General features: G+C 50.9%; 36 protein-coding genes and 6 pseudogenes. 21 read left to right on the top strand and 21 right to left on the bottom strand.

What is annotated here, in order from left to right; translation table 11 throughout:
• A partial coding sequence (locus tag ACGCCZ_RS05410) for an SPASM domain-containing protein (RefSeq protein ID WP_411655502.1) occupies positions 1-511 on the top strand: 511 nt, incomplete at its 5' end.
• A 158-nt stretch (positions 512-669) separates the two neighbouring features.
• Positions 670-966 (top strand): hypothetical protein, encoded by a 297-nt coding sequence (locus tag ACGCCZ_RS05405; protein ID WP_411655501.1) that lies wholly within the window; start codon positions 670-672, stop codon positions 964-966.
• A 235-nt stretch (positions 967-1,201) separates the two neighbouring features.
• Here ACGCCZ_RS05405 and ACGCCZ_RS05400 read toward each other — a convergent pair.
• The 4 genes and pseudogenes from ACGCCZ_RS05400 to ACGCCZ_RS05385 form a co-directional block, all read right to left on the bottom strand.
• A pseudogene (locus ACGCCZ_RS05400) lies at positions 1,202-1,307 on the bottom strand (YlxR family protein); the annotation flags it as partial.
• 1,196 nt (positions 1,308-2,503) lie between these two features.
• A complete protein-coding gene (locus ACGCCZ_RS05395) occupies positions 2,504-2,830 on the bottom strand; it encodes a hypothetical protein (RefSeq protein WP_411655500.1) in 327 nt (108 codons plus the stop codon).
• Between the two features lie 271 nt (positions 2,831-3,101).
• On the bottom strand, positions 3,102-4,202 hold the full coding sequence (locus tag ACGCCZ_RS05390; protein ID WP_054324530.1) for an aldo/keto reductase: 1,101 nt from the start codon (positions 4,200-4,202) through the stop codon (positions 3,102-3,104).
• Positions 4,203-4,306: 104 nt separating this feature from the next.
• On the bottom strand, positions 4,307-5,437 hold the full coding sequence (locus ACGCCZ_RS05385) for an aldo/keto reductase (protein WP_054324535.1): 1,131 nt from the start codon (positions 5,435-5,437) through the stop codon (positions 4,307-4,309).
• Positions 5,438-5,694: 257 nt separating this feature from the next.
• Here ACGCCZ_RS05385 and ACGCCZ_RS05380 point away from each other — a divergent pair, with 257 nt between their 5' ends.
• From ACGCCZ_RS05380 to ACGCCZ_RS05365, 4 genes and pseudogenes are all read left to right on the top strand, one after another.
• On the top strand, positions 5,695-7,047 hold the full coding sequence (locus tag ACGCCZ_RS05380) for a replication-associated recombination protein A (protein ID WP_085534184.1): 1,353 nt from the start codon (positions 5,695-5,697) through the stop codon (positions 7,045-7,047).
• 742 nt (positions 7,048-7,789) lie between these two features.
• A complete protein-coding gene (locus ACGCCZ_RS05375) occupies positions 7,790-8,725 on the top strand; it encodes a helix-turn-helix domain-containing protein (RefSeq protein WP_054324528.1) in 936 nt (311 codons plus the stop codon).
• Between the two features lie 185 nt (positions 8,726-8,910).
• Positions 8,911-9,180, top strand: coding sequence for a DUF6110 family protein (locus ACGCCZ_RS05370; RefSeq protein ID WP_054324527.1), 270 nt, complete (start codon positions 8,911-8,913; stop codon positions 9,178-9,180).
• Between the two features lie 82 nt (positions 9,181-9,262).
• Positions 9,263-11,337 (top strand): annotated as a pseudogene (locus ACGCCZ_RS05365) (heavy metal translocating P-type ATPase).
• 227 nt (positions 11,338-11,564) lie between these two features.
• Here ACGCCZ_RS05365 and ACGCCZ_RS05360 read toward each other — a convergent pair.
• Both ACGCCZ_RS05360 and ACGCCZ_RS05355 read right to left on the bottom strand, forming a co-directional pair.
• The gene (locus ACGCCZ_RS05360) at positions 11,565-11,804 is read right to left on the bottom strand and encodes a FeoC-like transcriptional regulator (protein WP_054324526.1); all 240 of its coding nucleotides are present in this window, start codon (positions 11,802-11,804) and stop codon (positions 11,565-11,567) included.
• Between the two features lie 451 nt (positions 11,805-12,255).
• Positions 12,256-12,651, bottom strand: a complete 396-nt coding sequence (locus tag ACGCCZ_RS05355) for a cation transporter (RefSeq protein WP_411655499.1) — start codon at positions 12,649-12,651, stop codon at positions 12,256-12,258.
• A gap of 160 nt (positions 12,652-12,811) precedes the next feature.
• On the opposite strand from ACGCCZ_RS05355, the gene ACGCCZ_RS05350 reads away from it, so the two are divergent.
• The 3 genes and pseudogenes from ACGCCZ_RS05350 (at position 12,812) to ACGCCZ_RS05340 (ending at position 17,176) form a co-directional block, all read left to right on the top strand.
• Positions 12,812-13,426, top strand: coding sequence for a TetR/AcrR family transcriptional regulator (locus ACGCCZ_RS05350; protein ID WP_054324524.1), 615 nt, complete (start codon positions 12,812-12,814; stop codon positions 13,424-13,426).
• A gap of 197 nt (positions 13,427-13,623) precedes the next feature.
• Positions 13,624-15,413: pseudogene (locus ACGCCZ_RS05345) on the top strand (ABC transporter ATP-binding protein).
• Entirely contained in the window at positions 15,410-17,176 is a 1,767-nt protein-coding gene (locus tag ACGCCZ_RS05340) for an ABC transporter ATP-binding protein (RefSeq protein ID WP_054324522.1), read from the top strand. Before ACGCCZ_RS05345 ends, ACGCCZ_RS05340 begins: the two are co-directional and overlap by 4 nt.
• A 449-nt stretch (positions 17,177-17,625) precedes the next feature.
• Here ACGCCZ_RS05340 and ACGCCZ_RS05335 read toward each other — a convergent pair whose 3' ends face one another.
• From ACGCCZ_RS05335 to ACGCCZ_RS05290, 10 genes and pseudogenes are all read right to left on the bottom strand, one after another.
• Positions 17,626-18,312 carry a glycoside hydrolase family 2 TIM barrel-domain containing protein gene (locus ACGCCZ_RS05335; RefSeq protein WP_054324521.1) on the bottom strand — a complete coding sequence of 229 codons (687 nt, stop codon included), beginning with the start codon at positions 18,310-18,312 and terminating at the stop codon, positions 17,626-17,628.
• 636 nt (positions 18,313-18,948) lie between these two features.
• Positions 18,949-20,631 (bottom strand): NPCBM/NEW2 domain-containing protein, encoded by a 1,683-nt coding sequence (locus tag ACGCCZ_RS05330; RefSeq protein ID WP_411655503.1) that lies wholly within the window; start codon positions 20,629-20,631, stop codon positions 18,949-18,951.
• Between the two features lie 31 nt (positions 20,632-20,662).
• Positions 20,663-23,445: pseudogene (locus ACGCCZ_RS05325) on the bottom strand (glycoside hydrolase family 2 protein); the annotation flags it as partial.
• Positions 23,446-23,506: 61 nt separating this feature from the next.
• A complete protein-coding gene (locus ACGCCZ_RS05320; RefSeq protein WP_411655498.1) occupies positions 23,507-23,788 on the bottom strand; it encodes a hypothetical protein in 282 nt (93 codons plus the stop codon).
• Positions 23,789-23,899: 111 nt separating this feature from the next.
• Positions 23,900-24,739 (bottom strand): hypothetical protein, encoded by an 840-nt coding sequence (locus ACGCCZ_RS05315; protein WP_411655497.1) that lies wholly within the window; start codon positions 24,737-24,739, stop codon positions 23,900-23,902.
• Positions 24,703-26,760: a discoidin domain-containing protein gene (locus ACGCCZ_RS05310; RefSeq protein WP_411655496.1), complete on the bottom strand. Its 2,058-nt coding sequence runs from the start codon at positions 26,758-26,760 to the stop codon at positions 24,703-24,705. The genes ACGCCZ_RS05315 and ACGCCZ_RS05310 overlap by 37 nt, the downstream gene beginning before the upstream one ends.
• 28 nt (positions 26,761-26,788) lie before the next feature.
• Positions 26,789-27,133, bottom strand: a complete 345-nt coding sequence (locus ACGCCZ_RS05305; protein WP_411655495.1) for a hypothetical protein — start codon at positions 27,131-27,133, stop codon at positions 26,789-26,791.
• Complete coding sequence (locus ACGCCZ_RS05300) at positions 27,085-27,291, bottom strand: hypothetical protein (protein WP_411655494.1); 207 nt, start codon at positions 27,289-27,291, stop codon at positions 27,085-27,087. Before ACGCCZ_RS05300 ends, ACGCCZ_RS05305 begins: the two co-directional genes overlap by 49 nt.
• A gap of 27 nt (positions 27,292-27,318) precedes the next feature.
• Positions 27,319-29,550, bottom strand: coding sequence for a glycoside hydrolase family 2 protein (locus ACGCCZ_RS05295; protein ID WP_411655493.1), 2,232 nt, complete (start codon positions 29,548-29,550; stop codon positions 27,319-27,321).
• Positions 29,526-29,900: a hypothetical protein gene (locus tag ACGCCZ_RS05290; RefSeq protein WP_411655492.1), complete on the bottom strand. Its 375-nt coding sequence runs from the start codon at positions 29,898-29,900 to the stop codon at positions 29,526-29,528. The genes ACGCCZ_RS05295 and ACGCCZ_RS05290 overlap by 25 nt, the downstream gene beginning before the upstream one ends.
• 484 nt (positions 29,901-30,384) lie before the next feature.
• On the opposite strand from ACGCCZ_RS05290, the gene ACGCCZ_RS05285 reads away from it, so the two are divergent.
• The 8 genes from ACGCCZ_RS05285 (at position 30,385) to ACGCCZ_RS05250 (ending at position 36,314) form a co-directional block, all read left to right on the top strand.
• A complete protein-coding gene (locus tag ACGCCZ_RS05285) occupies positions 30,385-30,903 on the top strand; it encodes a MerR family transcriptional regulator (RefSeq protein ID WP_411655491.1) in 519 nt (172 codons plus the stop codon).
• 238 nt (positions 30,904-31,141) lie between these two features.
• Positions 31,142-31,702, top strand: coding sequence for a DUF3793 family protein (locus ACGCCZ_RS05280; RefSeq protein WP_054324514.1), 561 nt, complete (start codon positions 31,142-31,144; stop codon positions 31,700-31,702).
• Between the two features lie 80 nt (positions 31,703-31,782).
• Positions 31,783-32,190, top strand: a complete 408-nt coding sequence (locus ACGCCZ_RS05275; protein ID WP_411655490.1) for a flavodoxin — start codon at positions 31,783-31,785, stop codon at positions 32,188-32,190.
• Between the two features lie 458 nt (positions 32,191-32,648).
• Positions 32,649-32,939: a FeoA family protein gene (locus ACGCCZ_RS05270; RefSeq protein ID WP_242967330.1), complete on the top strand. Its 291-nt coding sequence runs from the start codon at positions 32,649-32,651 to the stop codon at positions 32,937-32,939.
• A gap of 21 nt (positions 32,940-32,960) precedes the next feature.
• Positions 32,961-33,185 (top strand): FeoA family protein, encoded by a 225-nt coding sequence (locus ACGCCZ_RS05265; protein ID WP_054324512.1) that lies wholly within the window; start codon positions 32,961-32,963, stop codon positions 33,183-33,185.
• 302 nt (positions 33,186-33,487) lie between these two features.
• Positions 33,488-35,677, top strand: coding sequence for a ferrous iron transport protein B (gene feoB, locus ACGCCZ_RS05260; protein WP_411655489.1), 2,190 nt, complete (start codon positions 33,488-33,490; stop codon positions 35,675-35,677).
• 27 nt (positions 35,678-35,704) lie between these two features.
• Entirely contained in the window at positions 35,705-35,881 is a 177-nt protein-coding gene (locus tag ACGCCZ_RS05255; RefSeq protein WP_143255322.1) for a FeoB-associated Cys-rich membrane protein, read from the top strand.
• Positions 35,882-35,924: 43 nt separating this feature from the next.
• A complete protein-coding gene (locus tag ACGCCZ_RS05250; protein WP_054324510.1) occupies positions 35,925-36,314 on the top strand; it encodes a metal-dependent transcriptional regulator in 390 nt (129 codons plus the stop codon).
• A gap of 209 nt (positions 36,315-36,523) precedes the next feature.
• Here the strand turns inward: ACGCCZ_RS05250 and ACGCCZ_RS05245 are convergent.
• Positions 36,524-37,891: pseudogene (locus ACGCCZ_RS05245) on the bottom strand (MATE family efflux transporter).
• A gap of 326 nt (positions 37,892-38,217) precedes the next feature.
• Between ACGCCZ_RS05245 and ACGCCZ_RS05240 the strand changes: the two are divergent.
• From ACGCCZ_RS05240 to ACGCCZ_RS05225, 4 genes and pseudogenes are all read left to right on the top strand, one after another.
• Positions 38,218-38,940 carry a DUF434 domain-containing protein gene (locus tag ACGCCZ_RS05240; RefSeq protein ID WP_054324508.1) on the top strand — a complete coding sequence of 241 codons (723 nt, stop codon included), beginning with the start codon at positions 38,218-38,220 and terminating at the stop codon, positions 38,938-38,940.
• A gap of 15 nt (positions 38,941-38,955) precedes the next feature.
• A pseudogene (locus tag ACGCCZ_RS05235) lies at positions 38,956-39,183 on the top strand (TfoX/Sxy family DNA transformation protein); the annotation flags it as partial.
• Between the two features lie 52 nt (positions 39,184-39,235).
• Positions 39,236-40,018 (top strand): SDR family oxidoreductase, encoded by a 783-nt coding sequence (locus ACGCCZ_RS05230; RefSeq protein ID WP_054324507.1) that lies wholly within the window; start codon positions 39,236-39,238, stop codon positions 40,016-40,018.
• Positions 40,015-40,920, top strand: a complete 906-nt coding sequence (locus ACGCCZ_RS05225; protein WP_411655488.1) for an MmcQ/YjbR family DNA-binding protein — start codon at positions 40,015-40,017, stop codon at positions 40,918-40,920. Before ACGCCZ_RS05230 ends, ACGCCZ_RS05225 begins: the two co-directional genes overlap by 4 nt.
• An 822-nt stretch (positions 40,921-41,742) precedes the next feature.
• Here ACGCCZ_RS05225 and ACGCCZ_RS05220 read toward each other — a convergent pair.
• The 4 genes from ACGCCZ_RS05220 to ACGCCZ_RS05205 all read right to left on the bottom strand — a co-directional run bounded on the left by ACGCCZ_RS05220 (position 41,743) and on the right by ACGCCZ_RS05205 (position 44,841).
• Complete coding sequence (locus ACGCCZ_RS05220) at positions 41,743-41,919, bottom strand: hypothetical protein (protein WP_411655487.1); 177 nt, start codon at positions 41,917-41,919, stop codon at positions 41,743-41,745.
• A 747-nt stretch (positions 41,920-42,666) separates the two neighbouring features.
• The gene (locus ACGCCZ_RS05215; protein WP_411655486.1) at positions 42,667-43,683 is read right to left on the bottom strand and encodes a hypothetical protein; all 1,017 of its coding nucleotides are present in this window, start codon (positions 43,681-43,683) and stop codon (positions 42,667-42,669) included.
• Positions 43,684-44,122: 439 nt separating this feature from the next.
• A complete protein-coding gene (locus ACGCCZ_RS05210; RefSeq protein ID WP_411655485.1) occupies positions 44,123-44,281 on the bottom strand; it encodes a hypothetical protein in 159 nt (52 codons plus the stop codon).
• Positions 44,282-44,304: 23 nt separating this feature from the next.
• Positions 44,305-44,841: an O-acetyl-ADP-ribose deacetylase gene (locus tag ACGCCZ_RS05205; RefSeq protein ID WP_054324533.1), complete on the bottom strand. Its 537-nt coding sequence runs from the start codon at positions 44,839-44,841 to the stop codon at positions 44,305-44,307.
• Positions 44,842-45,077: the final 236 nt, after the last annotated feature.

Below are 45,077 nucleotides of genomic sequence, written 5' to 3'. Positions count from 1 at the left end.
GCATCCCTGGTCGCTTACTTCGGAACGGTATGCACAGTATCTAAAGGATGCCTTTGATCTTTGGTACCAGCAGATCAAGAAAGGAGCGCGGCAATTCCACCAATACTTTGATAATCTATTGTTGATTTTGGATGGACAACCTCCACAAGTCTGTGCAATGGGAGGTCAATGTAGCCTGCAGTATGTGGTCGAAGCGGATGGAAGTGTCTATCCCTGTGATTTTTACATGCTGGATCACTATAAGCTGGGTAATTTCCTGACCGACACCCTGGAACAAATCGACCGGCAGCGGGAACAGCTCCGCTTTGTCGAACAGAGCCAATACCAGCCGGAGGAATGCCGGCAATGCCGTTGGTTTTCGCTCTGTCGGGGCGGGTGCCGTCGGGACCGGGATTTTTTTTCGGATGGTCTAGGCAAAAACTATCTTTGCGATGCCTACAAGTCCTTTTTTGAATATGCGTATCCGCGTTTGCTAGAGGTCTATTCCCGGCTGCTGTATTTTTCAAGATAAGCGGGCGCCAGCGCGATATATGGACGCCACGGGCAAGAATGTTACAGCAGATTGCAGAGCACATTCAAAGCCAGCGGAAACAGATCATGGGCTGGACCGGACGATGCGCGAAGGATGTGCAGGCCCGTTCATGAACAGCAAGGAACAAATTGTTGTAAGTGGCAGATGTGCCGGCGCCTTCAGGTCCGGATAAAACCAGAGAACTTTGCCCACATATGCCAACCCGCCAGCTCTATGCATTTTTCAAAGAAAAGCAGGCACTAAAAACCACCATAGAATCAGAACCCCAGTTCGGTCTTGTACTGAACTGGGGGTTTATCATTCAGGGCAGCCACAGGCCGCTGGTGATTGAACTAGTAAACATACTCGTCCAGCCGTTTGGGAACATTTCTGTATTCTCTAAGTCGAGGGCAAGGCGTAACTCTCCTTGCTTCAACCATTTAACGCTTCCATAATTGCATGATCGGTTGGAGTTCCTGCTCGAGACATGGAGCGTGGTATGGCATAATGGCCGTAAGCCTTAACGAAGGCCGGTGAGGCGTAAACAAAGCCCCGGCCGGTGTATAAGTCTCTCTGGGGCATCTGCTTCTCCTTTTTCCAGCAAGTTGTTTAGGCTTCTTGAGGCAGTCGAAATAGGAATATCACACAGTACCGCCTTGGCTCGGTGTTGCCTGGCATGTAAGAACCTTAGGGAAATCTCGCCTTCCGGCGAACGGACCACCTGGACCAGTTCTTTTTTCGGCTTGCTTTCTCCGCATCCTGCACACATACGCAGGGGGATTCGCTTTTGATGCATTTGCACATACCGCCCTTCCCGACTGTGATTTCTTAAACATACGCTGATGAATCTATATGAAAACAACCGCGGCTTGGGGAGGGATTCCCCAGCGCTATTGTTAAATGGATCGATCCACAATGTCCATTCCTCATTTTTATTCCGTTTTTAAAGATAGTCATGTCGGATACTACGAATCCAACAGGGTGGTTGACATTCCAGGTTCCTGCTATTACGTGGGGATCGAACATGTTCTTACCATCCTTTTTATATGGGTGTTTTTCCGCCTGTGAACGGATACGGTCCTGTTTGCAGCATGTATGGGCAAAATTATGAGAAAGCATCCAATTGCATCAAATACGCCTTGTGCCAACATGTGATGTCCGTGAGAAGGGTACTTCTTGTGTTGTTCTTCCATTAACCTTGGTAGCAGAAGCCTATGATGCTCATATGTATTCAGTTTATCCTTCGGGTTCTCCACTTGTCATAACCAGCTGGATGGACAGGCATCCATTGCAAAGAGATGAAACCAGGGATTTGGTTCTTAATATTTCTACGCTTTCGAACCCTTGCCCTATCCGATAACGTGTTTGCTTACACCAGCCCCTTTCGCTTGCAATCCTTTTTTACCGTTCCTTTTCAACTCTCAATTTGACGTCTATGAGCCCTAGCCGCTCTATTATAAGATCTTCACTGGGATGTAAAGCAGAGAAAGGATTTCCTGGACGTCCCTTATGCTCAAATGAGGATTTACCTTCTATGAACTTTTCACTCAGCAGCAAACCACGTTGCAATCTGCGTTATCCCTCTTCTCCAATGGTTTCACCGAAACATGTTCATCCATATGCCTATGGACAATTTCCGCTCTCTCTTCTGGCGTCCATACGCTTTTATCCTATCCCTTTTTCACTGTATCCCGCTCTCTTATGAATCGTTTATTCCGAAATGAAGGAGACATCCTGGGAGTCCAGTCCCCCTTTATCTACAGATTCATGCGACGGACGGTTTCCCGTCTATAAAAAGAACTCTATCCCCGACAAATTGCCGGGGATAGAGTTCTTTGTTATCAAACGTTCCTTGTGAAGAGGGTCACTCGAGCATTGTGCTTTCAAACGCTCCTTTTCCTCGAGAACGTTCGGGTGGGGATTTTCCAAAGCTGGTACTCTCCTTCCTTCGGGGCGACGGACACCTTTTGTGGTTCTTCTTTTGTTTCCCTTTTAGGCCGTACGTTGGCCGTTCATCCTCTGGGCGGACACCTGCGGTTGTTTAAACCGTACCAAACCAGTCCGGTTTAACGCCACCACGACGGCCGGGATAAGAATCCGCTGAATTACAATCCCGGGAATTGCATTCAAAAATGCACCCATTAGGAACATCCGCCAAGTAAAACCTTCGCTGGTAATCCCCAAGAACGCCATCTGAGCAATACCCCAGACAATCCTGCCAGCCAACATGGCGGCAACCAAACAGCGATAAAGTGCAATTACACCCTGCCAGCGGGAAAGTCCGTACACCAGCCCATAGGTCATTCGTTCAAATGCCATCGCAACTCCCGTAGGGAATAAAACCGGCGCGCCAAAGAGCGCATAACGCATCAACTGTCATTCCATATTGCCATCCGCAGATCAGGCCGCATACGAAAACCGGGATATACATCGGAAGGAGCATGTTCCCAACCTGTGGAATTTACCCGATCAAAAACGGCAGCACCAATCCGATAGCAAGGAACAACGCTGCCAAAGTCACATTTTTTGTCGTCAGCCTGATCAATGTATTCCTTCCCTTGGAAAGGCTGTTTTGAATCTTACTTTCCAGCTATTCCCTCCCGCCAAAATAGGAACGAATGTCCTGCATTCTCCGTACCTGGCCCACATGGAAGGGGCAACGGGAGTCACAGTGGCCACACGCAATACAATCGGATGCTGTCTTTTCCAGATGAATATAGTGGTCTCTTGCCAATGTATCCCCCGCCTGCGCTAAGTCATAATATTTGTTGATGAGTCCGACATCCAACCCTGCTGGACACGGCTGACAATGGTTGCAATACACGCAAATTCCTGCCGCGTCATGCGGGGTAAACGTTCCCAAAATGGAGTAATCTCTTTCCTCTGGCACCGCATTCAGAAATCCCAAAATGCGGTGCAGGTCGTTTTCATTACGCACGCCCGGCAGTACGGTCAATACGCCCGGTTTATCTAGCGCATACTGTATGCACTGGTATTCTGTCAACGCACGCTGAAAGGGAGACGTCTTTTCGTTCAGAAGTTGGCCCCCGCTGAACGCTTTCATCACGGAAATCCCCACCCCTTCCGCTTCACAGCGGCGGTACAGGGCCATCCGTTCATCCACACTGCCGATGGCAAACTCCCCGTGCCGGTAATCATAGGCAGGATTGATACTGAACATCATCATATCAATCAGACCAGTATCCAATACCATATTGGCAATCTTCGGCGTATGTGTAGAAAGCCCGAGGTGATGTACGACCCCCTCCTCTTTCAACTTCTGTAGAAACGTCCAGGTTCCTGCTGCACACACCTTCTCCCAATCTGCTGCTTCATCGATGCAGTGAATAAAACCAAAGTCAATGTAATCGGTTTGTAGCGCCTTTAACTGCCAGTCCACCGACCGCTTAATCGTGTCCAGGTTCAGTGTCCAGCCGTACTTTCCGCTTCGATAATCCGCCCCAAAGTGAATTTGAAAGTAGACGTTTTCCCGGCAGCCAGCAACCGCTCTTCCATAGGCTGGGAAAGGTACTGCATCCGATGCCGCCATATCGAAATAATTGACACCGTTTTCAATCGCCAAACGTACAATCCTTTCAATTTCCGCTTCTCCAGCTGGTCCCAACGAACTGTTTCCCAGCCCAATGATGCTGATTTTCTCTCCACCATGTGGCAACTTGCGATATTCCATACGATTTCCTCCTCATCACAGCTCTCATTCGGTCCTCTTCGCTCTTATCTGTATACCGATTCCTCTTGGGGCGCCGCTTTGTATATACCCCCATCAAATTCCCCTTATCCCAATTCCTTCGCAAAACTGGCCATTGCCGCCGATATTTCAATCTGTTGGGGACAGACGGCCTCACAGCTCCGGCATGCGATACAGGCGCTGGGCCATTTATTCTGTGCAATTGCAGATAGTGCCATGGGTGCAATAAAGCCACCCTCTGTGAAGTGGTGTTCGTTATACAGAGCAAGCAGGGATGGAATGTCCAAGCCCTGCGGACAATGGCTGACACAATAGTGGCAGGCTGTACAGGGGAGTATGTTCTTCCTCACCATAGTATCTGCAATGCACAGCAATGCCTTCATCTCCTGGGGATTCAACGGTTTTTCTTCCTCAAACGTGCGGATATTTTCCTGCATCTGTTCCAGGTTGGACATGCCGGAGAGCACCATCGTCACACTGGGAATCGATTGTAGGAACCGAAACGCCCAGGCCGGGACAGGTTCCTCCGGGCGAAGATTGTGGAGTTTTTCGGTATCTTCTTTGGACAATGTAACCAATCGGCCGCCGCGCAAGGGCTCCATCACCCACACAGGGATGCCAAATTCCCGCAAAAGTTCCACTTTTGCTTGGGCATCCTGAAATTTCCAATCAAGGTAATTCAACTGAATCTGCCCAAATTCCATATCCGCCCCATATGCATGCAAAAAACGCTTCATCACGCCATAGCTGCCGTGTGCGGAAAACCCTAAGTGGCGGATTCGCCCAGCCTGTTTTTGTTTCATCAGATACGCAAAGATCCCATATTTCGGATTTAAATATGCGTCAATATTCATTTCACAAACATTGTGGAATAGATAGAAGTCAAAATAGTCCACACCACATTTTTCTAGCTGCTTTTCAAAGATTTCTTCCACTTTATCCATATTGGCTAGGTCATAACCCGGAAATTTGCTTGCTAAGAAGTAGCTCTCCCGCGGATACTTCCGTAAGAGGCGCCCCATTATCAACTCCGATTGGCCGTTGTGATAACCCCACGCTGTGTCATAATAGTTGATCCCGCTCTCCATAGCGTATGCCACCATCTGTTCCGCTGCCGTCTCATCGATTCGGGAATCGTCGCCATCGATCACGGGCAGGCGCATTGCGCCCATGCCGAGGGCAGAGAGTTTCCATCCCTGAAAGCTCTTATATAGCATCATCCACCCACTCCTTTTCCATCCAGCCGGCAGAAACCTTCTGTTTCCACCCTCTAATGTTGCCCCGATTATACCCCTTGGAGTGCACTCTAAGTCAAGTATTTTAGGCCATTTTTTAAAGATTAACTTCTGTTTTCCCCACATGTACACCATATTACAAGGTTTTGTCTCATTTCGCTCTTTAAACGAAACTTTGTTCTTGTTCTTTTTTACCCGAAGTGGTAGAATAGAAAAAACCAATTCGATGGAGGCACCCTATGGAACAGCAGACCTTATTTGAAAAGCAAGGTATGGACCGCCCCTTGGCCAGCCGTATGCGGCCGCATACTCTGGAGGAATTTGTCGGACAAGAACACCTACTGGGACCGGGTAAAATTTTACGGCAGCTGATCGACCAGGACCGCATTTCCTCCATGATTTTCTGGGGGCCTCCTGGGGTGGGAAAGACCACTCTGGCACGCATCATTGCCGGGCGGACACATGCCAATTTTATTGACTTCAGCGCAGTGACCAGCGGTATCAAGGAAATTCGGGAAGTGATGCAACGGGCTGAGGAAAACCGGCGTTTTGGGGAACGGACGATTCTGTTTGTGGATGAAATCCATCGCTTCAATAAAGCACAACAAGATGCCTTCCTCCCATTCGTGGAGCGTGGCAGCATTGTACTGATCGGCGCCACCACGGAAAACCCTTCCTTTGAGGTCAATTCGGCGTTGCTTTCCCGCTGCAAGGTATTCGTTCTACAAGCGCTAACCACGCAAAACTTGGAGGTCCTCCTTCGCCATGCACTGGAGGACACCCGCGGGTTTGGAGGGGAATCCATATCCATCTCAGAAGAGTTGCTGTCGGCAATCGCCCATTTTGCGAATGGCGACGCGCGCACGGCTTTAAACACCCTGGAAATGGCGGTCTTAAATGGGGAACGCACATCCGAAGGTGTAACCGTAGAGGCGGACATTTTGAGGCAATGCCTCTCAAGGAAGTCCTTGCTTTATGACAAAAATGGGGAGGAACACTATAACCTGATCTCTGCACTGCATAAATCCATGCGAAACAGCGACCCGGACGCTGCCATCTACTGGTTAGCTCGTATGCTGGAAGGCGGGGAGGACCCGCTTTATATCGCGCGGCGGCTGATCCGCTTTGCCAGCGAAGATGTGGGAATGGCCGACAGCCGTGCCATTGAAGTCGCTACAGCCGTTTATCAGGCGTGCCATTTTATTGGGATGCCGGAATGTTCCGTCCATTTGACCCATGCGGTAACGTACCTCTCCCTCGCGCCAAAGTCGAATTCGTTGTATATGGCTTATGAATCCGCCAAACGGGATGCACTGGAAAGATTGGATGAACCTGTCCCTCTCCAAATTCGCAACGCCCCTACCCGTCTGATGAAGGACCTTCACTATGGGCAAGGGTACCAATACGCCCACGATACAGAGGAAAAACTCACTTCCATGCAATGCCTTCCAGATTCTTTGGAAGGACGGACTTACTATATCCCAACCACACAGGGTTCTGAAGCGCGTGTACAGGAACGCCTACGACAAATCAAACAGTGGCGGGAACAAAAACGTCGGGAGGAAGAAGCGGGCGGCGATGGAACCAAGTGAATAGGATGGATTTTTCTTGCCAGCGCCGCGACCGGTTGTTCTGAGAAAAGCAACTGTCCTCCAAAAAGGATTGTTTACAGGGCTCCAAAAGTAAGCGAACGCTCTGATACAAAGCGCTCTGGACACCCCAACCCTGGCCGGTTGGTTAAATACATGCGCTTTTTAGCCGGATACTCGGATTGTCCTTCCATTGACTTCCCATCGCGTTTTTATCGTTTCTTCCTTGGATTTGCTGAAATGACAAGGCAACCATTTGAAAATCATCGATGAGGCAAAGAAAGTTACATGAATGTTGTTATCCAAATACAGGCCGTATCTGGCCACAAACAGTTCGATTTTCAGGGGTTCAATCCAGGAGATCTCCACGCGCTACGGAGCTTTTGGTTTCGGAAATCTTTTCAGGTCTTACGTTTTGCCTTGCCGGGCGGGACTGCCTCTGGTTTGTCAGCCTTTGGGCCGTATGTTTTGTTTTCAAGGTTTTTGTACACTTCATAGGGTTACAGGAAGAAAGATTTTCCTCCTATTATTGACAAATAAATCCTGTCTTTGGTATGATAAGAGAAGATTGCGCCATAGCAAAAGCTGCTCTGATGGAGCGGCTTTTTTCGAACCATAAGTTAGCTAAGGCTAACTTATGGTAATTTTTCTTTCATCGAAGGGGATACCCACCCTTTCGTGCATAAACAGGTTCCATTCCTTCTTCACTTTTTCTGCCCAGAAATAACAAGGGAGGTGCATCCACATGCTTGCTGAATATTCCGACGCATGGGCTAGTTCGCAAATGTGCTCAGAAGAAATATACCGTTGTTCCCCCACGATCGGAGTGATTGTCCGGGAGTATTGTCTGGCCCAATATGAAGCCTCATACCCCGCGGGGATGCAGCCTGCACACCTTGAAGGGATCTTTTGTCAATCCGGCCAGCTTCAGGTGACAACCGCACAGGGAACCGTGACGACTGTGGAGGCCGGAGAACTTCTACTGGTCACTGATGCCGCTGCGGTCCGTAACTTTTCTTTTGACCGCGGCTGTTTTCGTTGCATCGCTGCTTTTTTTGACCATTCTGCCGCAGGGGAGTCCTTTGCGCGTGCCTGCGCACTGCTATCAGGAAGCCCCCTGCATTTGGAACAGGTGCAGGCATTGCTCAACGCTCACGATGGATGTACCGTAATCCGGAACACCACTTGGGGCGCCTCCTGCCTGGCATCCCTCTGCCAGCTTTCCAAGGAGCAGCGGGGCGCTTACTTTCTTCTGAAACTTTGGGAATTGTTCTATCTATTGTGTAGCTGGCAGGCTGCGGGAACCGTTCCCCACGAAACCGGATACTGCGACCATTATCAGGCAGACGTTGTCCGTAGCGTTCATGACTATATGCTGGCTCATTTTGACCAACATCTGACGGTACAGGAACTCGCCCGGCGGTTTCAACTGTCCCCGACCTTTCTGAAAAACTGTTTTCGCCGTCTTTATGGAACCCCTATCCACGCCTACCTCAAGCATTATCGTTTACAAACAGCAGCCCGTCTGCTGTGCACAACCTCTGAAAGCGTGTTGGCCGTGGCGTCCTCTGTGGGTTATACTGGTACCAGCCAATTTGGGACTGCTTTTAAAGAGTACTACCACATGACTCCGGCACAGTACCGAAGGTTATATCATCAAAAAAATGTCCAAAACCGGTGAGTTTTGTCTATTTCCGGCGGCAATTTCAGATAGACTGTGTTATATTTGAATTTCAAATGAATGCCGTGCGCTAGGAGGTGTCCAATTTGAAGCAGCACAAATTCTGGGCTTGGGGCGCTGTCATCTGTATGGTGATGGTTATCATCACGGGCTATCGGCACAAATAATACTGGAGGAATTGCCTTATGAACATTTATCAAAAGATCGCATTATTCGTGGGCGGCGCACTGTTTGGCTCCGCCGGTATCAAACTGCTGAGCAGCAAGGATGCCAAAAAAGCCTATACCCACGCCACGGCAGCAGCACTGCGCGTCAAGGAATCCGTAATGGGTACCGTTACTTCGGTTCAGGAGAATGCGGCGGACATTCTGGCCGCAGCCAAGGATATCAACGAGCGGCGCGCTGCACAGGAAGAGATTGTGGAAGATACGTCCACGGAAGCAACTGAGGCTTGATGCGGGCAAATCTGCTGTCCGTTCTATAACAAATAAAAGAGGGTCGCGGTTGCGGCCCTCTTTTCCTTGTCGGAGGTCAACTATGAAATTTCAAATTATGCATGAAAGCAGTGGGCGCATGCGTATCCGCTGCTGCCAAAATCGGATGACATTGGAACAGGCGGATCTCCTGGAAGCATACCTTCAGCATATCACTGGAGTGCGGCAGGCGGTGGTCCATGAACGGACCTGCTGTGCTGTTATTTATTATCAAGACATCCGTGCGGATCTGCTGCAACAGATCAGCCGCTTCTCCTATGACGCCGAGAGCGTCGCCGATCTCGCTCCTCTGCACAGCGGCCGGGCGCTCAACCGCGCTTACGAGGAAAAATTGGTGGGGCGGGTTGTCTTTAAGGCCATCCGTTCCCTCTTTTTCCCGCACCTTTGCGAATCGCCTACACGCTGTGCCGGTCGATTCCCTATCTCCTTCGCGGTATCAAATGTCTTTTCCAGGGAAAGATGCGCGTGGAACTGTTGGATGGGCTATCTATTGGAATCTCCATGATCCGCCGCGATTTTTCGACTGCCAGTTCGGTAATGTTTTTGCTGGGACTTGGCGAGCTCTTGGAAGAGTGGACCCACAAAAAGTCTGTGGATGATCTGGCCCGTTGCATGTCTTTGAACATTGACCGCGTGTGGCTTAAGACATCTTCCGGGGAAATTCTGGTACCCTTAAATCAAGTTAAGGCCGGCGACCGCATTTCCGTGCGTATGGGTGGTCTGATCCCCTTAGACAGTACCATCGAGGAAGGCGAAGTAATGGTCAATCAGGCATCCCTCACCGGAGAATCCATTCCTGTCCCGAAACGTCCCGGCACAGCCGTCTACGCCGGCACTGTGGTGGAAGAGGGCGAGTGTGTGCTCCGTGTGACCCAACAATCCGGAGAAAGCCGTTACGATAAAATTGTTGCCATGATTGAGCAGTCTGAAAAACTGAAATCTGCTGCGGAAAGCAAGGCATCCAATTTGGCCGATAAGCTGGTGCCCTATACCCTGTTTGGGAGTGTCCTGGCCTATTTATGGACCCGGAACGTCACCCGCGCGTTGTCTGTTCTGATGGTCGATTTCTCCTGCGCGTTGAAGCTGGCCATGCCCTTGGCTGTGCTTTCCGCCATGCGTGAAGCCAGCAGTTATCATGTAACTGTGAAGGGCGGAAAGTACTTGGAGGCCGTCGCCAAAGCGGATACAATTGTCTTTGATAAAACCGGTACTCTGACCTACGCCTGCCCGGTCGTCTCAGAGGTGATTCCCTTTGGCGGCCACAGCGAGGAGGATATGCTCCGGCTGGCGGCCTGCCTGGAAGAGCATTTCCCCCATTCTATGGCCAACGCTGTGGTACAGGCTGCCCGAGATCGCGGCCTTTCCCACGAGGAAATGCATTCCCAGGTGGAATATTTGGTGGCCCACGGAATCGCCAGTACGGTCGGAAATGAACGTGTGGTGATCGGCAGCGCACATTTTGTCTTTGAAGACGAGGCGTGTGCCATTCCGAATGGCGACCAACCGCGCTTTGACGAGCTTCCAGAGCAGTACTCCCATCTGTACCTTGCCATTGGCGGACAGCTGGCCGCTGTCATTTGTATTTCCGATCCCCTTCGTGCAGAGGCTGAAGCGGTCATCAATGCTCTGCGCCGCCTGGGGATTCAAAAAACCGTTATGCTCACCGGAGACAGTGAGCGAACCGCAGCAGCCATTGCCGCCCAAGTCGGTGTGGACGAATACCATTCCGAGGTCCTTCCTGAGGACAAAGCTCGATTTGTAGAAGCAGAGCGTGCACAGGGGCACACGGTGATCATGCTGGGCGACGGCATCAACGATTCCCCTGCGCTATCCGCTGCAGATGTAGGCATTGCCATCAGCGACGGTGCAGCAATTGCACGGGAAATCGCCGATATTACAATCGCAGCCGACGACTTGTTCGAACTGGTCAACCTGCGTATGATTGCTAGCAGCCTGATGCGCCGGATTCAATCGAACTACCGCTTTGTCATTGGATTCAACGGCGGTTTGATCGGTCTCGGTGTTGCAGGCGTCCTTCCTCCTGCGACCTCAGCCATGCTGCACAATCTGTCTACATTGGGTGTCAGCCTGCGCAGCATGACCAATCTGCTGGAATAAAAAAACACCGGCAACCGCTTCCAAAACATCTCATAAGTCAAGCAACGCGCTTTTTCAGGAAATGTTGCCTGCACAATGCACACAGAATACCATTGAGTATGGTTCTTTCGAAGATACCTGGCTGTCGCCCGAAAATGGCAGACGGACAAACGGCGTCCCTCCCTTTCAAAAGGTAGATGGACGCCGTTTGTCCGTCTTTCTTCATTTCTTACTCGACTTGGTTCCCGTTACAGTTCCTCCTGGGGAAGCTTTACCAGTTCGAACGAGGGGGTATGATGCCCATGCGAACCACAATGCCCACAACCTTTGCACTGGGGTCCACAGCCGCATGTCTTTCGAAGATAACCATCGTACTCCAAGGATTCCACCTGCTTTTGGACCTCTTCTTGCGGTTTTTGCAAGGAATCTGCCAGATCCTTTACGGACCAGGCGCGGCCCTCCTCCAACAGTTCCATGAGTTTATCCATCTTATTCACCCCCTCGTGCATTGAAAAAATTCCTATCCAAAATAAGGCCATCTCTAAAAGAACGTATAAAACCATCTACATTTTGCGCTTCACCGTCCTTAAATCGCCTCTGTGTATTCAAACGTCGCATCCCATCTATTCCATCTAGGCACGATTCCCGTCTAAGCCGAGGAACTGTATCACCCCTATAAGGGCTTGATACCATCCAGCCCCTTAGAAGCACTGTATCACTCATTTTTGCATCGCTTGTCCTGTCACCCGTAAACAGGTCCCATCTTTTTGGCCAAGCCCAGTTCCTTTTTAGGTGCCTGTATAACCAGCTGTTCTACTCAATACTGGAAGCGTTACCCTTTACTCTCCCCACAAAGCAGGAGATTCGTATTTTGCTACAGTATGCAAGATAAAAGATGCACAAAAGTTAGCTTTAGCTAACTTTTGTGCATAAAAATTTCTATTGCTCTTCACGCGCTTCTGACTGTCCCGGTTGTACCGAAAGGACCAGATACCCTGCCTTTTGGACCACCTCGCGTAAGGTATCCTCTGAAAGTACCTGCTTTGTCCGTACAATGGCCTTTCGAGAACCAAGATCCACCTGGGCCCAAACACCATCCAAGTTGTTGAGCGCATTTTCTACCCGCCTCACACAGTTTGAACATGTCATCCCATCAATCGTCAGAACCGTTTCATACGGATAATGGCTTTTATCCCGATCCGCCACCTTCACCTTCTTGACGGGCGGTTCATGTTCGCCACAACAGCCACCCCCTTGACGAAGTTTCCGGACATAGCTATAGACACCATAAATACATGCCAATGCCAGTAAGACCGGAATAATAATGTTGACCATTTCTAAAGCCCCCTCAGTTAGTCTCTGCTAATTAAAGTAGCACAAAAAACCTATTCTGTCAATGTGGCTTCGCCGCCTTTATCCCTTGACAAAACAGAAATCAAAGCTACAATGAATAGTGAAACGGGATCTATACCGGTTGCCCCGCAGGGAGGGTTTTGTGCCAAGGGATAAAAGCGCCAGCTTTGCCAGAATTGTCCCCGCAGCAAAAGCTGAATTCCTGAAAAAAGGGTTTGCAAAAGCTTCCATGCGATCCATCGCGGAAGCTGCTGGAATGACATCGGCTGGATTATATCGCCATTTTGCAGATAAAGAGGCCGTGTTCGCCTCCTTGGTAGAACCATTGCTCTCTAAATTGGACCAAGTTTACCAAACCATCAAGGAACGGGACTATGAGCTGTTGGTTGTGAAACAGCTGGACGAAATATGGGCTAGTAATGCAGAAGTGATCTATTTCCTCGATTTGATTTATGACCATTTCGATGCCTTTAAATTGTTGCTCTGCTGTTCTTCCGGGACCAAATACGAAAACTTTATCCATGATTTCGTCGTTTTGGAGCAAAAAGAGACCTTACAGTTCATGGAAGCAGCGCGCAAATGCGGCGTACCCGTCCGTACGATCGATGAACGGGAGCTTCACCTCCTTCTCAGTGCATATTCCACGGCTCTGTTTGAAGTGGTCGTGCACGATTTTACGAAGGAAGAGGCAGCACACTACCTGACTACGCTTCGTCAGTTTTTCTATCCGGGTTGGAGAACGGTCTTGGGGCTCTGAAGAGCCTCTCTTTTTCGCCCTTTGTTAGCTGTAGCTAACTATCAACATTCTTTTTTGTGAAATGGTTTGTATGCCGCTATTTTTTTGCTTTTTAGTTAGTTATCGCTAACTTAAAATTCTTTGAGGGTCTGTTTCTTTCCCAATCTGCGGTTCTATGTCCAACCGGAATTTATTTCATTAAGGAGGCGTTATTCCCCATGAACAAAAAAAAGCAGAGCAGCTTGTCCCGCCTGCTGGGTTATGCAGGCGGGCACAAGAAGCTGACCATCTTGGGCTGTACCCTGTCCGGGGTGTCGGCGGCCCTTTCACTGATGCCCTATGTATGTATCTGGCTTGCTGTACAGGGGGCCTTCCGTGCTTTTCCTTCACTTTCACAGGCCACTGGACTCGAGCGGTTTGGCTGGATGGCAGTCGCATTTGCCGGTGCCAGCATACTCGTCTATTTTGGGGCCTTGATGTGTACCCATCTCGCCGCGTTCCATACCGCTCGAAATATGCGGCGGACCGCCATCGATCACGCGGTCGACCTCCCTCTCGGCTTTTTTTCCAGCAATCAGACCGGCCGTCTGCGCAAGATCATCGACGACAATGCCGGGATGACTGAAACCCTATTGGCTCACGAACTTCCCGACCTAGTGGGAGCGATCGTCACCCCTGTTGTTGCCCTCGTATTGCTTTTTGTGTTCGACTGGCGGATGGGATTGGTTTGTTTGATTCCTATGATCGTTTCCATCTGGCTGATGACGTTGATGATGGGTGGAAAAAATGCGAAATTTTTCGAACGCTATCAGATTCAGTTAGAAAATATGAGCAGCGAAGCAGTGGAGTATATCCGCGGAATCCCTGTCGTCAAGGTCTTTCAGCAAACCGTTCATTCCTTTAAAAACTTCTATCAAGCGATCATGTCCTATAAGGAACTGGCCTCCGGTTATGCGATGAGTTGCCGGACCCCCTTGGTTTGGTTTACCACGGTTTTAAACGGCACCTTCCTTTTGCTTATCCCTATGGGGATGCTCATGACCGCTGCAGCCGGTGGAGATGGCTGGGATGTTCTGTTAAACATGATTTTTTATATCCTCTTTGCTCCGGCCTGTGGTGGCATGATGAACCGCATTATGTACGCTTCGCAGGCTCTGATGGAAGCCGACGAGGCGATTCGTAAGCTCAATCTGATTCTGGAACAGAAGCCTTTAGCCGAACCGGCACATCCTCAGTCTCCAAGCGGGCATAGCGTTGTGTTCAAGAACGTGACCTTTACCTATCCTGGCGCGGACCGGCCTGCGCTTCAACACGCGAGCTTTACGGTTCCTGAGGGGGCGACAGTCGCCTTAGTGGGCCCTTCTGGCGGGGGTAAAACCACCGCGGCTACACTGATCCCCGGTTTTGGGACGCACAAGAAGGTTCTGTTCAGGTGGGCGGCGTGGATGTCCGGCAGATTTCCACCCGCGATTTGATGGCTCAAGTAGCCTTTGTTTTTCAGGATACGCGCTTGTTTAAGGCCAGCCTCCTGGAAAATATCCGGGCGGCCCGGCCTTCAGCCAGCCGGGAGGAGGCTTTGCAGGCTGCTCATGCAGCCCAATGCGACGATATTCTCGAGAAGTTGCCCGACGGTATCGATACCGTCGTCGGTGCAAAAGGGGTCTATCTGTCCGGGGGCGAACAGCAGCGCATTGCTTTGGCGCGTGCCATTTTAAAGGATGCACCAATCGTCTTGTTGGACGAAGCGACTGCTTTTGCTGATCCTGAAAATGAGTATCAGATTCAGAAGGCCTTTGAATCTTTGACCCGCGGAAAAACGGTGTTGATGGTTGCTCACCGCCTTTCCACTATTCAAAATGCCGATCGGATTCTTGTGCTCTCCGAAGGCCAAATCTTACAGAGCGGTACCCATCAGCAACTTCTGGAGCAAAAGGGATTATATGCACGAATGTGGCAGAATTATCAGACCTCTGCCCAATGGAAGGTTGGAAAGGAGGCTGTGCAATGATTCGGAAATTGCAACACATCTTCGCTCTATCGGAACAAGGGACAAAGGACCTGGTCAGCGGTGTATTTTGGTGTACGGTCTGCAATTTATCCCTTATGGCGCCGGTTGGTCTCCTGTTCTTTGTCTTACAGGCCATGATTGCTGCTTTGACAGAAGGGACCGATCCCTCTTCGGGTGTGTGGGGATACACCCTTGGCGCCCTGATCATTCTTGTGTTCATCTTTTTGTTCCATTGGAAGGAATACGCCAAAACATATACGGGCACCTATGAAGAGAGTGCCAACCGCCGGGTTCGCCTTGCAGAAAAGCTCCGCGCACTCCCCCTCTCCTTTTTTGGAAACCGGGACCTGGCTGACTTGACCAATACCATCATGTCCGACTGCTCCAGCCTGGAACAATCCTTTTCCCATTACATTCCCCAGCTGATTGCTACCTGTTTTTCCACGGCGCTCATCGCCATCGGTCTTTTGTCTATGGACTGGCGCTTGGGATTGGCGGTGTTGTGGGTACTTCCTGTTGCACTCATTCTTGCTGTGGGTTCCAAGTTCCTACAAGACAAATTTGGAACACGCAGCATTCTTGCCAAACGTGCGGCCTCTGATGGAATTCAAGAATGTCTGGAAACCATCCGTGACATCAAGGCATGCAATCAAAAGGAACACTACCTAGAGAGTGTACACGCCAAGATTGATGGCGTTGAATCTGCTGCAATTCATGCTGAGTTGACTACAGGCGTGTTTATCACATCCGCCCAAGCGATTCTTCGTCTAGGGTTGGCAACGACCGTCCTCGTGGGCGCACATCTGCTAATTACAGGCGGTGTGGATCTTCTGACCTATCTTGTCTTTTTGATCGCCGCGGCACGGTTCTATGATCCCATGGCATTGGCGTTGCAAAACCTGGCCGCTACCTTTAGTGCAAAACTGCAGATCGAACGTATGCGTCAAATCGAGGAACAACCCGTACAAACCGGTTCCAATACTTGTACTCCCAACGGGTATGACATCCAATTTGACCATGTTTCTTTCTCTTACCATTCGGATGAAGGTGTTCTGTCCGACGTATCTTTTACGGCTAAGCAAGGGGAGGTCACTGCGCTTGTCGGGCCCTCTGGCGGTGGTAAGTCGACAGCCGCCAAATTGGCAGCACGCTTCTGGGATGTCAATTCTGGAACCATTACTCTGGGAGGCATTGATGTGACCTGTGTGGAGCCAGAAGCTCTGCTAAACTATTACGCAATTGTCTTTCAAGATGTGGTCCTTTTCCGCGATACCATCATGGAAAACATCCGTTTAGGACGGCGCGAGGCGACCGATCAAGAAGTATTGGAAGCAGCCCGCGCTGCACAATGCGACGAATTCATCCGTAAGCTTCCGCAGGGATACCAAACCGTCATCGGAGAAAATGGTTCTACTTTGTCCGGAGGCGAACGGCAGCGCATCTCCATCGCGCGGGCACTTCTAAAGGATGCTCCTGTAATTTTGCTGGATGAAGCGACAGCTTCTCTGGATGTTGAAAATGAGAGTGCTGTTCAAGCGGCCCTTTCCCGCCTAGTACAAAATAAGACGGTGTTGATTATCGCTCATCGTATGCGTACGGTAGCCCATGCGGACCACATTGTTGTCTTGAAAGATGGGAAAGTCGCTGAACAGGGCACCCCTGCCCAATTGATGGAACAAAAAGGATTATACCATCACATGGTGCAACTACAAAAGGAGAGCGCTTCCTGGCAACTGAATGAGCGGCCATCGTCTCGATTATGACATTTTGTTTCCAGCTGGCATCATCTCATGTTTGTGAACGGTATTCCCGGCTCAAACATCGGATTTCTCCAACCTTAAATAAAGACTTTAGAATTTATTGATTTTTATATCAAAAGCTCTTGAGTTTGTTACAAGTGTAACAAAGCCCAAGGGCTTTTTGAATTCTTTCACACTTTCTTAAATGGTATATCCTGTAAACCTTTTGAAAAATCATTATAAATTTCAGTACTCTCCTATTTACAACGTTAAGGCCAGGGTTATAAGTGTGCGGCGGCTTTGAGAGAAAGCCCCGGTAGGATGGAAAAGACGATGGACAGCTTCCTTATAAAGCTTCGTCCTCACGGGATACATTTCCCTTTGAAGGGAGCAAACAATCAATACGGAAGAACGCCCTATGTTGCCTAGTATCTTTTGTAAAAACCCGCTTGACAATTTGTTTGGTGAGTCCTTTAGGAAAGACTGGTCGAGTACATACAACCCATTGTGTGGTAATCCTGCCAACATCTGATAAAGACGCCTGCATCCGCCCGCCAGCAGCCTTCTTTTGTAGTGAAACGGATATTCAGGAAGCACTCCTCGCCGGGCTGTAGGTCAGCCGGCGCAGTATAGCCTTCCAGGGTGATGTCCACCGTCTCTTGCGGAGGAACATCCACGGACTGCGTATGGCTTGCAATGGACTCTCCATCGCGGATCAATTCCCAGGTCATGTCGTATTCGTTTGCATTGGTATCGATGTATTCATTGTCGATGGTAATAACGCCCGCTTCCAGATCCTTTGCCGTCATCTGGAAGGACTGGTAAACCTTCTTGACTTCATACATGGCCGGATGAATGGTGCGATCCGGCGCAATAATGCCATTGACGTAGAAATTATTTTTGCCGGTATAGACGTCCCAGTCGCCGTCATAAGCCCAATAGGTCTCGCCGGGCTCCGCGCCGGGAATCTGGGTGTTGATCGACTGGTCCGCCCAGTCCCAAATCCAACCGCCCTGGAGGTTCGGATACTTGCGGATGATGTCCCAATAGTCCTTCAAAGCGCCTGTGCTGTTGCCCATCGAATGGTCATATTCGCACATGACATACGGGGATTTGCCGCTCTTACCTTTCTTTTCCACGTCCGTGTAAGCGGGGTACATATTCGATTTCAATGAAAGTGTAACGTCAAGGAGTGGGACGGCTCTTACGAGACTGTTATCGATCTGCCAGGACGGAAGGAAAGAGAGGTCTATGTATCCCCGCAGAATGGTTATTCGACGATCTGTGTGGCCAAGGAATTGGATAAGAATGAAGTCAGACGTTATAGGCTATCAGGAACATTATAGCGGCGTATACCGCGGCGGTTATTCTATGGGCGATATATCTGACGGAGGCAGTACCCAAAGTCCCGGAATGCCCGGAATCACAGTGCAATTCAACAAACAGTCCTTTACGCATACATAAAGCCAGTCACAACCACCGGCAAACATCTAAAGAGGCTGGGAACTTTATTCCCGCTTGCATCCCTACTCCACAGCCCGTAAACAGGCATTGGCGGTTCTAACGGCAACCTTCTATCATCAAAAGGTTGTTGCCAGCGGCTTGCTTCGCTCGATGCTTGAAGCGAAGGCTTTTTTACGGGAACCTTCCACCGGTTCTTCTGGAAGATCTAACCAACAGAAGGGGATACCTCCGCAGAATAGTCTGCGAGGGTATCCCCTTCTTATATATGTACTATATGTACATTTCTTCCGGTCTGCCCCTACAGGAAAAGTCCTTTGGGTATGACCACTTTTTTACTGCATCGCTTTCTTGATGAGGAACAAATCATGGGCATCCAGCGCCCCATCCCCATTCATGTCTGCACTGAGCAACTCAATTTGTTCGAAGGAACGATTTCCTACAATGGCTTCACGCATAAGCTGCACATCGGACTCATTTACAATGCCATCCGGGTTGATATCGCCCAGAAGTGCCACGCTCATGCGGTCCTCTTCGGTGCCGTTCACACGCAGGATCACGATGTAGCCGGAGACCAGCGTCGAATCCTCGTCGATGGAGCCGCCGGTCGCCTCCATAAATTCCAATGTACCGCCTTCTACGGGCTTGAGCATTGCTGCGATGTCCTCGGTCGTCGCTCCTGCCGGGACATTGTAGAGGATCTTGGTATCGCCGTCGGTTGTAATCTTTGCATCCGAATCCTCTGCAACTTCAAACTGCGGTTTTGATGGTTCTGTGCTTTCGACCAGCAATTTTGCGTCCGCCCAAACGGTATTGCAGCGGCCATTGTTGCCCGTGGTCAGTTCGGCAAGCAGGGTCAGCTTTGTCACGCCTGTCACATCGACGTCGACATACTGCGCATTGGTGTTCTTTCCCTTTATCTCATCGGAAGCAAAGATCTCCTTTCCATCGGCCAGGACGCGGAAAACAACGCCCTTTACGTCCTGCGCACGGTCTTTGTCTTCGATTCCTACCCAAGCCTGGAAACGTGTCGCATTGAGTCCGGTCAAATCATAGACCACCTCGGAGGCGGCATGAGCCGCCAAACCTTTGTCAAACGCAGTCTTGACACCGTCGGGATATACCGTGATCTTACCACCCTGCAGGTTGGCATCCTTGGTAAAGTTCCCATAGCCGACCTTTGCGGATTCTTCCTCGACATCGGAGAGATAGAGCTCCGAGCCTTCGGCGCGCACCTTGACCTTCGCATCAGCCCAGACAGTCTGGCAGTTGCCGTTCGAGCTGGTAGTCAAATCGGCAAGCAGGGTCAGCGTGCTTGCGCCGCTGATGTCCACATCGACATATTCCGCGTTGCTTCCGCTTCCCTTCATCTCCTTGGAGACGAACTTCTCTTCGCCGTCGACCAACACGCGGAATTTCACACCGCGCACCTTGTTGTTGCGGTTGACTCCGTCGATGCCGACCCACGCCTGGAAGCGCTCTGCATCGAGACCGGACAAATCGTAAACGACCTTGGAGGCGGCGTGGGCGGTGATGCCCTTGTCGTAGGAGACCTTGGAGCCATCCTGATAGACGCTGATCTTGTCACCATCCAGGTTGGCGTCCTTGGTAAAGGTTCCATAGCCGACTTCTGCGGAGGTTTCCTCTAAATCGGAAAGATAAACATACTCATTGAAGATAAAGTCCACCGTGTAGACACGCTGATACCCACTCGCACTGGTGGCTGTTACCGTCGCCTGTCCTGGAACCGCATCCGCCTGCTGAATTTCGATGGTTACATCATCGTTTGCCGCGGTTGCTGTAACCTGTGGGATTCCTGCGGACGGGCTCTTGCGGGAAATATAGGTGAGAATATCGCTGTTAAATCCATCAATGGATTCGCCGTCAATCTGGATGTCCGTAACCAAGGTGGTGTTGTCCGGCAGATTGACTTTGCTTTCCTGCATCAGCTGTTCGGTAGACGCATTGCTGATCGGCTTCATACGGAACTGATAGGTGTAAGAACGGTCGGTCGGCAATGTATACTGCTCCAGTGTCTCTGGGCCGACAGCTTCCGCTGCCCAGGCCCATCTGATACTGGTCGATCGTGACGACCGTATTCTCGGTTCCTTCCATATTGTACGGATGTTTTGCCTGTTCCATATCCTCCTGGGTATAGTGCAGGGCGCTGACTTCGATCACATCCTGCGCATCAAAGAGCAGGCCATTTCCGGATTCATTGGTAATCGCCAGCCAGCGAGTGTCCGTCTTATTGCCAGTCTCCTGCGGCTTGACAAAATCGGTATACTGTTCGCTGACCGTGCTATCGTATACGCCGATGTCATAGCCCCACTTGCGGTCCCAGTAGCTGTCGGATTCGCCGCGGCCATACCACTGCATATTCTCGTAACCCGCTGGCATCTGCAAACGCATACCGACGCGCAGCAGGTTGTTCATGGAGCTGTTCGGCATCAGAGTGCTGCGTACAAGCACATTCCCGTCCGAATAGACGGTAAAGGTGGAGGCATACTGCGAATCTGCCGCCGACGGCATCGTCATATTCACCGTGATAATGACCTTCTTTTCCTCCTGGAACACGCTGAAACCGGTGACCTTTGCGTCTTTCACTGCATTCTGCCACTTCGCGTCGTGGGAGGTCTTGGCATCGTTGTCCGTGATGGCACGCCAGAAGTTCGGCTCCAGCGGCTCTGCCAGCAGTTCTTCGCCGTTGGCGACATAGGAAGTAAGCTTGCCGCTTTCCTTGTCAAAAACAACGCGGAAGGCATCATTTTCAATGGTGAGCGTCGTATCGGTATCCTGTACCTGCCCCTCGGTAAACGCCGGCATATTGCTCTCGTCCAATTCGGGCAGATTGTCCTCCTGGACATCGTATGCAAACTGTTCGGTTGCGACCTCGTGGCCTGCATCCGCCCACCAGCAGTCTTCTTTTGTAGTGAAACGGATATTCAGGAAGCACTCCTCGCCGGGCTGTAGGTTAGCCGGCGCAGTATAGCCTTCCAGGGTGATGTCCACCGTCTCTTGCGGAGGAACATCCACGGACTGAGTATTGTGCGCAACAGGTTTGCCATCGCGGATCAATTCCCAGGTCATGTCGTATTCGTTTGCATTGGTATCGATGTATTCATTGTCGATGGTAATAACGCCCGCCTCCAGATCCTTTGCCGTCATCTGGAAGGACTGGTAAACCTTCTTGACTTCATACATGGCCGGATGAATGGTACGGTCCGGCGCAATAATGCCATTGACGCAGAAATTGTTTTTGCCGGTGTAGACATCCCAGTCGCCGTCATAAGCCCAATAGGTCTCGCCGGGCTCCGCGCCGGGAATCTGGGTGTTGATCGACTGGTCCGCCCAGTCCCAAATCCAACCGCCCTGGAGGTTCGGATACTTACGGATGATGTCCCAATAGTCCTTCAAAGCGCCTGTGCTGTTGCCCATCGAATGGTCATATTCGCACATGACATACGGGGATTTGCCGCTCTTACCTTTCTTTTCCACGTCCGTGTAAGCGGGATACATATCGACTCCATGTCGACATATTCGCTGTCGTTCCAGCCCTGGTAGTGGATCAGGCGAGTCGGGTCGTTTTCATCAAAATATTGGAGCATGCCTTCCAGGGACTTGCCCGTGCCCACCTCGTTGCCAGGGGACCACATCAGAATGCAGGGATAGTTTTTATCGCGCTCCAACATGCTGACTGCACGCTCTTTACAAGCGACTACGTAACCAGGAATATCGCCGGGCACACCGGGGTTCAGCCGGCGGCCATTGTGAGACTCATTGTTCGCCTCATCCATCACATAGATACCGTATTTGTCGCACAACTCATAGAAATACGGGTCGTCCGGATAGTGCGAAGTACGCACGGAATTCAAATTGTACTGCTTGAGCAACTTGATGTCCGCTTCCATCTCCTCACGGGAAAGGTGGCGGCCGGTTTCAGGCGACATCTCGCCGCGGTTTACACCCTTGAAATAAACCGGTTCCCCATTCAAAACCATCTGTGCATTGTTGGTATCATCATTGATAATCCCAAACTCACGGAAACCGACGTTGACCGCTGTGCTCTCCACCTCTTCGCCGCCACGCATAAGCGAAATGGTCATGCGGTAGAGGTTCGGATGCTCTGCGTTCCACTTGAGCGGGTTCTCAAAATGGCCCGTCAGGTTGACAACCGCCTTATGATCTTCAAAAGCAGGCGCATCCGCTGTCATCGGGTCACCCACAGGGTTCCCTTCCGCATCGTAGAGCTGGGCCTCTACCGTAAGGCCCGCTGTATCCGCATCTTCAAAGCTGCGCAGCTCCACCTCCGTGTTCAGATCCGCATCCACATATTCGTCGTCCAGATCAGTGACAACGGTAAAGTCGCGAATCTCGACGTCGTCCTTGGAGAACAGATACACATCGCGGTAAATACCGGACAGACGAATGCCGTCCTGGTTCTCAATCCAGCTGCCGTCGCTCCAACGGAACACCTCCACTGTCACGACATTTTCCGCACCCTCTGTGAAATCGAGTGCATCGGTGATGTTAAATTCCTGCCGGGCAGTCATGTCCTCGCCATAGCCGATCTTCTGGCCATTGACGTATAGATACATGGCGTCCTCGACGCCCTCAAAGGTGATAAATACCTGACGTCCCTGCCATGCGGAGACATCCGGCAGAACCTTGCGGTAGGTGCCGACGGGGTTAAAGTTGGTCGGCGCTTCGCCGGTCTTGATGTTCTTGTCCTTGGAATTATACTTCCAAGGGTAATCCTGGTTGGCATAGATGGGTTCATCGTATTTGAAACTGCCATCCTCATTTTTCACAGTCTGCCAACTCAGCGGTACTGTGATGTCATCCCAGCCGCTGTCGTCATAATCAGCGTCTGCAAAGGCGCCGTCCTTCTGGCTAATTCGGTCGGCAGGTTTTTTCTGCCCAACTAAATTTCCAGTCGTCGCCGTTGAGCAGCTTGTAATAAGCCGACTGCGCCGGGTCATTCTCCTGAGCCTTTTCCTCGGTCTCGTACGGATAGGCCGTGGCGCGGGCGGGTTCCCGGTTTACCTGGACTACTTCCGGCTGCCCGTTCCACTCGCTGCTGTCATCGGACAGCACAGCGAATGCCGAAATGCCCGCAGCCGACAGGGAAATCGCGCCTGCCAAAATGCCGGCAACCAATTTCTTTAGTTTCATAAGGCTTCTCCTTTCACTCCATGCAACTCAAGTCGCTAAAATCTCCCGGAAGGGCGCGCGCAACGCGCGCCCTTGGGGAATTTTATCAATACTGTCACCGAATCATGCGTTTTAACCGATGGTGACAACGCAATGACGAACCGGGTTCTGTCCGGGCAAAGTGGTGTAGACGCCCGTGCTCTCGCCCGGTTTTCCGGTTGCATAGACGCGGAAGTAATAATCATTGCCGATCTGCGCAATAAATTGCGTCTTGAGCACACTGCCATTGCCCACGGTGAAGCTCGGCATTACATTTGAGCCGTTCAGTACCGTCATCTTGAAGCAATATGCGCTGCCTCTGGTCAATGTGAACGGCATCGTCGTATCGCAACGAACCGATGTCTGCTCTGCGACGGACTGCGCTGCGTTGACAACCGGATTGGCTGTGGCAGTTCCGGAAGCTCCATATGCGTCGCTGCTATTGCTGGAGGAGGAACCCTTCCCGCTGTTCTGTGTTTTCTTCTTGAGGTTCTTTTCTGCCAAGAGCGCTGCATCCTGTGCGGCTACCAATTCCTCCGGCGTTGCATTGGACTTATCCAAAACCGCTGCCAGATTCTTTTTCGCCGCCGTGAACGCTGCTGCGCTGGATGCGGTATAGCCGCTCAAATCCTTGGACTCCATACGGTTGAGAAGTGCCTCAAGTTCCGCACGGCTGGGAATCTTGCGCAGGTTCGCCATTGCTTCTGTCAGGGCCTTCGCCGCAGCGTCAACTTCTTCCTGCGTTGCATCCCGATCAATATCCCGCGCAGCATTCAAAGCACCAATAAATTCCTGCTTGCCGTCGTCGAGATACGCATCCAGATTTTCTTCGATCCCTTCTGCCTTCGCAAGCGCCGTATCAAGCGCCGTACGGTCGGCCGTTCCGGCCAGATGCATCAACGCATCATAGAGCGCTTGGCACGCCTTGTCCACATCGTTCTGCACCGCGTTGTCGTCATTAGACGTTTTGATTGCCTCGTCGAGCGCTGTCTGGAGAGCCGCCCGAAGTGTCCGACGTATAGTCGTTTTCGTCCAGCGTTTCTGCCAGAGCAATCAGATCGTCCAGCCTGGTCTTTGTCGCCCGGCTCAAATTCCAGGTAGTGCAGGGCGTCCATAAGGGCGCTCCAAGCCTCGTTGATCGCATCCTGTGTGGCTGCCGGGTCTTCGTTGACCTCATTTGCCTTATCAAACGCTTTCTGGAACTTCTCCTGTACCGCCGGTACCAGATTGTCGGTATCGCCCGCATCGATACGCTCCTGTGCATAATCGATCACAGCCTGCAAGGTCAGCTTGCTGACCGTTTCAAAGGCAAAGGTGAGGGTTGGGTTCAGGGTATCCATGCTGCCTGTATACCGATAGGAGCCGCTGCCGATGATCTCCGGCTCGCCGCCATTGACCGTTACCGCACGGAAGGTTCTGCCTTCCACAGCCGGTGTAAAGTCGAATACGAGTTCCTCGCCATTTGCAACATCCTCCAGGGTATAAACGCCAAGCAGGTTTGCGATGGTCTGCTCTTCCCCGTCGATCCAGAGTTTGGCATCCTTGCCGCTAAAGGTTACCGTCAGATCAGCCGTCTCCGGCGCCGTCTGGCCCACGTGAACCGTCGCCTGCTGGAGTGCGCTGCCGATGTCGTTTCCGCTGATATTCAGAACAACAACATTGCCGATTTCAATGTCGTAATCCCCTTCTCCTGCCGCTTCGTCCACCTTAAAGGTTGCAGTGAACAGGCTGCTTGTATCAACCGGCAGTCCGTTTTCCAGATCGCCATCGTAAAGAATCGAAACTTTGTGTTCATCGTTATGGATACCGACTGTCAAGTTGCCGTCGATGTTTTCATTTGGAATCACTTCTTCACAGGTCAGTCCCTCCGGATAGGTGAGATCCATCTGTATAATACCAACTGGCTCCACCAGTTCGCCAAGGCCGCTTATGGAGTGCGTAACGGCGAACTCGCTGCCCGGTGCTACCGTTTCCGGCGCAGTCAGGCCCATTGTAATGGTCTGCTCCGGAACTTCCTTTACATTTACAACGATGGAAGCCTTCACATCCTCGCTGTTCTTGACACCAGGAATCATGGTCAAGGTACCGGTGAGGGTCTGCTCGCCAGCGGAATCTGCCTTATAGCCATCCTCATCCCAGACAACTGGGAGTTTTGTAGAGAGATCGCCTTCGAGGTTTGCAAGAACTTCCTTCGGGAGTTCCAAGTCCTCAAACGCTGTGCCGGTAAATGCGTCTACCGCCGCCAACTCTTCCACACCTGTGACCAGCTTACCATTCGCTTCGCGCCCAGTGGAGTTGATCCAGAAGCCCTCTGTGCTGCCTGCCGGGAGGGAAATGCGCACATAGCGGGCCAGACCGGAGACTGCATCACTGGTCAAAGTCAAAGCCTCGCTGCCATCCATATGGTCCACTGCGGTCGTCCAGTTCACGCCATCCACCGAAAGGTCGATGGTATAACGATGGGACTGTTCGCTGGTCCAGGACAGTTGTACATTGCTCATGTTGTACAGACCGCCCGCATCAAAGTACCACCAGGGGGACTCATCGTCCGGAGACGGAATCCAGTATTTGGCCGGGTCTCCGTCGTTGCCATAGGCCGGGTCACTGCCCTCTGCGCTGGAACTCGCATAGGAAGGAACACCATAATCCAAGCGGGTTTCTTCCGCCGCCTCAGCGCCGTAGGCATAGAACTCGGCGATCTCCGTCCAGTCCTTTGTTCCGTCGCCCGCATACAGGTTGTAAACGCGGAGGTAGCGGGCCTGCGTATCGACCTGGAGGGACGCCATCTTGTCCGGACCGCTGTAGTTCGCTACATCCGTCCAACGGTTGCCGTCCATAGAACTCTGGAGAGTAAAGGTATGCATCAAAGTGCCGTTGCCCCAGACAAAGTCCACATCCACCTGGTTGATCTGATAGACCTCGCCGAGGTCCACCTGCCAGTTGGCGGCACCCATGGCCGCATTAGTCCAGTAGGTGCTCGGATCACCATCTCACTGCAGCGGAAGCCGGATGGCCGGCGCCTTCCTTGCTGGCGGTTGCATCCTTTCCAGCCGCTACGTTTGCATTGGTGCTTTCTCCTGTACCCTTGACCTCCAAAATACAGGGCCAAATGTTGGATGCCGGGCAATTCACATAAACGCGCACATACCGGCATTCCTGATTGATTTCCTCCGTTACGCGCTGGACATTTTCGGTGTTGCTGCTGCGGTCTACGACCACATCTTCCTGCGTGATGTCCGGGCTATCGGAGACAGCAATCTGATATTTATAATCAGTGTTCATCTCGAAGAGAATTTCCACACTCTCGAGTTTGTAGGTGTCGCCCATGTCCACCTGCCACCAGTGCGGCCCCACGAGTCGTCGCTGGAATCGGTGACCTTTGCACACCACTTGGTGGTTTCGTCGCCGTCATTGGCGCGTTCCGCCGCTTCTACTCCCAGCTGGCTGCTGGTGTTCTCACTGCTTGCGCTGGCAGGCTTGTTCAAGAACGAGTTTCCAGGTCTCTACAGGCTTCACATACGTCCGCCTCGTCTGCATCGCCGCCTTCGGGAACTTCCGGCAAGCCTTCTACAGTTCTCGGTCGGAATGGTGAGCGTCGCCGTGGTAAGGCCGTTCGAAGTTGCAGTCAGGGTAATATCGCCCGATCCGCGCTTGCTGCGCACCCAGATTCCCATCTGGCCGCCCAACATGGTGACCGTCTTAGTTTCCTGGCCTTCGTCGACCTCTGCTTTGTCGCCAATCACGAGGCCGGGGCCATCCACCGAGAAGGTGACGGCGTTATCCGCTGTATTGACCACAGTGCCATTTGCGTCCTTTACATCGACCCACACCAGCTTGGCGGTACTGCCGTCCAGCTTGAGAGGCTCGTCATTTTCCGCCTGAAGGGTAATCTGCGTCGCCTCTTCAGGAGCACGGCGGACATATTCCGCTGCTTTCTGGCCGTCGATGTAGCCTACCGCTGTGATGGTTCCCTCGCCCGGCGTATAATCGCTGAGATCAAAGGTAAACGGCGGGTGCTTGAGGTTTTCTGTGCTGATATATTTTCCTGCTCCGGAAGCCGGGTGATCCTTCGGGTTTCCGTCGCCATGCGGTCCCCACATCTGCGTGTCGGGCGTCTGTTTACCAATGGATTTTCCATTGACGAAAAGCTCTACCTCATCGCAGTTGCTGAACACACGAACCTGATCCGGGGAATCGGAGGCCCATGTATTCGCCACAAAGACCATCGGGCCGCTCTCGATGCCGTATTCGCTCAGATCGACATCGGCGTCGCGCTGGCTCTGGACAAAGTATGCGCTGAATTTCGGGATGCGGTAGATGTCCACAATCCCGCAATAGGTCAGGTCGGTTGTATCAAAGCCTGCATAGTCGGCATACTGCCAGTAGGCATACGCGCCGCCCCAATCAAAGCTGCGGTTGAGCGCCATGGATTCCTGGAGATTGTCGCACTGAATCAGCATGCCCTCGTCGCCGCCCTTGAACTTTGTGTGCGCCGGTTCACGGGTCACACGGGTGGAAGAGGTGTAGCCGCCGTAGTTCCAATCACCGTATTCACTGACGATGACAGGCTTGTCGCTATAGGTCGCTGCATCGCCGATTACATTGGCCTGCGGAGTCCCTACGCCCATGTCGAAGACATTCCAGTATTTCCATCCTCCGGTGTAAATGCGGGAATCTCCATCTGTCGGGTATTCTTCATGGGAAATGCGCTGCATTTCCTTTGCCCACGCCTCATTGTAACCACTCTCATTGAGGCTCGGCTCCCATGCGACGATGGAGCAGTAGTTGCGGTTGGTATGGAACATGTCGCGCAGTTCCTGATAAGTAGCATTCTTGAAACTGTCGGTGTTGTAAAACTGCTGCCAGCCGGAGAGGCAGTCGATCACAGCCACACCGTACTTGTCGCACGCCGCATAAAACGCCGGGGAATGTGGATAGTGCGACATCCGAATGAAATCAAATCCCCATTCCTTCAGACGGCGAACGTCCTCAAAGATGGAGTCGTCGGACTGGGCATTGCCGAGCATTCCGATCTCAGAATGCATATTGGTGCCGTTGAGCTCCACATACTCGCCGTTGATATAGCAGCCGTCGCGTTTCCACTCCACCTTGCGGATGCCATAAGTGGTTTCCAAGGAATCACGGACCGTATCGCCGGTCAGGACCGTGGTGCGCACCGTATAAAGCTCCGGCGTATTGATGGACCACAAGCGCGGATTTTCCACAACCAGTTTTTGGACGAACGCATGGCTCTCGCCTGCGGCAATCGTAGTGGTATCCTCTTTTGTGGCAACCACGCCGCCATCTTCATCCACAATTTCCGTCTTGACCGTGGTGTCCTGTGCCTGTTCTCCCTCATTCTTGACGTCGGTTTGCGCCTGAACGGTCGCGCTCTCTTTGGTGACAGAAGGCGCTGTCAAGAAGATTCCGCCGCCCGCTGTTTTGTTTTCATAAACCGCATCGCTCACATGCAGTGGGTCCATGGCTGTGAGGTATACGTTCCGATACAGGCCGCCAAAGTATTGGAAGTCCGGATTGTTTTTACCAGGGTTAAAGGCTGCGTTCGGACGCGTATCGATGCGCACTGCGATTACGTTCTCTTCCCCATAAGCAACCTTATCTGTGAGGTCGAAAACAAATGCAGTATATCCGCCCTGATGGGTTCCAACCTTTTCCCCATTTACCCACACCTCTGCCGCCTGCATCGCAGCTTCAAAGGTTATGTAGAGCTTTTTGCCCTGCATTTCCTCGGGAATGGTGAAATGCTTACGATACCAGAAGACCCCAGATCCTCCTGGTAGTAGTTATCGGGGGTATAATGAATGGTGCTATGCGGCAGATTTACATAGAGCCAATCTTCGTCGTCGAAGTCGGCTGCATCTGCGCCGGTAACATCTCCTTCATAATACCGCCAGTCGTTGTTAAAATTGATTGTTTCTCTTCCAGGCTCTGCCGCGGAGTTGGACAACGTTACGCCATCGCCCTCTCCTAGGTCGGCCGCCCAAGCGTAGACGCCCGGCCCTGCGAACACGGTTCCGAGAACCATCAAAGTCGCCAGCAGACAGGCGGTCCACTTTTGCCATGCTGTTTTCATACTTCTTCTCCTTCCATATTAAACCTCATGGATTTCGATTGATTTTTTTGAAATCTCCCTCCTTTCTTTTGAATCAAAAACAAAGGCGCTGCAAAGCGATAATCTTCACTTTGCGCACCGCTTACGCCACTTGATTTCGCAAAGTTTTTCCATATTTCGAAGAATTCTACCAATCAGTAATGCTCTTTAAACAACAGAAATATCGATCACTATGCTCAAAACCTTTGCACATCTTCATGTTAATCCTTATTATAAATAGCGACTTATGAATAATCCATACAAAATTCTTAGACAAGCTATCGAATTTATTTTCAGTTTGTTCCAACGAAACAAATCTCCATATTTACGAGCAAATTGTCCATATTATGGAACTTAACCTGTTGGCCAAAGCCCCTCTTTTTCTGCTTCCTGTATCTTTACAAAAGGTCCCTCTTTAACGTATACTGGGAACCGATCATCATCGATATAGGATAAGGAGGCTGCCATGCAATCTTATACAATAAAAGAAGTCTCTCAGATGTTTCAGCTCCCTGCTTCCACATTGCGTTACTACGAGGATATGGGCATTCTGACTGACATCGCCCGGACGGAAAGCGGGCAGCGCATCTACCTTCAAAAGCACATCAACCGTCTTCGGACGATCTGTTGCTTCAAGCGCACGGGTATGTCCATTTCTCAGCTGCAAGAGTTCTTTTCCTACGAAGAGGAAGAGCCCCAGCACATCGGCGATATTCTCCACCTGTTACAGGAGCAAAAGATCCGCGTGGAAGAACAATTGGCAAAAATGCAGCAGGATCTCAAGCATGTCGAACGTAAGCTCGCCTACTACCGGGATATTCAAGCGGCAATCGAGCAGGGGATTCCACTTCCCCGTTGGGATTCCTATCGCAATCAGATCTTTGAAATGGCTAAGAACGGCTTTGGAAAGCCATTTTTGGGCTTTTTCCCATCTTATCCACAGCTAACATGCAGCAAACTACTTGACATTCCGAAATGTGGATGATACTATAGAACCACGGTTAGCACATGCTAATCAAAACAACATTCCGATGAAAACGATTATTTCCCGTTTCATCGGTGGGTTGATTGGTGGTTTGTTTTGATACCAAAAATCAATCAAACATGCCAACGGCACCGTATCTTACAGAGTGGCGCGAATCAATGGAAACCTCTCCTAAAACGCGCTTTCTTTTTCAGCTATCAGTTAGCTGCAACTAACCAACTTTTCGGGAGGGAAGCCCATGGCGGACACGGTTGAATCCATGCTGGCGCGCAATTGCGCACCCGTTCTTGCGGGAATTAAGCCGTCGAACCTGTTTTCCTGCCCCGCCTCTTGCGGTATACAGCTTACCGCTTATCGAGGCTTACTGGAATCCAAGGGCATTCGGACCTTTTCCGTTTGCGCGTGCGGATCACGCACATTGACATTGGTTTACCGTGAAAGATTATTGAGACAACAGCTTAACCGTGCAGATGTTCAGGATTGCCTGCGGCGGTTTGGGTATCCCGTCTCGAAAGGGTTAGGTTCCATGCTCGCCTGGTTGCAACATCGGGTCCGCATGGAAAAAGGTTTTCCTCACGAGATCGGCTGTTTCCTTGGATATCCCATGGAAGACGTAGCCGGTTTTATCCGGGAAAAGGGCCGTAATTGCAAGTGTTGCGGTATGTGGAAAGTATACGGCGATGAGGAATATGCAAAATATTTGTTTGAAAAATACGAGCAGTGCTCGCGAATGTTTTGCGAACATCTCAAGCAGGGAATCTCTTTTCAACGCATACTTGCTGCTCTTCCTGCGGCATAAAGGATGATTATTTCCAACTTACCCGCGCGGGCGGAGAAAATTAGGTCTCGCAGCGTCGCGCAAATCAGGAGGTTTTTGATATGAGTAAAACAGCAGTAATCTATTGGACGGGCACTGGAAACACAGAGGCTATGGCAAATGCAATTGCAGCCGGCATTGGGGAGGCCGATGTTCTGTCGGTTTTGGAGGCGGATGCTTCCGCCGTTGCACAGTATGAAAAGATTGCGTTTGGTTGCCCGGCGATGGGCGACGAAGTCTTGGAAGAGGGCGAATTTGAGCCTTTCTTCGCCGAAGTGGAAGGCAGCCTTTCCGGTAAGAAGGTTGCACTGTTCGGCTCCTATGGTTGGGGCGACGGGCAGTGGATGCGCGATTGGCAGGACCGTGTGTCCGGCGACGGCGCACAACTTTTTGAGGAAGGCCTGATGGCCAACGGTGCACCCGATGAGGCCGAATGTGAGGAATTCGGCAAACGTTTTGCTGCTTTTTAATTGGGTTTCTCTTTGTATCCCATTTTCGGATAGCTGCCGGATGCATAAGCATCCGGTTCAGCTTCCTCTTAACCTTGTTATCAAGAGTCATCACTAATTGCTTATAGGGTACTCCATACGGGACGACTGCCGGATGCCAGTCGCATCCGGCGTGACGTCTCCCCCTACAGTATTATTACATTGCTTACAAGGTACTCCATACAGATATTTTCTTCCTTAGTCGCAGAGGCCCGGCGGATTCGCCGGGCCCTTTGCTTTTCTCCAACCGGTTTGTAAAATGAGCCCCAGACTTTGGCGCCTTTGCTGCAATCTGGGAAAAATTCTATAAACCTATTGACAAACACAAGTTAGCTGGTGTAAACTAGTATCCGCAGAAAAGGGATTAGCTCTCGCTAACCCCTAATAAAACACACAAAAGTTAGCCATATCTAACTTTTTTCTAAAAAGGAGTGACGGATATGTTTGCAAAAGAAGCTGTCCTGCGTACGGCTGCTCAGGAAACATCCGAACCGACCAGCGGCCCCCAGGTCATGCTGATGCCGTTGGCCATGGCGGAAGCAGGCAAGACCGTTGAGGTACATGCCATCCGCGGCAAAGACGAAGTCCGCCGGTTCTTGCATAACCTCGGATTTGCAGAAGGAGCACAGGTTTCTGTCGTCTCTGAACTGAACGGCAACATGATCGTCAATGTGAAAGGGACCCGGGTGGCAATCAGCAAATCGATGGCCAGCCGTATTCTTACAGCCTGATTTCTTTTAGGAGGGAACATCATGAGAACATTGAAGGAAGCAAAGTGTGGTGAGACCGTTTCCGTGGCGAAGCTGACCGGCGAAGGTGCTCTCAAGCGCCGCATCATGGATATGGGCATCACAAAGGGAACACAGATCTATGTGCGCAAGGTTGCGCCTCTTGGCGACCCGGTTGAGATCAACGTACGCGGCTACGAACTCTCAATCCGCAAGAGCGAGGCAGAAAACATCTGCTTAGAGGCGTAAAATCCCCATGTGCCGCCCCCTTTTACCGGGCGGTTTCCTTGGCGTCCTTCGGAGGGAGAGCCCCTTCAGGTGCTGTAATCTGCTGGGCGTCTTTCCACCCCTGACGGGCTGCGGACTTTATCAAAAGAGTATTTCTGCCGCATAGATCCTGCATCGAATCCATTCTTTGCGGTTGTGTGCGGCAGAAGAGGACTAGTCTGGAAGAATGTATCTCATCCGGCCTTTTCTTGTCGAAGACTGAATTGTTTAAAGCACCCGCAAGTTAGCCACAACTAACAATTGTATCGAGGAGGAACATCGGAATGGAAATGAAAATCGCGCTTGCCGGTAACCCGAACTGCGGCAAGACCACCATGTTCAATGATTTGACCGGCAGCAGCCAGTACGTTGGTAACTGGCCGGGCGTTACGGTCGAAAAAGAAGAGGGAAAACTCCGTGGGCATAAGGATGTCATCATCACGGACTTGCCGGGTATTTATTCCCTTTCCCCTTATACGTTGGAAGAAGTCGTAAGCCGCGACTACCTGCTCAATGAGCAGCCCGACGCCATCATCAATCTGGTGGACGGAACCAACTTGGAGCGTAACCTTTATTTGACAACGCAGATTTTGGAGCTTGGGATTCCTGTGGTCATCGCGCTGAACATGATCGACCTGGTGAAAAAGAATGGAGACAAGATCGACATTCAAAAGCTCTCCGCCGCTCTGGGTTGCGAAGTCGTTGAGACCAGCGCACTCAAGGGAACCGGTTCCATGGAAGCTGCCCAGCGCGCGATTGCGTTGGCTAAGGCCAAGAAGGCAGCTGTTCCGAAGCACGAGTTTTCCAAGACGGTTGAGGAAGCCCTCGACCATGTAGCAAACGCAGTCCATGGCCAGGTCCCTGTGGCACATGAGCGTTGGTATGCGGTAAAACTGTTCGAGCGCGATGAGCGCGTAAATGCACAGTGCAAACTCAGCCCGCAGACCAAGGAGTCTTTGGAAGCAGCGATCTCCTCGGTTGAGAAGGAACTGGACGATGACAGCGAGAGCATCATCACGAATGAGCGCTATGCATACATTGCAAAGCTCATGAAAAATTGCGTACATAAGAAGCGCTCGGGCCTGACGGTCAGCGACAAGATTGACCGCGTTGTTACAAACCGCTGGGCGGCTCTGCCGATCTTTATCGCGGTGATGTTTATTGTTTATTATGTGTCCGTTACCACAGTCGGCACCATCGTAACCGACTTTACAAACGACACCTTATTCGGCGAGTGGATTCAGCCCACGGTGGGCAGCTGGCTGGAAGCAGCCGGTGCTGCGGACTGGCTCAATGGCCTGATTGTTGATGGTATCATCGGTGGTGTGGGCGCCGTCCTTGGCTTTGTCCCACAGATGTTCATCCTGTTCTTCTTCCTGTCGGTTTTGGAAGACTGTGGTTATATGGCGCGTGTTGCATTCATCATGGACCGTATTTTCCGCAAGTTTGGCCTCTCCGGCAAGAGCTTTATTCCTATGTTGATCGCTTCCGGCTGCGGCGTGCCGGGTGTTATGGCCACTAAGACCATTGAAAATGAAAAAGATCGCCGTATGACCATTATGACCACGACCTTTATCCCCTGCGGCGCAAAGCTGCCGATCATTGCCCTCATGTTTGGCGCCATGTTCGGCACAGAACAGGGCGGTTGGGTCGCTCCTCTGTTCTATTTCCTTGGCGTTGCGGCTGTCATCATCTCCGGTATCATGCTGAAAAAGACCAAAATGTTTGCCGGCGATCCGGCTCCGTTTGTGATGGAGCTGCCGCAGTACCATGCCCCTGCTCCGAAGAGCGTGTTGATTCATATGTTGGAGCGCTGCAAGGCGTTTATCGTAAAAGCTGGTACCGTTATCTTCGTTGCTTGCGGCGTGATCTGGTTCCTCAGCAACTTTGGCTGGGCAAGCGGCGGCGCGGCATTTGGCCTGTTGGATATGGAAGACACCACTGTGAACCAGATGGACTTCAGTATCTTGGCTTACATTGGCAATGCCGTTGCATGGATTTTTGCACCGCTCGGCTTTGGCAACTGGCAGGCAACGGTCGCTTCGATCTCCGGCCTTGTGGCAAAGGAGAACGTGGTCAGCACCTTCGGCGTACTCTTCGGTTTGGCGGATGCCGGCGAAGACGATCCAGGCCTGTGGACCGCTGTTGCCAACATGTTGCCGACTCTCAGCACTAAGCTTTCGTTCTTGGCGTTCAACCTGCTCTGCGCACCGTGCTTTGCGGCTATTGGCGCCATTAAGCGTGAAATGGCAAGCGCAAAGTGGACGGCTTTTGCTATTGGCTATCAGTGCGTATTTGCCTATTGTGTAGCCCTGATGATCTATCAGTTCGGTATGTTGTTCTCCGGCGCTGGCTTCACGGTTGGCACTGTGGCAGCAATCATTCTTCTGGTATTGACCCTCTTCCTGCTGTTCCGTCCGGACCCGAACCGTACAGCAGAGCTCAAGCGCCGTTCGGCTGCTGCAAACGCCTAATGCTCTTCTAAGAAAGGAGAGACTTTTATGGTAACCTTTCTCATTGCAACGGTGCTCGCGGTCCTTTTTGGACTTGCAATTCGTTATTTGGTGAAACACGGTACCTGCGATTGTGGCAGCAAGGGTGGTTGCAGTGGAAGCTGTAGCAATTGCCCGCACTGCTGCCATTCCGTAGAGCCTACTCAAAAGCACCAAGTGAATTGATGAGGCCCGCTGTTCAGTCCGTATCAAGAAAGGAGCATCTCCATTGCTCTCTTCAGGAAAAAAACGTTATCTTTTTATCATTCATGAGTTGGGCCAAAATGGAAACGCGGTCCACTCAAAGGACATCGCCTCTTCGCTTTCCGTCAAACAGCCCAGTGTTTCGAAAATGCTCAATTCCCTGGCAGAAGATGGATTGATCGAAAAGGAATACTACGGTGCTGCAACCTTCACGCCTGAAGGTGCGCGCCTTTCCAACAAGCTTTACACCGATTATCTCCTGCTGTTTTCTTTCTTTCGGAATCAGTTGGGATTGTCCGAGCAGGATTCCCGCCATGACGCGATCGTTTGTCTGTGCGACCTGTCCGACGCCGGTGTACAACGCATGGCTTCCGCCGTGCTGGACTGTGAAAGGTCCGAACAAATCCAATCATAAGTCATTCCCAATCCTATATATGTGATCCAAAAAGGAGCCGCACGGAGATTCCCGTGCGGCTCCTTTTCTGATACAATACAACTCTTCATCCTTCCACGTTCCCTGCGTTCGGTTCTTAGAAGCGGAAAAGCACAGCCCTCGCATTTTAGGTCCTGGGTACTCCTTGAAATTCCATCTACCGGATATAACCGAATCCCCCTGAATCCCCTTTAAACAGGCTGTCCGCTCTCCTTCAAAAGCGTTTGCTTTTGCCTGCGGTTTTGCAGCAGAAAATATCCCACACACAAAGCGATCTGTACCAGAGAGGAGGCAGGGGTCGCTAAACCAATATGAAATAGTGAAACGTTTGCCATCCGGCTGACCAAATAGGAGATCGGAATACGCACACCAAATGCGCCGATGATTCCCTGGATCATAACAAATACAGTTCTCCCACACCCGTTAAAATACCCCATAAAGCAGAACAGGAAGGAGGTCAACATGCAGTCCAAAGCATAGGCTTTTAAGTAATCCGCCGCAGCCAAAATAACCTCTGGGTCGCGGGCAAAGAGCGAGGATAGAAGATCCCCGTGGAAAAAGGATAGATACGCCATAAGCAGTCCTGCCAAAACCGACGTGGATACCCGCAAAAGAGCGCCCTTTTGGCGCGATCCGGCCGGTTGGCGCCGATGTTTTGTGCGACAAAGGCGGACATCGACTGCATGTATGCGGAAGATACCAGCATAATAAACGCGCAGAGCTTCTCAGCCACACCAACCCCCGCAGAAGCCACCACTCCCAATGTATTGACAATGGCAATGATAACCAGAAACGAAATATTTACCAGCAGGTCTTGGAGGGCAATCGGAGCGCCTAGGCAGACGATTCTTCCGATTCGCCGTCCATCAAAACGGATGTCTTTCTTTGATAAAGCAAACGGCAACTCACGTTTTCGGATGATTAAGATAGACAACAACACGCTGATTGCCTGCGCCAAAATCGTCGCTAAAGCGGCACCCGCTACCCCCATATGGAATCCTGCAACAAACAGTACATCCCCGACGATATTCAGCACACAGGCAATCGCTACAGTGATCAACGGCATCTTGGAATCTCCGATTCCTCGAAAAATACTGCCCAGGACATTGTATGCCACGATAAAAACGGTCCCTGCGGAACAAATTTGTACATAGGTAACTGTTCGGGAAAACGCCTCCTCTGGCGCCTGCATGACAACCGCCAGAGGATTGGCTGCCAGAAGCATCACAGCCGTAATACACACTGCCAGGGCAGCAAACAGGCAAATGCCGCTGCCAATCGCTTTTCCCGCCTCATCCGGCCGTTTTTCTCCAATTTTCTGGCCAGTCAGGATGGTGAATCCCCATTGCCAACCCGGTAATCATGACCGTAATGGACTGCATGATCTGGCTCCCTGTGGAGACCGCCGATACGTCTGCCGCAGTCCCGAATTGGCCGACAACCAGCAGGTCCACTGCTCCATACATCGCCTGCAAAAAGAGTGCTAACAGCACCGGTAAGGCGAAACGAATCAGCGGTGACAAAATTTTTCCTTCTGTAAAGTTGTGGTTTCCCTTCATGAAATCCCCCCGTGCTATAAAACTCCTTCATTTTTTCTTAGAGACTTGGAAATACACAAAAAAGCCGGATAAAATACCGGGCGGCACCCGACATCTTATCCGGCTTTGCAATTGCGATCACAAGCCCTCCGATGAACCGTTTTTACCTTACCATGTACCCCCAAAAAAGTCAAGTCCTCATGGCTTATAAAGGGCTTCTCCCTCGCATATTCCCTCTGTTTTCGCCCGTAAACTGTTCCTATAAAGCAAGCGCTTGACATTCCCTAGAAATGCCGTTAAGCTAAACATAGATACCCCCGGCTCCGGCCGGGAAAGGGGGGACCGTCATGTCCGAATGTGTGCGACGCGGGTTTGTCCCGACGGACGCCCGCGATTTCCAGGGCGCCTCCCTGTGTTTGCTTCAAAAAGCCCAGACAGATGTCGCTTATCTCATGGACCGTGGATACGATGTGGAGCGGGCCACCACTTTTGTTGGAGACCGGTTTCAATTTTCTTCCCGGCAGCGCATGGCGCTGATTCGCGCCACCTCCTCTCACCATGATGTCATGCTGCGCCAGGAAAAGTTATTCTCTGGGCCCTTACAGGGAAAAACGCTCTGGATCGATGGGTTCAATACCATCATTCCATTGGAAGCTGCTCTCTCCGGTTCCACGGTTTTGCTTTGTATGGATGGTTCTGCACGCGACCTTTGCGGCCTACACGGAAGCTATCGTCTGATCGATAAGACCGACTCGGCCATTTCGCTGCTTCTCGACGCTTTGGCCTGTCTCCAACCGGACCGCTCTGTCCTTGTGTTGGATGCGCCTGTCTCCAACTCGGGCCGGCTGAGCCAACGCCTCGTGGCGCGTGCCCAGGAGCGAAACCTTCCGTTAGAGCCTCTGTTGGTTCCCAATGCAGATGCCCTTTTGTGGGACAAGGACTGCGTTGCCACTGGGGACGCAATCATCCTCAACCGCTGCCGCGGCTGGGTGAATCTGTGCCGTACGATCATCGAAACCGCCCTGCCGGATTTCACCTTTACTGATTTGTCCGGTAGGACAGCCTCATAACGGAGGGCCATCGTTTTGAGAGAACTTGCAAAATTGCCGAATACCGGCACGGCCATCGAATCGCAACTGGAACCGGTAGGAATCTCTACACCGGAGGCTCTACGTTCAGTTGGAGGCCGGAGATCTTGGCAGCGGCCGTATTCAAACCATCGATTCATCCGCTATTACAACCGCCTCTGTGCGCTGAAAGGCACTCTGCGCGATATTCGCGCCTGGTATGACTTGGAGAGGCCTATCGAAGAAGCCTTAAAGTCCTTTATCCGGACCATAAAAAACCATGATTGGGGAGGATTCTATGAATACAACACGTTGTGTCTGTGTAGTAACAGGAGGAGCGAACGGGATCGGCCGCTGTATCGCAGAATCGTTCGCCTCCGACGGTGCCTTTGTCGCCGTCATAGACATGGATCGGGAAGCTGGGGAACTGCTTGCACAGCGGTTTGACGGCCTTGTGTTTTATTTCCCAGGCGATGTCGCCGAAAAGGCCACTCTAGACCGGTTTGCTACAGAAGTTTTGAAACGCTTTGGCGCTGTGGATGTCCTGGTCAACAACGCCTGTCTGAGTCGCAAAGGCATCCTCTCAAACTGCTCTTATGACGATTTTCTCTATGTACAACAGGTTGGTGTAGCGGCGCCCTATTATCTAACAAACTTGTTCCGTGATCATTTTACTCCGGGCGCCTCTGTGATAAATATCGCCTCCACGCGGGCATTTATGTCCCAGGCCGATACAGAGAGTTACACGGCAGCGAAAGGGGGCATTTCTGCACTCACCCACGCCCTGAGTGTCAGCCTTGCCGGACATGTGCGGGTCAATTCGATTAGCCCTGGATGGATTGAGACCGCTCCCTACCATGAACCTTCTGCCGGGCCGGTTCATTCCACGGAAGACCAGCTGCAACATCCTGTAGGGCGTGTAGGAACGCCCCTGGACATCGCATCCGCTGTGCGATTCCTATGTAGTGAAGATGCTTCGTTTATCACAGGACAAAATTTGACCATCGACGGTGGTATGACCACGCAGATGATCTACCACGGAGACTGCGGCTGGGTGTATCGCCCGGGAGGCACACGATGACTCGCCAGGAACTGTTGGATCTCTGTCTCACCTTTCCGGACACCTATGAGGACGCCCCCTTTGACGATCCAAATTGGACGGTTGTCCGGCATCGGGCAAATCGCAAATGCTTTGCGATGCTCTTTGAACGAGAGGGAAAACTGTGCATCAATTTAAAATGTGAACCCATGCAGGCAGAATTTTTCCGCAGGGTCTATGTGGGCGTTACACCGGGATACCACATGAACAAGGAACATTGGAACACGGTTTTACCGGATTCGGATGTTCCTACGGATACATTCTATGCCATGATTCAGGAAAGTTACGACCGGACAAGGCCCAAGACCCACCGCGTCAGAAAGGAGACGCCACATGAATGGGAGACGATGCAGCGCGCAAAAATGTACATTCACAAGCTCGCAGGCGGTATCGACCCGCTGACCGACCGGCCCCTTCCAGAGGATACCGTCCTGAATCAGCCGCGCTTAGCGCGATGCTTTTCCTATGTAGAAATACTGATTGAGCGCGCTATGCAACAGGAAATTCGCTCCGTTAAGGCACGTCGGAAAAACTTGCCTCCATTTTTCCTAACCCCGGAACAAAAACAAAAGGTTCTTCTGGTGCATGAGCCCATTCCTATCTCAAAGTTTGCAGAGGCCCTCAACGCAGCAGCCGACCTAGAATGTGTACAGAAGATAAAAGCGACCGATTTGACCAAGTGGCTGGTACAAAAAGGGCTTTTACAGGAAGTCGTCCGCAACGATAAGCGCCATAAGGAACCAACTGCCAATGGGAGAGCGATCGGGATCACATCGGAATGGCGCGAGGCCCTAACAACCGGTGCACACTATTTGAGTATTCTTTACCGTTATGAGGCCCAGCAGTTTCTTCTGGACAACCTGGATTCCATCCCTGCCGAATAAAGGATTCCGTAATCCCGCTATAAGCGTTAAATGGCCCACTCTGATCGAAAAGAAGCGATGTAAAAATGTGTCCCTTGTCGGGCCGCTTCTACATCGCTTTTTTATTTTGGCTGCTCGTTCGCGAGCCGGTAGGACGCCCGTCGTCTCTTCGATAGAATGAAGCACAAACCATTCCAGGACTCTTTCTATAAGCCAACGATTTCTTCTGGTCAATCTGAATTCTACCCTTGCCGGATATTTGGCTTTGTAATCCACTATAAACGTTAATAGTTCACTCTGATCGAAAAGAAGCGATGTAAAAAAGTGTCCCTTGTTGGGCCGCTTCTACATCGCTTTTTTATTTTGGCTGCTCGTTCGCGAACCGGTAGGACGCCCGTCGTCTCTTCGATAGAATGAAGCACAAACCATTCCAGGACTCTTTCTATAAGCCAACGATTTCTTCTGGTCAATCTGAATTCTATCCTTGCCGGATATTTGGCCTTGTAATCCCGCTATAAGCGTTAATAGTTCACTCTGATCGAAAAGAAGCGATGTAAAAGGCGTTCCTTGTCGGACTGCTTCTACATCGCTTTTTTATTTTGGCTGCTCGTTCGCGAACCGGTAGGACGCCCGTCGTCTCTTCGATAGAATGAAGCACAAACCATTTCAGGATTCTTTCTATAAGCCAACGATTTCTTCTGGTCAATCTGAATTCTATCCTTGCCGGATATCTGGCCTTGTAATCCACTATAACCGTTAATAGTTCACTCTGATCGAAAAGAAGCAATGTAAAAAAGTGTCCCTTGTTGGGCCGCTTCTACATCGCTTTTTTATTTTGTTTGCCTATTCACGAACCAGCAAAATTTCTGCCGTCTCTTCGATAAAATGGTCCGGATACCGGTTCCCGTATTCTTTATATACACATTCCTCATATCCGTCGAAATTCCGCTGGTACATGCGAAATATGACCAGCCGGTCTTTAGGCTTCCACTGTTCTTCATAGGAACAACAATATTTCATGTCGAGTTTCCGTATGACTGCCCCCGCTTTGCAGGTTTTCTACATCGTGTGTAACTGTGATATAGGGAATACCGTCCCTTTAAAGCTGCTCCAACACAGCTTCGCCAGCTTCTGTCACAGTCCCCTTATTCCAATATATGTTCTTTGAATCGCATATCCCCAGTCATAGCTGCTATTGGCCTTTCTATACCCGATTACCAAACCACCCGGTTTTAAGCAAATAGCATAGATGCAGCTACCTTCCGTTGGGTTGCATCTCAAACACTCTTTTCGCAATACTCCTGCGCTTCCTCCAACGTTTGCAGAAGAAACATCGGTTAAAAACGGTTGACTTCTCCATCCTACAATAGAATAAAAATAGCTTCTACACCATCCTCTGTGAATGTCCGTAAGCGAAGGCGCTCTGACTCATAGGCCCTGATTCAAAAATCATAGGGGGCAGGGCTTTGGTTGATGTTGCCTTTTTGCTGCCAACATAGTATGCTTGTTCGATTTCCTTTTGTTTTTTCTTGCATTCCCATCTTGACTTCATACCATTGGACTAACAAAACCTTTTCTGATTGATGCGATGGAGCATGTACCCCTTTTAAGCTATTTTGCGCATTGCAAAATAGCTAGAGGGCTGCCCTTTCGCGGAAGGTTCCCCAGCAGAACCAAGTTATCCTTTAAAAACATCTCGGATACATCTCTCTTAGTATCCTCGCGTCCTTGCAAGATTATCCCCAATCATCGCATGCACATGAAACGTTAGCAAAAAGTTTCTTCCCTCACATCCGCTTCTTCAAAGTAAAGAAATAACTCTGCGGGAATTTTCGAGGTGTCCGGTGGGACGGCTGTCTGCAACACGCAGCTTTTTAGCGGAAGATGATGCGCTCCAAATGGGTGGCTTGGCTTTGAGCACACCCCGATGCAGCCAGAACATCCTTTTTGCTTTTTCGGGCGTGATTGCAAATATTGTTTGGAGTAGAATTGCAAGTCGATCTCCTTGTTACATTCGTATTCAAGGCAGACATAGCGCATATCCCTTGGACAGTTTTCCTCCAACACTTTATAAAAATGGCTCTTTATCTGCTGAACTTCTGCTGGGGATATCCCCTGTGTGTATTTTGGGTCACGAAGCTGATTTTCCACATCCTCCCATACGTCAACTAGGGAGACATCATTTATATAGCATTGCACCTCATCCCCCTGATGATCTAAGAAGTGGAAAGAACGGCTTTTCCCGACCGTCAAAGTGAGTGTCTTTTCAAGAAAATGCGGAATCCGTTTCGGTTCGTATTGGAGAGTTACCGGCATATTCGGCTCATATTCCGGCAATTTTTTTACACCGGCGACATCCAATGTTACCAGCTGCAGGTTCTCCCAATCTTCCTTTTTGAGCCATCGGGGAATTTTCCACCCCGCGGTCATCAGGTCTAAAAACAATTGGATTGTTCCATAATCCTGTAAACCATATTTCATGGGGCTGGCAGTACCGCCCTGTATATGCAAGCTTTCCCCACCCAATTGGACACTGCAGCAGTGTAAATACCGGGAACATATCTCTTGTGGCTCTTTTAAGATGCTTCTTTGATTCCGAACGCCTCTTCTCCGATATTTAGAAAGCTCCGTTTCCCGATATGCCTCCAAAATATAGAGCTTCGCTTCATCGGCCAACGTCATACCCAGAATATAATCGTTGTAGCTCTCACGTTCTATGGTTTTGCCAATCACAAGGAGCTCCTGCCATTTTTGGTACATCTCTTCTAAAGATAAAAAGTTCATCTGTATTTCTCCTCTTTGGTCCGAATGGCCCGTCCCGAATTCCTCAAAAATCCCTGTTTTTGAGTATACCAAACCGGTACGACATATTCCTTTTTCTTGGACGTCTCAAATGAGAACACATCCGGCTACTGTGGCTCTCTTCTGAATAAAAGGTGGACAGACCGCTGTCAAGTAGGACTCTGAGCGAGCGATAGCAGTAACGTCCAGCCGCCACAAGTCCTCCTTTTATTTTGCCCTACGGCGTGGTACAACCCCGGATTCTCCGCAACAGACAATTGAGCCCATTCATCGTATTGAAGGCGGAGAACACATCCGCCTAAACTTCGCTCTCTAAACCTACAATGGGGCTATGTTTGTGCTTTGCGACACCGATACCAGCATAAACCATAACAGCACCTCTGGCGGTAAATTCGCGATTCCGCATCCACAGCACCGTACTTTAGTAGCCTTGTTCCTCATAAACCGTCTGGTTCGGAACGGATTCATAAAACATAATGGGCTGGAATCTTTCTGGGGTCATCCTATAATAGGAAGCAATCCCCTCCACTGCATCCTCTAACATGTGGCACAGTCCTTGGAGAGGAACTCTAACCACCACTTTGTCTACAAAGAGGTTCGTTCCTATTCGTTGGGGATTAAAGCGGCGTTCTTTTCTGCCAGTTTCAAGGCAGCGTCATAGGCTGCTTTTGTCCGGTCGTCAAAGCACACCATCTCTACAGATACAATCCTTGTTTTGCCCTTTCCATATTGCAGGATTGTACGCACAGCGATTTCAGCCGCTTGCTCTAACGGAAAATGGTAGACTCCCGTACTGATGGACGGAAAAGCGATGGTCCGGCAGCCATTGCTCTCTGCCAGTTCCAAGCAAGAACGGTAACAGCTTTCCAATCGTTCTGCCTCATGACTCGTTCCTCCCCGCCAGATCGGTCCGGGCGTGTGGATGATATAGCGTGCTGGAAGGCGGTATCCCCCTGTAATTTTGGCTTTTCCAGTTTCACATCCGTGCAAAGTGCGACATTCCTCCAAAAGTTCCGGGCCAGCTGCACGATGGATGGCTCCATCCACTCCGCCTCCTCCAAGCAAGGTTGTATTAGCGGCATTGACAATCGCATCGACCTTTCGAACTGTGATGTCCCCTCGCACAATTTGCAAATTCATGTGGTCCGCTCCTTCCGTCGTTTTTTCCATTGTATCCTTTCTCTGTATAAAAAGCAAACGTCCTTTTTATTTCCATATTGAAAAGGGCAACGAAACGCGGTATCATAAAAGCAATCACCGGTGAAGCGACGAAAAACGCGAAAGCGTTTCACGATAAATGCGAAAATCTACACGAGTATGGAAGTCGTTCTGGTTAAACACCCAACCTCACGAACCGAACCAGTAGTATAAATACA

The sequence above is a fragment of the Anaeromassilibacillus sp. SJQ-1 genome (genome assembly GCF_046693725.1).
In the GTDB taxonomy this organism is placed as follows: Bacteria; Bacillota; Clostridia; order Oscillospirales; family Acutalibacteraceae; genus Anaeromassilibacillus.
Note: the sequence above shows the minus strand (reverse complement) of the source record. Positions and strands in the feature narration are given on the sequence as shown.

What these genes read in the sequence shown, in the direction of transcription:
- ACGCCZ_RS05395 (WP_411655500.1), bottom strand. Translation starts at nt 2,830, where the DNA reads ATGGCATTTGAACGAATGACCTATGGGCTGGTGTACGGACTTTCCCGC.
- ACGCCZ_RS05390 (WP_054324530.1), bottom strand. Translation starts at nt 4,202, where the DNA reads ATGGAATATCGCAAGTTGCCACATGGTGGAGAGAAAATCAGCATCATT.
- ACGCCZ_RS05385 (WP_054324535.1), bottom strand. Translation starts at nt 5,437, where the DNA reads ATGCTATATAAGAGCTTTCAGGGATGGAAACTCTCTGCCCTCGGCATG.
- ACGCCZ_RS05380 (WP_085534184.1), top strand. Translation starts at nt 5,695, where the DNA reads ATGGAACAGCAGACCTTATTTGAAAAGCAAGGTATGGACCGCCCCTTG.
- ACGCCZ_RS05375 (WP_054324528.1), top strand. Translation starts at nt 7,790, where the DNA reads ATGCTTGCTGAATATTCCGACGCATGGGCTAGTTCGCAAATGTGCTCA.
- ACGCCZ_RS05370 (WP_054324527.1), top strand. Translation starts at nt 8,911, where the DNA reads ATGAACATTTATCAAAAGATCGCATTATTCGTGGGCGGCGCACTGTTT.
- ACGCCZ_RS05360 (WP_054324526.1), bottom strand. Translation starts at nt 11,804, where the DNA reads ATGGATAAACTCATGGAACTGTTGGAGGAGGGCCGCGCCTGGTCCGTA.
- ACGCCZ_RS05355 (WP_411655499.1), bottom strand. Translation starts at nt 12,651, where the DNA reads ATGGTCAACATTATTATTCCGGTCTTACTGGCATTGGCATGTATTTAT.
- ACGCCZ_RS05340 (WP_054324522.1), top strand. Translation starts at nt 15,410, where the DNA reads ATGATTCGGAAATTGCAACACATCTTCGCTCTATCGGAACAAGGGACA.
- ACGCCZ_RS05335 (WP_054324521.1), bottom strand. Translation starts at nt 18,312, where the DNA reads ATGTACCCCGCTTACACGGACGTGGAAAAGAAAGGTAAGAGCGGCAAA.
- ACGCCZ_RS05320 (WP_411655498.1), bottom strand. Translation starts at nt 23,788, where the DNA reads ATGAAACTAAAGAAATTGGTTGCCGGCATTTTGGCAGGCGCGATTTCC.
- ACGCCZ_RS05310 (WP_411655496.1), bottom strand. Translation starts at nt 26,760, where the DNA reads ATGGGTGCCGCCAACTGGCAGGTGGACCTCGGCGAGGTCTATCAGATC.
- ACGCCZ_RS05305 (WP_411655495.1), bottom strand. Translation starts at nt 27,133, where the DNA reads ATGGGCGACACCTACAAACTCGAGAGTGTGGAAATTCTCTTCGAGATG.
- ACGCCZ_RS05295 (WP_411655493.1), bottom strand. Translation starts at nt 29,550, where the DNA reads ATGCAGGGCAAAAAGCTCTACATAACCTTTGAAGCTGCGATGCAGGCG.
- ACGCCZ_RS05290 (WP_411655492.1), bottom strand. Translation starts at nt 29,900, where the DNA reads ATGAAAACAGCATGGCAAAAGTGGACCGCCTGTCTGCTGGCGACTTTG.
- ACGCCZ_RS05285 (WP_411655491.1), top strand. Translation starts at nt 30,385, where the DNA reads ATGCAATCTTATACAATAAAAGAAGTCTCTCAGATGTTTCAGCTCCCT.
- ACGCCZ_RS05280 (WP_054324514.1), top strand. Translation starts at nt 31,142, where the DNA reads ATGGCGGACACGGTTGAATCCATGCTGGCGCGCAATTGCGCACCCGTT.
- ACGCCZ_RS05275 (WP_411655490.1), top strand. Translation starts at nt 31,783, where the DNA reads ATGAGTAAAACAGCAGTAATCTATTGGACGGGCACTGGAAACACAGAG.
- ACGCCZ_RS05270 (WP_242967330.1), top strand. Translation starts at nt 32,649, where the DNA reads ATGTTTGCAAAAGAAGCTGTCCTGCGTACGGCTGCTCAGGAAACATCC.
- ACGCCZ_RS05265 (WP_054324512.1), top strand. Translation starts at nt 32,961, where the DNA reads ATGAGAACATTGAAGGAAGCAAAGTGTGGTGAGACCGTTTCCGTGGCG.
- feoB (WP_411655489.1), top strand. Translation starts at nt 33,488, where the DNA reads ATGGAAATGAAAATCGCGCTTGCCGGTAACCCGAACTGCGGCAAGACC.
- ACGCCZ_RS05255 (WP_143255322.1), top strand. Translation starts at nt 35,705, where the DNA reads ATGGTAACCTTTCTCATTGCAACGGTGCTCGCGGTCCTTTTTGGACTT.
- ACGCCZ_RS05240 (WP_054324508.1), top strand. Translation starts at nt 38,218, where the DNA reads ATGTCCGAATGTGTGCGACGCGGGTTTGTCCCGACGGACGCCCGCGAT.
- ACGCCZ_RS05230 (WP_054324507.1), top strand. Translation starts at nt 39,236, where the DNA reads ATGAATACAACACGTTGTGTCTGTGTAGTAACAGGAGGAGCGAACGGG.
- ACGCCZ_RS05225 (WP_411655488.1), top strand. Translation starts at nt 40,015, where the DNA reads ATGACTCGCCAGGAACTGTTGGATCTCTGTCTCACCTTTCCGGACACC.
- ACGCCZ_RS05220 (WP_411655487.1), bottom strand. Translation starts at nt 41,919, where the DNA reads ATGAAATATTGTTGTTCCTATGAAGAACAGTGGAAGCCTAAAGACCGG.
- ACGCCZ_RS05215 (WP_411655486.1), bottom strand. Translation starts at nt 43,683, where the DNA reads ATGAACTTTTTATCTTTAGAAGAGATGTACCAAAAATGGCAGGAGCTC.
- ACGCCZ_RS05205 (WP_054324533.1), bottom strand. Translation starts at nt 44,841, where the DNA reads ATGAATTTGCAAATTGTGCGAGGGGACATCACAGTTCGAAAGGTCGAT.